Below are 47,430 nucleotides of genomic sequence, written 5' to 3' on the forward strand. Positions count from 1 at the left end.
CCGCGCGCCCGCAGCGCACTGCCGGCCGTGGCGAAGTGCAGCCGGATCGCGGAGTTTTCCACCGTCATCGCGCGGTATACCGGGCCGCTGTACAGCAGCGACTCGCCATAGACCACGTGGCGCGCGGCCAGCGCCAGGCGATGGCCCACGGCCTGCTTGTTGGTGGGATGGATCGTGTCCGGATCGCCCACGTCGATGGTCACCGCCTGCGCCGTATGCGGCAGCACCAGCGCGGCGGACTGCGACTCGCGCAACATCGCCCAGCCACTGGTGGTGGCGGTATCGGCGCCCTGCTTGAAGTTGGCCAGCTGCACCCACAGGAACGGCAGGTCCGGCTGGTCGAAATCGCGCCGCCACTGGCGGATCAACGCCTTGAACTGGTCGCGATAGACGAAGGCATCCTCATCGGCCGTGTTGGCCTCGCCCTGGTACCAGAGCACGCCGCGCAGCGACAGCGGCAGCAGCGGATGGATCATGCGGTTGTACAGCAGGGTCGGTATCTGGTTCTTCTGCTCGGTCGCCACCAGCCGAACCGCTTCCGGGCGGAACAGCCACGGCCCGGCAAGGCGGCGCGGCTGGCCGCCCGCCGGCTGGATCGCGAGATCGGCCGGTTCGCCATGCACGCCGCCACCCCCGCCCAGGTCGTCGACCCGGATCGCCAGCGTGTTGCGCCCCGCATGCAGCGCGGCCGGCGGCACGCGATAGTGTCGCAGGTGATTCCAGGCATTGTCGGTCTGGCCGATCAGGGTGCCGTTGACCCAGCTGAAATCGGAGTCGTCGATCATGCCCAGATCCAGCGTCACACCCTGCGCCGCTTCGGCCGCGCTCACCGTGAAATGGGTGCGGTACCAGGCGACCCCGTCCATGCCGTCGTAGCCTTGCGACTCCCAGAGGGCCGGCACCGCGATCGGGGTCCAGTCGTGTTCGTCCAGATCGGCGGCGGCGTAGCGCGCCTGATCGGGGTCGGCTCCAGTCGCCTCCAGCACGCCCGTCCAGCGCGCCAGGCGCTGGCGCGTGCCGGCCATCAGCCTGGCCTGGGCAGCGTTCTCGCGCTGGATACGCGCCTCGATCGCCGCGGGCTTCACACCGGCCGTGGCCGCATCCATCCACGGCTCGATCCGGCTGCCGCCCCAGTTGTCGTTGATGATGCCGATCGGCACGTGCTGGTCGGCACGGATCTCGCGGGCGAAGAAATACGCGACCGCCGAGAACTGCGCCGCGGTGTCGGGCGAGGCGGCGACCCAGTGGCTGCCCGGCAGATGATCGGCAGGCTGGGTGCTCCAGCTGTCGGGAATCTTGATCTGGCGGATCGCGCCGTCGGTGGCGTGGGCGATTTCGGCGACGGCGTTGCGCGCCTTGTACAGCTCGAACTCCATGTTCGACTGGCCCGAGGCGAGATACACGTCGCCCACCAGCAGGTCGTGCGACACGGTCTCGTCGTTGCCGCTGCGCACGCTCAGCGTGAACGGGCCACCCGCGGCATGCGCCGGCAGCCGGGCGTGCCAGCGACCCGCGGCGTCCGCGCTGACGTCGGCCTTGCTATGGTCGAACTGCACCCGCACGCGGGCCCGCGGCGCGCTCCAGCCCCATACCCGCATCGGCTGGTCGCGCTGCAGTACGGCACCATCGCCGAAAATCAGCGGCAGCTCGACACGCGCCTGCGCGGCCAATGGCACGGCCAGCAGCAAGGCGACGAGACAGCGAACGGGGAGTGAGTTCGTGCGAATGCGATTCATGGTGTCTCCGTGTGCGTGGACGCGGCGCTGCCCGGGCGGGACACGGCCGGGTCGCCGTAGAAGATCCCGCGCCCGCCGGTGGCGAAATACACCCGGCCGAACCGGCGCGGGTCGCCGGTGACGTGACCGATCTCGCCGTACCGGTGGGTGTCGTCGTTGATCCGCAGCCAGTGCGCGCCGCTGTCGGTCGAGCGGAACAGGCCGCGCCGGCCGGCCACCTTGCCGGCCAGGAACAGGGTCGGCTCGTCGCGCCCCGGCGCGGGCTTGCCGAAGCCCAGCGAGTCGGCCGCATCGATCGTGCGGCTCTGCCACAGCACCGTGCCGTCGGCACGCCCGTGCACCACACCGGCGCGCGCGCTGATCAGGTACAGCTCGCCCGCATGGCCTGGCAGCGCATACGCCGTCGCGTCGGTGGGACGTTGCGGCGGCTGGTAGGACGCGTGGGCGATCGCATCGAGCCGGCCACCGATCGGCGCGAAATGCAGCCCGCCGTCGCGGCTGACGAACAGGCCGCCACCATGCAGGTCCTGGGCATAGAAGCGCTGCGGATCGACGCGGTCGGCGAACACGCGCGCCGCCTTCGGCAAGCCGTCGGCCGCGCGCCAGTGCCGGCCCCAGTCGTGCGTGATGTAGCCGTTGCCGGCATCGTGCGGAAACCACAGCGCGCCGCGACCGCCGGCGGCGACCGCGATGCTGCCCTCACCCTGCCCGCCGGGCTCGCTGGCGAACGCGCGCCAACTCTTCGCACCGTCCAGCGAGTACGCGGCGCGTACCGCGCCGGACGCATCGCGGATGCGCCCGGTGCGCACGACCACCTGCGGTGCCTGCCCGGCCACGTCGATGCTGTAGCCATTCGCGTAGCGCGGCGGCGTAGCGAACTGCAACGGCGCGACATCGAGATCGTCATGGCGGAAGCCGTCCAGGTCGCCGACCGCGCTGAGCAGGTGCGCCCCCGCGGCGGGACTGGCCAGACCCAGCGGCACGGTCTCTTCCAGGTTGGTGTCCTGGAACCACCAGTCCACCGTGCCGCCGTGGTCGAACGCGCGCATGTTGCGCGAGGCCCAGATGCCGTAGCCGGTGACGAACAGCACGTGGTCCGGATCGAATGGATCGATCGCGATGTCGCTCATCCAGTGTGGGTGATGGTCGCGCGTCCATGGCGCATTCGAATGATCAAACGAGGAGCGCGGGAATACCGCGGCCCAGTGCCGGCCACCGTCGGTGCTGCGGTAGATCTCGTCGTACGGCGTGTAATGGCAGAACGTGGTGGCGAGCAAGATGTTCGGGTCGTGCGCGTCCACCGCGACGTCGCCCCAGCCGAAGCCGCTCGGCTGTCCGTGGCGGGGGATCGGCGTGATGTCGGTCCAGCGCCCATCGGGCGGGCTGAACTTCCACACCGCGCCGTCGTGCATCTGGTCCGGCCCGGGCTCGTCGCCATAAGTCAGGTAATAGTTGCCATCGGGCCCGGGCGTCATGTGGCTCGGGCGCAGGCCGGTGGGCTGACCGGGCACGGCGCTCCAGTGCGCGCCGCCATCGGTCGAGCGGAACAGGCTGGTCTGGCGCGTGGACACGCCGGCATACAGCACCGGCGTCGGCCGGCCCGGCTTTCCGCTGGCCGGATCGAACACCACGAACACGATGCCGATCGACTGCCGTCGCCAGCTGTTGGCCGCGGTGGCGGCCAGCGACGTCGCCACCGCCGGAAAGCTGCCCACGCGCGCCCAGTGCGCCGCGTGATCGGCACTGCGCCACAGTCCCGCCGTGCGCGAGCCGAGGAACAGGATGCGGCCGTCGTTCGGATCCACCGCCAGGCGCTCGCCATTGCCGCGGCCCAGTTCATTGCCGCCCAGCTTGAACGGCAGATCGACCCGCTGGAACGTGCGGCCGCGATCGTGCGAGCGCAGGACCGCGGCGTTGCCGGTGGCGGCGTTGGTGTACGTGCCGGCGGCCAGATAGACGCGGCCGGTGTCGTGCGGGTCCAGCGCGAGGCTGTCGATGCCGTCGAGGTTGCTGTCGTCGGCACCGAGCCAGTCGGTCAGCGGAATCCATCGCCGCGTCGGCTCATCCCAGCGGTAGGCGCCGCCGACGTCGGTGCGTGCGTAGTAGAGCCCCTTCTCCGTCGGGTGGAACACCAGCCCACTGACGTATCCGCCGCCACCGATGCGCACGCTGTGCCATGCGTACGGAACCCCTTGCGCAGCGACTGGCAGCGATACCAGCAGACAGAGCATCAACAGGCAGCGGGAGCCCAGACGAACAAGGGCGCTTTTCGTTGGAGGGCGCATCATTTCGTCAGCAGCGGTGATGCCGAACCGGTCGTTCACTTGATTCCCCTCCGACGATGGTTTGCTGACTGCAAGGATTGAACATGCCGACCCGCTCACCAGCGATGGCCTGGGTGACCACAGCGTTCCCGGGATGGGCTCGTCCATGCGCGCGACCTGCCTTGCCATGAAGTGCGCGAAACGGTCCGAACGGTGCAAGGAACATGCTCCGGTTGCGGGCGCAGAGATGCAATTACAAAATCAGCCAGATCGACTGGCGTTTCTTCTTTTGCGCTTGCCGCAATCGGCGCTCGTTTACTCTCATCGAACGCTTGCGACGGCACGCGATGAGGCTTCGCACGAGCGTGCTCTCGACAAGCAGGCCTTGCCCGCGTTCCTCTTTCTCCGCTGCCATTCGCGGCTGAAGTCTTCAACGACGCCGCGCGGCATGGCGGCATCGTCGCCGCCATGCCGCGCACGCACGGTACCGCTCAATCACCATGTGTCTTCTGCAAGCTGGCGCTTCTCGTTGACTGCAGCCAGGCGTAGGGACCGAACGTGGCACCGATGAAACCGCCTGCCGTTGCGGCGCTCAGCAGGCTGGCGTCCAGCCCCCGCCGCAGTACGTGCCAGCCGCCTGCGTTGACGGCGTAAAGGACGTCCAGGCGCGGACCATCCACCTTGAAACGGATGGAGACAGCGGTGGTCTTGCCGGGCAAGTCGACGTGGCCGAGCGCGACACCCGCAAGCGGATCGTCCTTGCTCGCGCGCCGATCCAACTCCAGCACGTCGCCCGACTCGTGGCGGACGAGGCCCGCCGCGTAGAAATGGGTTTCGTTCTGCAACATGGCGAGTCCCGCCTGTTCGCCGGGCTCGAGCCCGCGCACATCGAACCGGGCATCGATCGTGGCCCGGTGATGCTGCAGCCGATGCGCCACATAGGCCGGCTGGGCGGATGTGTCGTCGCCCAGCGGCACCGCTGAAGGCTGGATGCGAAGGCCTTCACTGCCGGTGGCAAACCAGCGCCTGCTTGGCGGGTGCAGCGTCATCCACTGCATGGGCAAGCTCGGCGCGCGGAAGCGCTCGGTCCAGTGGAACGGCCCGTTCATCGGCACCGCTTGCGCCTCGCGGGGCAAGTCGGGTCGCTGTTCCACCAGGGGAACCGACTTGCCGTGCGGCAGGATCACGGGCCAGCCGTCGTGCCATGTCAGCGGCAGCAGAAAGGTCTCGCGGCCCAGGTTGTACTGGTTCCCACGATAAGGTCGCGTTCCCAGGAACACCGCCCACCAGGATCCGTCCTGCAACTCGACCAGCTGCGCATGCCCCGTCGACGTCACCGGATGCGGCCGGCCAGGCGCAAGGTCACGCTGGGTCAGTATCGGATTGCCATCCCACGGCAGGTACGGGCCGGTGATCTTGCGGCTGCGATAAATCATCTCGGCATGCTGTTCGCCGGTACCGCCCTCGGCCGTGTTCAGGTAGTAGTAGCCGCCATGGCGAAACAGGTGCGGGCCCTCGACATATTGCGGCTGGGTGGCGGGATTCGCGCCGCCATCCACCAGCACCTTGCGCGGTCCGATCAACTTCATCGAGGCGAGGTCGAGTTGCTGGATCCAGATCGCGCGATGCCCTTCGTAGCGGGGCTTCCCCTCAGGCATGCCGTTGTTCACCACCCACGCGGTGCCGTCCTGGTCGAAAAACAGGGAGGGATCGATCCCTTCGAATCCCAGCCAGACGGGGTTCGACCACGGCCCGGCGGGATTCTTCGCCGTGATGAGGTAATTGCCCTTGTCGCAATAGAAGCAGGTGTTCGTGATGTAGAACGTGTCGCCGTAGTGGCTGATCGAGGCGGCGAACAACCCGCCGGTCAATTCGCCGTGGCCGTAATGGATCTGGTCGGGCCGGTCGATCGCATTGCCCAGCTGCGTCCAGTCGACCAGATCCCGGCTGTGGAAGACCGGAAGCCCGGGAAAGTAGCCGAACGTGGAGTTGACCAGGTAGAAATCATCACCGACCCGGGTGACGGACGGATCGGGGTAGAAGCCCGTCAGCACCGGATTGCGGTATTGCGTCGGCGACGGCACCGGGCCGCCATCGTCGCCGCGATAGCTGATTTCCTTCACCACGACGGATGCGGCAGCCATTTGGCACGCCAGCGTGCAGATCACCCCAAGCATGAATCGTTTCATTCCGCTTCCCTCATGTGTGCTGGATGACCGCGCGGGATACCACCCGACCGACCCCATCGCGTGGATACATGCATGCGTATCTGCCCACACGCCCTACGCGCTGAACATGCCGGAACGCGGCGGGTTTCTTCCGGCGCCCGGCAAGGCACCCAACCCTGGATGCCCCGCCCCATGCCGGAACCCCGATCGACTGCTCGGGCACTGCACGATCAGAACGTCGCGCGCAGCGTCAGTGCATAACGGGTGTCGTTCACGTACCAGGAAGTGATGTGCTTGCCGGATGCGTTCTGATACATGATCGTGCGCTGTTCGGCGTTGTTGAGGTTGTTCATCTCCAGGCCGAGCTTCACGTGTTCGTTGAACGAGTAGAAGATCGAACCGTCCAGCTGTCCGTAGGCGTCGGCGAATACCGGCAGCTTCCACGGAATGTTGTTGTCGGTCCCGTTGTAGCCGTTCGGACCGATCGACAGCAGATACTGGCTGCGCCAGTTGTAGGCCAGCCGGATTTGCCACGGACCGTGCTCGTAGAAGCCGGCGACATTGAGGGAATCCCTCGACAGGCCATCCGCCGGGAGGCTGCCGTACCCGGAACCATCCGTATCCACCGGCACCGCCGTGGTGTCGTTCGGCACATGGGTCCTGCTGCGGATGTAGGTGTAGTTCGCCGACATGCCGAAGCCCTTGACCGGCAGGAAATCGAAGAACTCGTTCCAGCCGATTTCCACGCCATCGATCGTCGCCTTGCCGACGTTCACCGGACGGGTGATCAGATACTGATAGTTGTTGCCGTCGACACCTGGATACGTCACGAACCGCGACTCGTTGCGGAAATAGTCGCGTATCCCCTTGTGGAAGAAGTTGACCCAGGCCATGCCGCCGCGGTCCGGATCGAAATACCACTCCAGCGACAGATCGAACTGGTTCGCCTTCATCGGCGTCAGGTACGGATTGCTGTTGGAATTGCCAGTCAGGGTCAGCTTGTCGAGCGGCAGGGTGGTGGTGCCGGGCGGCGGCGTATAGCCTGACAGCACGTCGGCATTGAGAATCTGATAGGCCTGCATCTGGCTGAAGTCCGGCCGCGCAATCGCCTTGGAAAAGGCAAACCGCGTGATCAGGTTCGGAGCGAACTCCCACTTCAGGTTCAAGCTGGGCAGGATGTCGGTGTACTCGTTGCGGGCGTTGATGGGAGCGGTCTGGCCTGCGCCCAGATAGGGCGCCAACGGCTGGTTGGGAAACACCAGAAAGCCTTGGCCGGCATTCGTGGTCCTCACCGCACGCACGCCGACGTTGCCGCTCAGATGGGCATCGTCCACCCCGAATTCGAGCATGCCGTACGCCGCGTAGGTCTTTTCGTGCTGGACATTGGTGTGCGCAGCATCGAGCACCGTGTTCTGGTACGTGCCGGCATAGCAGCAGGTGTAGAACGGATCGGCGGCGGCGTGGATGTCCTGGTAGCTGGTCGGGTAGCCCAGCGCGGTCGACAGCAGCGGTGCATAGAACGCACCGGGTATGCCGGCGCCGCCCTTGTAGAAATTGTTGAACTTGTCCAGGTGCACCAGGCTGGTATTGACCGTGCCGTTCAAGTCCAGGCCGGGCAGCGGAACGCCGCCGGGCAACGCCCAATATTGCATCCAGGTCTGGAACACGGGCTTCCAGTTGTAGCCGGTATCGATGTTGTTGGCATAGCGGTTGGTCAGGCGCACGCCTCCCTTCAGCCCCTGCACGAACCCGTCGGCGAAGCTGTGATCGATGTCGGCGCGCCAGGCCAGTTCTTTCGCATAGTTCTGAACCTGGTGATCCATGGTGAACCCCCAGTAGTAATTGGCGGGGTCCCCGGTGAAGGCGGAATCGACGCCGATGTGCGGCGGGCTGCTGCCGTTCAGGGCGACGTCGATGTAGGGCACGTTCGTGCCCAGGGCCACCGTGGAATCCAGACTGTTGGTGGTGGCCCTGACGAACTGCAACGAACTCGTGACTTCGGTGCTCGTGCCCAGCCGCCACTTCATCCCGGTGGAGAAGTCCGTGGTCTTGGAGTGGCTGCTGGATGCGCGGATGTCGGTGCCCATCGGCATGCCGCCATTCTGCGTGAGGCGACCGGACTGGAACACGCCACCATTGATTTCGCTGGGCTGGCTGGGATCCACCATCACCTGCGTCGGGTCGTTGCTCACGAAGATCGCATCCTCGTCCCAGACTTCGTGGTATTTGCTCTGGAACGCGGTGGCGTAAAGGTCGAGATTGTCGCTGGGACGCCACTGGAAGGCCATGTAGGCGCCATCGCGCTTGCGATCGTAGAGCAAGGTGCGCCAGTCGGCGCCGCGCGGCACCCAGGTGCCGCCTGCGTTCTTGAAGAACGGACGCACGAACAGGCCATCGGTACGCGTGGCCAGGCGGGAATCGGCGAGATCGACGAGGAAGCCCATTTCGCCGAGGCTGGTGTGCCAGCGATTGCTGTAGAGCACCGAGGCGGACGGCTTGTACTTCTTGACGAAGTTGCCATAGTTCTCGCTGACCGAAGCGGCGACCTTCTGGCCCTGGAAGTCGAAGGGCATGAAGGTGCGCAGGTTTACCGTGCCGCCCAGGCCGCCCTCGATCATCGCGGCCGTCTGGTTCTTGTAGACGTCGACGCCGGACATCAATTCCGACGGCACGTCCTGGAAGCTGAGGGCACGCCCGCCGTTGGCGGAGAAACTGTCGCCGCCATTCAATTCGGAACGCACCTGCGTGAGGCCGCGCACCTGCACGCCATTGCCTTCGGCAGAGAAGTGCTCCGGATCGCCCTGGGAGATGAAGTGGTCGATGGTGACGCCGGGAATGCGCGACAGGGTTTCAGTGACGCTGCGATCCGGCAGCGCGCCGATGTCCGTGGCGGATAACGAATCGACGAAGGTGTCGGCGTCGCGTTTGATGTCCTGCGCCTTCTCGACCGATGCACGGATACCGGTCACCACGACCTCGCCGAGTTGGGTCGCTGCCTTCTTCTGGTCCGCCTTGGCCTTCCTGGCGGCGACCTTCGACGGGACGGCCTGGTCCACGCCCTGACTGCCGGCGGCGGCGGACGTGGCCTGCTGTGCCGATGCCTGTGCCGGCAGGTAAAGCATCGCCACACTGATCGCAATGGCCATGGAAAGACCCGTGCGCCGCAGCTGCGCGGATCCCTGTTGCCGAACACTGTTGCTGGACCGATCGTTCACCTGTTGCCCCTCCCATGATTGTTCGCTGACCGCGGGACTTTCACCGCGGGCCGGCGCATCGACGATGGCTTCGGCTGCAACGGCATACCCCGGGTGACTCTTGCGGACGCACCACCCGTTTCTCTCGGAAACATGCCATACGGTCTCGGCGATGCGTTACGCGTTGCATGCTGCGGTGGCGGGTGCGGGGGCGCAATTACGAAATTGTCCAGCGCGGCTCACGTTTCTTCTTTTGCGTTCGCCGCAAAACAGCGACGATTCCGGTCGTTCCGTGTGCGCGTTCGCTCGGTGGCGATGCACCGACGCGATCGCGCCTGGGCGCGTACGGGCAAGCCGGCACACGCGTCGATGAAGTCGCGATCACGCGCCGGCACTGAAGAATCCGGGATCGCGCGAGTCGCTGTCGTGATCGCGTGCGCAGCACGCGTGCGCGCGCCGGTCGGCGGAGGCGGCCGCAGGCACTTCGGGCGGGTCGTGCTGCATGCCAGCAAAACGGCGATGACGCGATGCGGGGGAGCCGCTGCCGGTGCGGTTCGCCGGCAGCGGAGTCGGACCCTCGCGACGACCTGCCCGCAGGCATGGACGTCGATCATCGAGGGGCCCGGCCGTTCGTTCAGCCCGGGTCGATCGCACGATAGGTGAAATCGCGCAGAACGATGCTGCCTTCGCCGGCGCTGTAGATGCCGATCCTCAAGCTGAGAAATTCTCCGAAGACATTGTGGTGGATGCCGGAGACTTCCATGCGAAGTCCGTGCAGCGTCCAGGTCTTGCCGCCGTCGTGCGAGTAGTGGAACGTGATGACGTTGCGGTCATTGGTCAGGCGTATGCGCACGCGGGAGGTCGAGATCGGCGAACGCATCCAAGCCAGCTCCGCGGCGTACTCGAAGGTCTTCAGCGCATGCGGCGAAAATCCGATGCCGACGAACGCCTTCGGGTTGTAGAACAACAGCAGGCCGCCCTCGGCCTGGCCGACAAGCTCCAGGGTGACTTCCGCGACGTAGGCGCGATCCCCGGGCAGGCAGGTCAGTGGCATGCTGTCCGCCGGCGAGCTTCCGCTGGCGTCCAGGTGCAGTCCGTCCGGTCGATAATGGACCCGCCCCATCTCGTCCGGCCGGGGATGGTGAAGGCTCCACTGCACACCGAACTTGTCGGCGGAGAAGTCATCCGACAACGCCTGACCCGAGGGCCCGTTGCGGCCGCCTCGTGGCTTCGGCAAGGGTCGCGAGAGATCGCCGCCGGTGGCCCGGAACCAGCCGTCGGCGGTCCATTCCATCGGCTCCAGCAGGGTTTGCCGGCCCAGGGTGCGGAAGCCGTTTTCGTAGCCGTGATACACCATCCACCAGTCGCCACCCGGTCCTTCGACCAGGCTGGCGTGGCCGCGCGACCACCAGGGCTCGTCCACCGACTGCGTACGCACCAATGGGTTATGCGGGCAGTTCTCCCAGGGGCCATGCACCGACCGTGATCGCGCCGCGATCACCATGTGGCTGGTGGGTGGACCCGCGGTGCCGCCCACGGCGCTGACCAGATAGAACCAGCCACCATGACGGAGCAACTTCGGTCCCTCGGGGGCAAAGTCCTCGACGACCCAGTCCTGCGGATAGCGCCAGGGGGTATAGGCATGTTCGAGCGTGCCATCCGTGGCCAGGCCGTCGTCGGTGAGCCGGATCATGCGGATGCCGTTGACGAACAGGTAGCGCTTGCCGTCCTCGCCCACCACATGCCCCGGATCGATGCATCCGGCGATCTTCAGGTCGATCGGGTCGCTCCATGGGCCGACGATCCGGTCCGCCCAGATCACATGGATCGACCAGCCCGCGTCGCCCACACTGGCGGGGATGTAGATGAAGTAGCGGCCTGCGTGCTTGCACAGGTCCGCCGCGAAGACGTTGCCGAGCGGCTTGTTCAACGCAGCCGTCAACGGCGCCCAGTTGAGCAGATCGGTGGAATGCCAGATGACCAGGCCGGGACACGCCTGGAACGGCGTGAACGTCATGTAGTAGTCGTCGCCGTCCTTGAGGATGGTCGGATCGGGATGATCGCCCGCGACAATCGGATTCAGGTAGGTTCCATCGCCCAGATCGGCGCGACGCTGGCCTTCGATGCCGGGCCGCCAGCGCGTCGCCTGCCCCTGACCGGAGCCACGCGCGACGGGGGCGGCTGCCTTGAGCGAAAACGGTGCGGCTGCCGCACCCACCAGCATCATCTTGAAGACGTCTCGGCGGGACGTATCCACCATGCTCGTCACCCCGGCATCTGTTCGAGTTCCTTGCCGTTGGTTTCGTCGACGTACTTGAGCACGAAGACCACCGACAGCAGCGCGGCGAGGGCGTAGATGCCGTAGGCGCTGGCCAGGCCGATGCCGGCAAGCAGGATCGGGAAGGTGATGGTGATGAGGAAGTTCGCCGTCCATTGCGCCGCGCCCGCGGCCGCCAGTGCCGAGCCGCGGATCTGGTTGGGGAACATCTCGCCCAGCATCACCCACATCACCGGGCCCCAGGAGACATTGAAGAACACCACGTAGGCATTCGCCGCCACCAGCGCCAGCACGCCCATGGGCCCGGACAAGGCCAGCTGGCCGCCGGCGCCCGTGCCCGCACTGGCGAACGCACAGGCGACCACGGCCAGGGTCACCGTCATGCCGGCCGAGCCGATCCACAGCAGCGGCTTGCGTCCGATCCGATCGATCAGCATCAACGCCACCAGGCAGGCGCCGATGCTCAGCGCCCCGGACAGCACGTTGATCAGCAGGGCGTCGCTCTCGGAAAAGCCCACCGCCTGCCACAGCACGGCGCCGTAGTAGAACACCACGTTGATGCCGACCAGTTGCTGGAACGTGGCCAGGCCGATGCCGACCCAGACGATCGGCCGGATCCGGCGGCGGGCCTGGTCGAACAGGTCGCGCAGTCGCGGGCGGTGGTCCGCTGCCAGCGAACCCTGGATGTCGCTCAACGTGAGCCGCGCCGTGAACTCGCCGTAGAGGCGCGTCAACACCTGCAGCGCCTGCTCCTTGCGACCCTTGGCCACCAGATAGCGCGGACTCTCCGGAATGCCAACCAGCGCCAGCAGGAACAACGCGGCCGGAATCATCTCGATCCAGAACATCCAGCGCCACGCCTCGAAGCCCCACCACAAGGGATTGACCGACGACCCGGCGATGCCCGCCAGCGCATAGTTGCTGAGGAAGGCGGCGAACAAGCCGGAGATGATCGCGATCTGCTGCACCGTGGCGAGCCGGCCGCGATAGCGCGCCGGCGACACCTCGCTGATGTAGGCCGGCGACATCACGCTGGCCGCACCCACGGCCAACCCGCCGATGATCCGGTAGATCACGAACGCGGTGGACGCCCCGGCGATGCCCGAGCCCCAGCCGGAGACGACGAAGCACAGCGCCGCGACGATCAACACGCTGCGGCGGCCGTACAGGTCGGCCATGCGTCCGGCAAAGAACGCACCGACCGCGCATCCCAGCAGCATCGAGGCGACATTGAAGCCGGTACCGAAGGAATCCGCGTGGAACGCCTTCTGCAGTCCCTCGACGGTGCCGTTGATGACGCCGCTGTCGAAGCCGAACAGGAAGCCGCCGATGGTGGCGACCAGGCTGATCAGCACGATGAAGCCGGTATTTTCGCTGCTCTGTTGTTGTGTTGCGACGGCAACGTTCATGCCTGTTCCCCTGGATAGAGTTTCTGCGTGACCGACAAAGAATCGACTGTACCAGCGCGACGGATCCGGCCTGGCTTCACGCCGCGTGGCCGCGGCCGTCCACCGCGGGATCGTCGCGGCGCAATCCCTTCAGCCGCGCGTAGAGTTCGCGAAACACCGGCTGGCGCCGCGCGAGATAGTCCTGGTGGCGGTCCATGTGCGGTTGCAGCACCTGCAGCAGCGGCGGTGGCGGGCAGGCGGCGGCGGGGTCCTCGTCGCCGTCCACTGCCATGCGCGCCAGACGCGCCGCGCCCAGCGCGGGACCGACGTCGCCCCCGCTGTGCAGCTGCAGCGGTCGGCCGAGGATGTCGGCCAGCATCTGCAACCAGTACGTGCTGCGCGTGCCGCCACCGATCACGCTGACCGGCCCGGTGTCCACGCCGGCCGCCCGCACCGCCTCTATGCCGTCGAGCAGGCCCAGGCCGACGCCTTCCAGCACCGCATGCACCATGTCTTCGCGCCGCGTGCCCGGGGTCAGTCCATAGAACAGCCCGGCGGCATGCACGTCGTTGTGCGGCGTGCGCTCGCCGCTGAGGTAGGGCAGGAACCAGGGCCGCTGCGCCTGCATCGGCGCGGCCTGTGCGGCCTCCAGCATGCGGCCGACGCCGTCATAGCCGCCCCACCGCGCGGCCACGTCCAGACAGCTGGCGGCGTTGAGCATCACCGACATCAGGTGCCAGGTATCGGGCAGCGCATGGCAGAAGCTGTGCACCGCCTGTTGCGGCAGCGCATGGAAGCCGTCGGACACCGCGAAGAACACGCCGGACGTGCCCAGCGACAGCATCGCCTGACCCGGCCGCACCACACCCATGCCGACGGCGCCGGCCGCGTTGTCGCCACCGCCGGCGGCGATCGCCACCTCGCCCATCGACCAGCGTCGCGCCAGGTCGCCGCGCAGGTAGCCGGTCACCCGCGAGCCTTCCGCCAGGCCCGGCATCTGCGCCTGGTCGAGGCCGCAGGCGGCCAGCATCGCCGGGCTCCAGGCGCGCCGCCCCACGTCCAGCCACAGCGTGCCGGCCGCGTCCGAGGGATCGCTGACGAAGTCGCCGCTCAACCGGTAGCGCAGGTAATCCTTGGGCAGCAGCACCTTGTCGATGCGCCCGAACAGTTCCGGCTCATGCCGGCGCAGCCACAGCAGCTTCGGCGCGGTGAACCCCGGCATTGCCAGGTTGCCGGTGATCGCACGAAACGCCGCCACGCGTTCCAGCTCGGCACACTCGGCCTCGCTGCGGCCGTCGTTCCACAGGATCGCGGGACGCAACACCTGCCCCTGCGCGTCCAGCAGGGTCGCGCCATGCATCTGCCCGGTCAGTCCGATCGCCTCGATCGCCGCGGGCGCCAGCCCATGCTGCACGGCCTGCAGGATCAGCTGGTCCATCGCCGCCCGCGTGGCCTGCCACCACTGCTCGGGATCCTGCTCCGACCAGCGCGGATGGGGCTGCGACAACGTCAGCGGCGCGGTCGCGCTGGCGCGCAGCGTGCCGTCGCGATCCAGCAGCACGGCCTTCACGCCGGAGGTGCCCAGGTCGATGCCGACGAACATCAGTGCGGCCTCCCGCGCGGGCACACGGACGGGTGCATGCGCTCAGCCATGGATGAAGCGGGTGACCAGGTTCTCCAGCCGCTCCTGCTCGCCGCTGACGTGGCGGGGATTGAACTGCTGCGCCAGCGCCTCGTCGCTGACGCTGGCCAGGCTGCTTCCACTGGCCATGATGCGCTGGCCCAGTTCGCCGTCCCAGGCGGCGTAGCGCTGCGCCTTGAGCTCGCCCAGCAGGTCGCGCTCCAGCATGCCGGCGGCGCGCTGCAACGCCAGCGCCAGCACGTCCATCGCGCCGATATGGCCGTGGAACAGGTCCGCCGGGGTGTTGCTCTGGCGGCGCACCTTGGTATCGAAATTCAGGCCGCCCTTGCCGAAGCCGCCGGCCTTGAGGATCTCGTACATCACCAGCGTGGATTCCTCCACGCTGTTGGGGAACTGGTCGGTGTCCCAGCCGTTCTGCGCATCGCCGCGGTTGGCGTCGATGCTGCCGAACACGCCCAGCGCGATCGCGGTGGCCACCTCATGGTGGAACGAGTGCCCGGCCAGGGTCGCGTGGTTGCCTTCGATGTTGGTCTTGATCTCGCCTTCCAGGCCGAAGTCCTTGAGGAAGCCGCAGACGGTGGCGACGTCGTAGTCGTACTGGTGCTTGGTCGGTTCCTGCGGCTTGGGCTCGATCAGGATGTCGCCGTCGAAACCGAGCTTGTACTTGTGCTCGACCGCCATGTTCATGAAACGGCCCAGCTGCTCGCGCTCGCGCCGGATGTCGGTGTTGAGCAGGGTGTCGTAGCCCTCGCGTCCACCCCACAGCACGTAGTTCGCCCCGCCCAGGCGCCGGGTGGCCGCCATCGCGTGCGACACCTGCGTCGCCGCATAGGCGAACACCTCCGGCTGCGGGCTGGTCGCCGCTCCGGCCGCGTAGCGCGGGTGGGAAAACAGGTTGGCGGTGCCCCACAGCAGCTTGATGCCGGTCTGCTCCTGCTTGCGCTCGAGCACGTCCAGCATCTGCGCGAAGTTGTTCACGTACTCGCGCAGGCTGCTCCCCTCCGGCGCCACGTCGGTGTCGTGGAAGGTGTAGAACGGCGCGCCGAGCCGGGAAAAGAAATCGAAGGCCGCGTCGGCCTTGGCCAGCGACATCGCCATCGCGTCGCCGCCGGTCTGCCAGGGGCGCTCGAAGGTGGGCTGGCCGAACATGTCGGCGCCCGGCCAGACGAAGGTGTGCCAGTAGCACACGGCAAAGCGCAGGTGTTCGGCCATCGTCTTGCCCAGCACGCGCCGCCCGGCGTCGTAATGGCGGAAGGCCAGCGGCTGCTCGCTGTCCGGCCCTTCGTAACGCACCGGCGCGATGGAATCGAAATATGACATGTGACTTCCTCAAGTTGAGCCTGTCGGGACACGGCCGGACCGGTGCCGCCGCCCCGTCCGGCGGCCTGTCCCGGCCGCCGATGACATTTCCTTTCGCATGGCCCGCGTCGGCGCGGACCACGACCTGCATTCCCGAGTCCCCGTGCCGCCGCGTGGCCCGCAACCGGGCCGGGCCGGTTGCGGCGACGAACGCCCGCGGATCGAGGGTGTCGAGGGCGCTGCCGCCGCCGACCTCGGGTTCATGCTGCGGCGAGGGCCGGGACCGCGCAATTACGATATTGCCCAGAGCGACTGATGTTTCTTCTTTTGCACCCGCCGCAAATGCCCCTGTGCCCCCATTCACTCGTGCTAGCCTCGGACAGGAAACCCGGGGGTATTCCGGGCGATGTTCGACTTGTCCTGGATCAGGCGTGACGGAATGGCTGCCGCGCGCCCCGGCAACCACACGGGCGCTTCTCATGGGCACTCCACACGGCGTACATCGCATTGCCCTGCTGTTCAATGCGAACAAGGTCTACGATCGCCAGATCATCGCCGGGGTCGGCGCGTACCTGACCTCGACCCGCGTCAGCTGGGATCTGTTCATGGAGGAAGACTTCCGCTGCCGGCTCACCGGCCTGGCCGACTGGTGCGGCGACGGCATCATCGCGGACTTCGACGACCCCCAGGTCTGCGCCGCGCTGCGCGAGGTCAACGTGCCGGTGGTGGCGGTGGGCGGCTCCTACACCGATGCGTCGCGCTACCCGGAAGGCCTGCCCTACATCGCCACCGACAACGCCAAGCTGGTGCGGCTGGGCTACGACCACCTGATCGAGCAGGGACTGGAGAACTTCGCGTTCTACTCGCTGCCGGTCGGGCCGGCCCACCGCTGGGCGGAGGAGCGCGAACGCCTGTTCGGCGAGATGGTCGCCAACGACGGCCTGACCAGCTTCATCTATCACGGCCATGCCACCAGCGCGGCGGGCTGGAGCGAGGCGACGGACGCGCTGATCGCCTGGCTGAAATCGCTGCCCAAGCCGGTCGGCGTGCTGGCCGCCACCGATGCGCGCGCGCGCCAGCTGCTGCAGGCCTGCATGATGGCCGACATCCCGGTGCCCGACGAAGTCGCCATCGTCGGCATCGACAACGACCCGCTGGCGCGCATGCTCTGCCGCATCCCGCTGACCTCGGTGCAACAGGGCACCGAGGAAATGGGCCGCGCCGCCGCCCACCTGCTGCACCGCATGCTGCACGGCGCGAATTGCAGCGACACCCGCGTGCTGGTGCCGCCCGAAGGCCTGCACGTGGCGGCGTCGAGTCTGCATCAGACCGTGCGCAGCCCGTACGTGATGCGGGCGCTGCACTACATCCGCCAGTACGGCTGCCTCGGCATCCGCACCGAACAGGTGGCGAATTACGTGGGCGTCTCGCGCTCGCTGCTGGAAGAGCATTTCCGGCGCAGCCTCAAACGCAGCGTCCACCAGGAAATCCTGCGGCACAAGCTGGAGATTGCGCAGGACCTGCTGCGCAGCGGCGAATCCGCGATGACCGATATCGCCGTGCGCTGCGGCTTCACCTCGGTGCAATACCTCTACACCGTGTTCCGCCGCGAACTGGGCTGCACGCCCAAGGCGTTCCAGGAAAGCCAGCATGGTGAGGTGGTGCACTGAGTCGCGCGGGGTGCGGGAGGGCGCTGCGCACACGGGGAGCAACGTGACCGGGTGAGTTGGCCGGCCAAGGCGCTATCCTTTTCGGACGCCGAGAGAGGCGCGACCTGCCGGATCCACCTTGTTCGACCAACCCATCGTGATGCTCGATTTCGAGACCACCGGTCTGAGCGCCGCCGGCGGCGACCGCATCACCGAAGTCGCCGCCCTGCGCATCGTCGATGGCGTGGTGACCGAGCGCTACGTCACCCTGATCAATTGCGGTGTGCGCATTCCGTCCTTCGTCACCGCGCTGACCGGCATCTCCCAGCGGATGGTCGACAACGCCCCACCGGTGACGCAGGTGCTGCCCCAGCTGCTGGAGTTCATCGGCGACGACGTCCTGGCCGCCCACAACGCCAGCTTCGACGCCCGCTTCCTGCTCGCCGAGAGCGAACGGCAGGGCCTGTCGCCCCGCCACCGCGGCCTGATCTGCTCACTGAAGCTCGCCCGCCGGATGCTGCCCGGCCAGACCAGCTACAAGCTCGGCGGCCTGGCGCACGCCCTGAACATCACCTACCGCGGCAGCGCCCATCGCGCGGAAGCCGACGCCGAGGTGTCGACGCGGTTGCTGCTGCATATCGGCGACTCTTTATGCCATCGGTATCGCTGCCAGGCGATCGCCCCGGGATTGCTCGAGGCAATCAATCGGCAGAGTGCGGCCAAGGTGCCGCAATTTTTGAGTCGCAGTTTTGGGGCAGTCCGCTGAGGGCTTTACGCCTGAACGCGGACACTTCCGGGAAGGCCTAGGATCGGTGAATCAGAGCGTGATGGCCACCTGATGCGTCGGATGATCAACAAGATCGACACCGTGAACGTCAACGGCCGGGCCGAGCGCAAGTGTCTGGTCCCGCCTGGTTCCGGTAGTCCCCGAAGAGCACGGCGAGCTCCTGGAAGCACCTGTCATCGGGGGTGATGGCGGCAAGGACTGGCGGCGATGCCGCCAGTCGGGTGGCCGCGGTGACGCACGCGGCAGTCGAGCAGCGCCGAGGCGCAACAACTTTTCGACGTCGCGGCAACCTGCCGGAACAGACAATGCGCCCACGTTCCCTGACGACACAGGAGCTCGCCATGACCCACGCCGACAAGCTCAAGGGCAACAGCAAAAACGCCTCCACGCCGACTTCGGCAACGTCGGGCACAGGCAGACGCGCCGGCCGCTCATCGTACAAGGCCGAGGATGTGATCCGCCGAGCCACGCAGCCGGAGGGTGGCGTGGGTGGCCAGAGCGGCACCGGTCAGCGGCGACCGCATCACGCCGTCGACGAGGCATCAGGCAAACAGGCCACGCAGTCGCCGACATCCAGAGAGACCGAGCTGCCCGAGCCGCCCGCCGGGCCGGGCTATCAGAGCGGCGGCCGCGGGATGGACCGCGAACAACGCGTCGCCGAGCGCAAGCGGCGCGAGAGCGGAGCGGGCAAGATGATGGACCAGGGCCCCGGTCTCGACCCGCCACCCGGCGCGCCTTTTCGTCCCCGGCACTAGGCCGGGCGACGCACGCGACGAAGGGGGTCAGCATCTCGCTGCCCAAGGGGATAAGTGAACCTGACCCGGCGTTGAGCGCGGCCAAGGTGCCGGAATTTTTGAGTCGTAGGTTTGCGGGTATCGGCTTCGAGCAGCTGCTGCGCGTCAGCGGCCCGGACCTGAGGTTATGGGTGCTCTCGAATGATTGCCATAAATGCCCTATGGCAAGCCATTCTTGCTGGCACGAGTAAGACACCTACCGTCAAATCTACCGTCAGCGGGACGGGGCTGTCTTTCGCTACCTAACCAAAGACCACGACCATTAAACACCCGCCAGACAGCGGAAAAGGTCGGCACCCCTCATTTCACCTCCAAAATCGACATCAACCACGACCTGTCCGTCGCGCCGAACCGCAGTTTGCAATTGTGCCTACACCTCCTCCTCGAGCGCTTGTCCTTGCTCACGAAGCCAGACACGGGCCTCTTCCACCTTCGGTACCTGCGCTCGCACCACGTTCCAGAATCGTGCCGTATGGTTGGCCTCGATCAAGTGAGCGAGTTCATGTGCGATCACATAATCTATGACGAAGGTAGGAGCTTTGATCAAGCGCCAGTTGAAGTTCACACTATCTTTTATTGTGCAGGAGCCCCAGCGGTAGCGGTTGTCAACGATACGGGCGCGCTGAAACTCAACGCCGAGGGATCGGGCGAAACTGGACACCCGCGGCAGGATCTTTTCATTGGCTCTCGCGATGTACCACTCGCGCAGCGCCATCTTCCGCTTCGCCACTTTCGACGCAGGCACCAAGAAACGCTGGTTGAACTGGACGGCGTCAAGTCCTGCGGCGACCACCTCAACGCGGTACTGCCGGCCGAGATACAGCGCAGACTCTCCGTTGACGAGCTCCTTGCCCGGAGGGTGGGGCAGGTCACGGTACTTCCGCGGATCCTTGCGCTTCTCGAAGATCCAGTGCCGCTTTGCCTCGACGACCTGACGGATGGCCTCGTCCGTCGCTCCCATTGGCGCATGCACTACAACCGTACGGTCGCGCTCAACCACAATCGTAAGCTTGCGCCTCTTTCCGGACCGTTGGACTGTGTAGGCAAAATCCACGCGTACTACTCCGCAAACACGATGATGTCGTTGTTCTTCTCGGCGATCTCCATGACGCGGCTGATGATGTGTGCCCGCTGTTTTCGCAGGCTGGGCATCGACTCGAACTCAGGCGCGAGTAGAACGTTCTGGATCTCTGCTTTCAACTTGTTGCGCGCCGGGATGCTTTCCCAGAACCCTCTCAATCGCAGCTCGCGTTCGACGACGAGGAACACCTTCTGCGTCAGGTCGACCAGGTGGCCGACTGCATCTTCCTCCGTCATGCCATAGTGCGCGGCGGCTTCAGCAACCGTCTTTGCTTCGATTTCGCCCGAGCCAATTCCTATCCCGAACAGCTCACGCTTAAACATCCGGAACAGAGGCATCTGCTTCTTGCGGTGTAGCCCGTAGGTTGGTTCCTGGCTTGCACTGATGATCCGCTGCCGGAGCTGCTCCAATTCCTCGTAGATCTTGTTCCAGTTGTCACGAAACTGTTCGAAGATAGTCGCCAGGGCTTCAGCGAAGGAAGCCTGAAGCTCCGGATCATCATTGAGGTCGACGTCGAGGTGGTGGCGGATGGCATGCTCGATCTCGGCCGCCTTAGTCTTGGTTCGCCGCTGCCCACCGACGTTTTTCTGAAAGTCCTCATCGAGGATCGAAATCGGGGGAACTTTGACATCAATGCCCCGAGACTCAAGATGGGCATCCGTGATTGCACGAAGTTTCGCGGGGATCCCTTTCATGCTCAGCCGCTGGTCGCGGAAGTGCTTCCCGGCGAGGACATTGATCTCGACTAGCGCCTGGTAGTCGCCCATGAATTCAAGCGCTTGGCGGGCAGGGAACAGAAGATTGAGCGCCTTGGTAAGCCGCTTGAATGCGAGCATGAACTCAAAGCGAATGTCCTCATCGTAGAACACGTCGTAGAAGGCATCGTGATCGCCCATGTCCGTGAGTCCGTGCTTCTGGAGCAGAGCCATCACGGCGGCGTGAGCGTCCCGAAGTTCCTGCAACTCTTCGTCGGGAAAGCTCAGGGCATCAACGATTTCCTTCTGCTCGCGCTCATCGTAGGTGTCGATTGCCTTCTTGAGGTGATGGCCGATACCGACATAATCCACCACGAAACCCTTGTCCTTGGACTCGCCGCCCACGCGGTTCACGCGAGCGATCGCCTGCAGCAGATTGTGAGCGACCACGACCTTGTCTAGATACATCACCTGCTCGACCGGCGCGTCGAAGCCGGTCAGTAGCATGTTGTTGACAATCAGGATGCCCATGTCACCGTTGACACCATCCTCCTCGCCTCCAAACGACATCTTGAAGCTCTTAATGCTCGCTTCGTGTCTGGAAGAATCAGAGTATTCCTTGAGATGCGGCAGATCGTTATGGCGGCTGGAGATCACCACGTCTGTCTTCATGGCCCTGAGCCGGTCAATGTCCAGCTTGTGTGGGTTGGCCTGCTCCAGTTTCGCGACCGCCGCCACGAGCGCCGCGTCCAGATGTTTCTTGTAGCGCACGGCTGCCTCACGTGAGGTCGCCACTACTTGCGCCTTGTAACCGTTGGGGAACACGTGCGTGAGGTAGTGCTCCACCATGTCTTTGGCCTTGGCCTCGACGGTGGGCTCTGCTTCGAGATAGGCGCCCCGCGACCCATAGCCGAGGATGTCCAGACGCTCTTGCAGGTTGTAATCGCTGAACACATCCTCGAACGCCGCGTCCATCCCGGCCTGATCGGGAACCTCGGCATTGTGCGTGCGGCCTTCGTAAACGATCTCCAACGTCACACCGTCCTCGATGGACTGACGCATTGTGTACTTGTCGATGTAGTCGCCAAACACCTGTTCGGTCTTGTCGATCGGCGTGCCGGTGTAGCCTATCTTGGCAGCGTTGGGGATACCCTTGTCGAGGTTGGCGCCAAGCAGCTTGTACTGCGATCGGTGGGCCTCGTCGGTCATGACCAGGATGTTGGGGCTGGCGTTCAGCTCCGGGAAGGTCTCGGACAAGTCCGCCTCGCGGAACTTGTGAATCATGGCCATCACCAAGTCGGAAGTGTCGGCCGTGAGCAGTTCCTTGAGCCCCTTGATACTGTCGGCCAGCTTCACGGAAAAGCCGATGCTCTGGCTCGTTTCGGAAAGTTGCTGTTCCAACTGGGTGCGGTCGGTGACGAACACGACCTTCCAGTGCGAGAGTTGCGCGTGGCGGTACATCTCCCGGACCATGAACATCATGGTGAGCGATTTGCCGGAGCCCTGTGTGTGCCAGATGATGCCGCTGCGCTCGCGAGGGTTGTGGCCTTCAAGTAGCCGCTTCACTGCCAACTTCACTGCCCGGAACTGCTGATAGCGACCGACTACCTTGATTGTCTGACCTTTGTCATTCGTCGAGAAAAGCGTGAACGTGCGAATCAGGTCGAGCAGGTTGTCCAGATCGAGCATGCCGGCGACCAGACGCTGCTGGTCGTTGGGGCTGCCTGAGCCGTGGTCCAGCTCGTCCACGGTCCGTGGATAGGGATCGGCCCACCGGTAAAAGTACTTTTCGGTGTGTGTTGTGATGGTGCCAAACTTCGCTTCCTGCCGACAGGTCGCCACCACGAACTGGTTGTAGTAGAAGAGCGGCGCATTTCCCTCCCCCTTGGCCCCGCGCTGCTCGCTGTAGCGCAAAAGTTGGTCGATCGCCTCGGGAATCGCGTCGTTGACCTTGGGCGACTTGCACTCGATCACGACCACCGGGAGGCCGTTAAGAAAAAGCACGATATCGGGAATGATGTGGTACTCGGTGCCGAGGACGCGCAGCTTGAACTGGCAGATGGCGATGAAGCGGTTGTTGTCGCGCGCCATAAAGTCCACGAATCGGACAGTAGGGCTCTTGTCTCCGGTCTGACGATTCTCGCTGACGCTGGTGTTCTCCAGCAGGAGCTGGAACAGATGTTTGTTGTTCTCCAGGAGGCTAGTGCTCGGGAAGCTCGAAGTGAGTTGCTTGACGACCTCCTCGGTCTGGTCGTCTTCAAGCCACGGGTTGATGAGCTTGAGCCTCTCGCGCAATACCGGCAGTAGAACGGCGTCGGTGAAGCTCTCGCGATATGTGTCAGCCGGAGTCTGCTTTTGGTCCGTGAGGTCAATGACCTCCCAACCTAGGCCAGCGAGTTGATCGAGCAGTGGCTTCTCAACGTGCTGTCGCTCGTCGAGCTTGATGTGTTTCGGAGTCTCGCCCTGGAGAGTCATTCAGGAACTCCTTCGTCGGATTCTTCGCCATCGGCGCTTCCGATAAACAGAAGTTCCTCCCGTGCATGATCATCCTCGAACCGGACGTCCCAGCGCTTCTCCATGAATTTCAGCAACCGGATTCCACGTTCGCGAATCTCATTGGGTCCCCAATCCTCGCAATGGGAGACTTCAATTTCAGAGTGCGAGCCGTCTGCGTAGCCGTTGCGAAGCTTGGTGCCGTCGTGGTTGCACTTGGCCTTCTTTTTTTCAACGAATGCGTCGTTCTGCAACGAAGAGTTGATCGCTGAAGAAAGCAGCAGCAGGTTACCCAGGCTATTGAGATGCGCTTCTCGCTCTCGCTTGCGAATGCCCTTGAAAACTGGCTTCCACGCCGGAGTTTCAGATTGCGGATAAATGTGCTCGATGGAGATTCTGTCCTTTGGTGTCTTGAGCAGATCCGACCAGTCGACCTTTTTCTGGCGACTGCTGGATAACAGGCTCAACTCGTACTCATAGAGAAAATATCGCAAGCCGGACCATCCGTAGTAGCCCTGACCGTTCTCGAACTTTTTCTGAAGCAGAAAATAAAACTCATCGGCATCAAAGTGCCCCTCGTCCGCGAAAGTGAAGCCCATCTGATTGCGCAGGCGCTGCTTCAGTTCAGCCAGATCCATATCGCCACGGTCGATTGCGCGAACGGCATTGCTGAACTCCGAGCTGCGATAATTCGAACGGGTTTGGGTCAACCGGAATACCACGAAGACAAACCGCTCGATCTCTTTGAAGATGCCGATACGCTGGCCGGGATCATCGTATTTCTTCAGGATCGCCATCAATAGCGGGCGGAAGTACGCCATACCCAGCCGATTCAGGCGTTGAAGCCATTCTGTCTCTTTACGCGTCAAATCTTCTGACATCGCTGGGTAGAACGTGCGGAACCAGTGAACTGATGAGGCCTTGAGGCTCTTGACGTAATCGCGAATCTCGTTCGGTCTTAACTCGGCCACCATCACCAGTTCTCTGGCCTCAGTGGCTTCGGTGATCTCGAGAGCGTTCTCGTCGTCGATGTCCTGATCCGCCTCTGACGTCTGCTCCTCAGCTTCCTCCAGTTCCACAGGTTGGACCATCTTGCGATGAACACGCTGCGGCGTGAACTGCTCATCCAGCAGGAACTTGATGTAGTCTCGCCCCGTCTGGCGCGAGAACTTGAAGTACATCATCCAGTGGGCTCGCAGAAAATCATCGTCGTTTAGGGGCTTCGACTTGTTGCGCCCCAGCTGGAAGTAGACCTCTTTCCAAGCGTCGTTGACCAACTCCCGAAGGTCTCGGCGTTCCGCAGGGTCCAATTCCGCGTCGGTGTAAAGGGTCGTGAGGTAGATCAACCGATTCTTGAGTAGCTCCAGGTCAGACAGTGCCTTGCCACGGTTGTTCATGGTTTCGAAGGCGACGAACACATCGAATTCGTCCTTGATGATGTACTCGTTGAACAGGAACCGCTTGGTCAACGTGCGATAAATATTCTGCAGGCCCTCGATCCCTTGCTGCTCGTGCCACGCCCGCAGTTGCTCCATGAAGTAGCGCTTGCCATTGCTGAGGTTGAGGGTATAGAACGTCTCGCGCACCGTGCCGCCGCCCGTTTCGCCTAGAATCCGGTACCGCATGTACTCGTAGCTGGGGTTGTCGACGGTGTAGCCGAACTTGTAGGTACGAAAGGCGTCGCCGGCCGGTTTCACTTCGAACAGAAACTTACTCTCGACGGCCGCGATGCTGAGCGTGTCGGTCAGGTAGATGAGGTTGTCTGTCAGGCCCTTGTTTTCCGGCAAACTGCGAAGCAGCTCGTTAAAGGCCTGCAGAAACAGAGTAAAGGTCGTCAGACGCTGCTGCCCATCCACGATGTGGTAAAGCTTGTACGAGTGATCGTCGACCAGCCAAAACTCCTTCGCGTCCTCGTGGACCTCGCTGACCGGAATCTCCTTCAACGTCAGTACACCGGTGTAGTGTGAGCGACCATCGGGCAGGTTAATCAGGTCCTCCCAGAAGGCGTCCAATTGTTCGCGTCCCCAGGCGTACCCGCGCTGGTAGTCGGGGATGCGGAACAGCTTTTCCTTGAAAAGACTGTCGAGTGATTTGGGTTCGTCCATCACAATCCTTGGTTGATCAAAATGACTCGGCAATCAGGCGCTTCTCGATGTGGCCGCACTCATCAAGGCGATGTTGCTTACTTGTGGTCGATTCCGTGCCGATGGCAGCTTGTCCAACTACTTAGCTTGCAGCGGGTGCGATCCGAAGTCGTCGGGGAGATCGTCAAGCCTTTCGCGACACCTGAACGTCAGCGTGACCTCGCCAGTGGTCTTCCGTGTTGACCAGTAGCTTCCCCTCAGCGTCTGAGCCGGCACCCCAATGATCTCGAAGAGCATCGCGCCATCATGTGGCTGACTACGATCTTGAATCAGAACCGACGGCACACTCGTATAACAATAGGCCAGCTTGCGTACTTGCTCGTCATTGTCGATCCAGAAGTCGGCGCAATAGCTGCGGCTAGTCATCTCAGCCGTGCGCATCACGGAGCTGATTCGGCCAAACGTCTGCCGTATCGTCAGCAGTGCCGGGATCGGCCCGGGAACCTCTCCGGTATCCGGGTTCTTCCAAGTCGTTTGAAGGGACCCCTGCCAAGTGCCATCGAGGCAAGGAAAAGGTACAAGCCAATTGCGAAAGATTCGCCACTTCCAGGCGTACAGCACGAAAACCATCCATATGAAGAGCAGAATGGGTACTGTCTTGTAGGCGATCTTCAACGCACTCCAGATATCGTTAACTTCTGCCCCCGTTGCGAGCGCAACGGAGACGAAGCAAACGGCGAAGAGGCCGAATATGAAGAACGCGAATGGTTTGACCTTGATGTTCTTCATTGGTATCCAATGTGATTCCATGCTGCTTGCAGGAATTCATTCGCTTCCCGACGTGTCCATGGTTGGACAGAACGGAAAAGGTACTTCAGCTCGTTGACCTCACCCCATTCCGAGCAGTCCTCATCCTTTCGCGTGCGGCTCCACAAATCCGCAAGTACGTGTCGGACGATCGCGGTGTACGAATCCTTGCTGAAAGCATCGACGTCAGCGTTCCAGACAAGGCACTCGATCAGGAACGATGACGTCTTTTTGGCTATGGCGACATCTTCGTCCCGCATCTTGTCTCGCAACCGCTTGAGGATGCGGATCACGCGCTTGTACTTCCGACCGGTTGCAGTGTTCCGATTCACGCCGTTGTTGTAGGTCTGCTCCGGCCAGTTGATGATCCGCTCACCTGAGTCGGGGTCAAAAGCGACGCCGGACAGATAGTGGTGGCTACCGTCGGCATTCGTCTGCCCCGTGTACCGGCGATACTCGAGCGTCGGGACCACATCTGCATCGATACGATACGTGTTTGCGTGTACGTCGAAGGCCTTGTTCCCACGCGTGACGCCACCTTTGCCGAAATAGTCCACCAAGGCTTTCTGGACCATGTTTTTGAAATCAGCGAACGCCATCGTGCCGGGAATGTTCCCGGCGGCTTCGCGAGACATGCCTTCTGGATAATGATCGAAGAAGGTTGCGTTGTAGCGCACGCTGATATCCACGTCGCTGTTCTGCCGGACGTTCGTGCGAGCTCTATACGAGCCTTGGGCGAAAACGGAAATGTCGAGGACGGCAAGCTGCGCACTCGCCTTGATGGCCTTTCGTACGGCCGTCTCAGCGTTGCTGCACTTGTCAGACTCGGTTTGACCGGGTCCTTTCGACAATGACGTGAGGTTGTTTTCGGAAATATTCACGCGCCGACCTCCTCCTTCTGGCTCTGCAAGAGTGCGGTGACCCGACGATCCCCCGTCAGCAGATCGTGCATCAGACCGGCCTTCACAGACTTCAGTTTGTTGAGATGCTTCCGAGAAGCATTGAGGACCTCATTCACAGCCGCGATGCGAACTGCGATAGCCCGCTGCTCATCTAAATCCGTCGGGAACGCGGCGGGGATTGACCGAAGATTGGTTGGATTGATGTTCACTTGCTGAACAGCCGGCGTGGCTTGCCGGCGCATAGCGATCTGAACTCGATCCGAGTTAAGCCAGAAATTAAGCATCTCGGGTAGCAGTTTGTCCGGATGCGGGTTCAGCCGAACGAGGTACGACGCAAAGGTTGCGCGCTCGATCTGGCCTCGCCAGATGCCAGTTCGGCCAACGTGCTCCCAGCTATTCGTCCGATTGAAGAGCACATCACCGTCTTTCAGCCATAAATGCTCGGGCACGGGAGCGTCAGTGAACTTGAGGTCAGATAGTTCTGCTTCACCATTGAGCAGATTGTTCATGCGCAACACGGGAGAACCAAATTCGCCGAGCGATGTTGAAATCCCGTAGTCGGCCGAAGGAACAAACACCGCCAAGGACGCACTTTCCCACTCCACCGGAATCCGACCGAGTGGTGAGTCCTTGAACTCGTGAGTCTGCTCGGAGCGGAGGTTGCCGTGCTCGTCAATGCCGCAGGTTAACAGTTCCTGCGTCAGGCCGGTCTTGATGCGCTGCCGTTTGGCGATGAGCACCTCGGTCTGCTCAATCGCCCGATCCACCGTCGAAAGCACCTCGGCGATCTTGGATTGTTCTGCTTTATCACTTGGTAGAACCACCTCGACCTTAGCCAGAGACGATTTCGAGATCTCTGCGAAGGTTGTACCTTCACCCAGTTGCTTTAGGCGGGGGACAATCGCCGTGACAGCGTAGTAGATGAACTCGGAATGATATGAATCATGCAATGCAATGCTCTTGCACCCCTGGTTTGTACAGAAGGGGGCGGTCGGGATCGCCACATAGCCAATCGGCGCTCGCGAGGACAAGACGATCGAGCCGGCCGGCAACAGGGGCGCGGAGCAATTGCGAAGCCCTCGCTCTGTAATGTGCTTCGCTGAGTCGTAGAGGTAGGGAGTATTCAGACGACTGAGATCAGTCGGCGTCACCCACACCGTAGCTCCGTTCCAGTACTCCTTCCTGGAGGAAGATGGTGTCGATCCGGAGCACAGCTCCCCAAGTTGGCTCAATCGGCGGCTGGTCCATCCAGGCGGAAGTGTCATGAAAGGTATCCCAATGCGTTCTGGAAGCCACCCAGTGTGGTGAGCGTAGCCGCTCGTTTGATCTCCAGTGCGTCCGCGGCGATGGCGTATTTCTCCCAAAGATTCTCCACCGCCCGCACCAGCACTCGCTTCTCTGCGTTGAGGTAGCGATCGAGTTCGTCGCGGGCGATGTCGTAGATCTTCTTCAGGATCAGGCGGCGGGCATCGTCCTCGCTGATCTGGCCGCCGACCGCCTTGAGCACCGCATCGACCTGCGCGAGTCGGGCGTTCAGTGCCTCCTTGTCTTTGCCGAGCGCAGTGATGCTCTTTTTGTCGGTCTTATTCTTGGGATCCAGTTTGGCGAGGTGAGCATCCGCCTGAACCATCAGCTGGTCGGTCGCTACCTTGAAGTCGTCGGCCCCGAGGCGCTTGAGTTCGAGTTTGAACTGCAGTTCGCTCTGCTCTTGTTTTTGTTCCGCCTTGGCATCCTTGATGCGCTTCTCGATCGCCTTGATGACCTTGTCCTGGTCGGTGAGGTTCTTGAGTTCCTTCTTGGCGGACGCCCCGGTACTCCCCTTCAAATCGTCGATGAGTGCCTTGAGGGCTTTCTTGATGACGGTGGCGGTGACCTTCTCATCTTCGTCGGGCTCGTAGGCGCAAACCTCTTGGGCGACCTCGACCGCCTCGGCCAGTTCTCCCTGGGCTCCGGCGATAATGCCGTCCAGCGTCTCGATCGCGTCCGCTTCTACCTGGAAGTACTCGGCGATGAGGTACTCATCCGGGATCAGGGAGTGGTGCCAGCCGGTGGAGGCGATGGTCTTCAGGTCGTAGCGGATCTGCTGCCACCAGTTGACGAAGACGCCCGCACTCTTGAACTCGTCGAGCACACCCAGCGGCACCAGTTTGGCCTTCAGAGCGATGATCAGCTCGTGGCGAATCTCGGGCATCTTCTTGCCGCCATTGCCTGCGTGCTGGAGCTGGGCAAAGCCGATCTTGTCGGCTGACCACCATGATTCGAGGGCATCGTGGTGTCGGGCAAGAGTGTCCACCAGGGCCGGGGCAGCTTCGAGCGTAGTCTTGATGGCGGGCTTGGCGTCGATCGACTTACGGAAGGCGAGGTAGCCGCTGCGCTCAGGCTCGAACAGCGAATCCGGGTGGATGCCGAACTTGGCGAAGTCGTCCGTTCGCGCGGCAACTTCCGCCTCGGGGATGCCGCCAATGAGATGGGCCTGGACATCCTCCGGCTCGGGGTCGGGCGTGTTGTCCACGTAGCGGCGGATGTTGAGGTTGTAGTCGTGGGTGTCCACGATTTCGGATTTCAGCACTAGGCGTGAGTATTTGGGCAGCTCGCGCTTATGGGTGAAGACGAAATCAATCTTCTCGATGTCCTCGGGGCGAAGCTTGTTCTGGTTTTTACCCTCGGCGTACTCGCGATCGGCGTTGATGAATAGGATCTTGTCCTTGAGTGCGTCGGGTTTGCTCTTGTTGCAGACCAGCACGCAGGCAGGGATGCCGGTGCCGTAGAAGAGACCAGGCGGGAGACTGACGATGGCCTCGACGCAGTCGTCGTTGATGAACATCTCGCGGATGAGCTTTTCCTTGCCACCACGAAACAGGACCCCGTGGGGCATGACCGTCGCCATCCGGCCGTTGGGCTTGAGGCTCGCCAGCATGTGCTGGACAAACATCAGGTCGGCTTTCTTGCCTGACTCCGGGCACCACTCGCGGAAGCGCGTGGGAAACTGCATGGTTGCGCGGCTGTAGTTCTGCGAGAACGGCGGGTTGGCGAGCACTCGGTCAAACTTGCGAACCTGCCCGTTGTCCAGGATGAGCGGATTCTCCAGCGTGTCACCGTTCTCGATCGTGAAGCGGGTGATGTTGTGGAGGATCATGTTCATGATGCAGATTGACCAGACCGTGCCGTTGGAGTCCTGGCCATAGAGCGCGAGGTCGTCAGCATTCTGGCCCTGCTCGTCCACGTACTGGTGCGCCTGAATGAGGAAGCCGCCGGAACCAACCGTGGGGTCGTAGATGGTGTTGCCAGCCTCCGGCTGGGTGAGTTGGACGAGCAAGCGGACGACCTCTCCGGGCGTATAGAACTCGCCGCCTTTCTTGCCGGCACTGTCGGCAAAGAATTTGATCAGGTACTCGTAGGCGGCACCGAGCAGGTCGGGGAACTCGAAGTTGTCGTTGACCAGGACGAACCCGGGCTGACTGAAGTGGTCGAGCAGGTCCTTCCACTTCTGATCCGGGATCTTGGTCTTTCCCTTCAGTGCGTTGAAGTTGATATTGTTCTTCAGCACGCCGGCAAGCGCATCGTTCTCGTCCTCAATGGCCGCAATGGCTTTGTTGAGCATGTTGCCGATGTCGTACTTGAGGTCCTTCAGGGCCGGCACGAGATCGCCATTCTCGTCCTTCCACGATGCGTACCAACGGGCCCTGGCGGGGACAAAAAAGGTCTCGCCATAGGAAGTCTTGTCTTCGAGCAACTCATCGACGAGTTCCGGCTGATCCCTGAGATGCGCGAAGGTCTGCTTGCGGAGCTTCTCGCGTTTGAGATCGAACTCGTCGGAGAGCCGCTTGAGGAACAGCATGCCAAAGATGAACTCTTTGAACTCTGAGGCGTCCATCTTGCCACGCAGGATGTCAGCTGCCTTCAGGAGAAAGGACTCGAGCTGGGCGAGGGTAATTTTTTCCGTCTTCAAATCAGATTCTCATGGTTTATGTGGCAGCTGGTTGGCGATGCCGGTCAAGTTGTGTCGGACGCACGGTCAGTTTTGCTGGTAATTATTGGTTAAGAAGCTGGCAGTGTGCAGCTGCGGCAGGAGCAGCGCGAGGTTTGCAAGTGTTTCGCCCGTTGGCGTTTCGCCTGCGCGGGTAGCGGTATCAACTGACATGGCGAAAGCCCGTTGATTTCTATGTGCTTTTCGTACCAGTCATAGCGATTTCAGACAGCGAGACGCTTTTCCTCCGTCCGCGCACATCTCACTACCTAATCCATGAGTCGGTGGGCGATCCTCAAGCTCTCAGCTGAAGAGTTCGCTGATCACCTCACGGATGCGGTCGCGTTCCTCTTCCATGGTTCGACCCTCACGCTCGATCATCCTGTGAGCTTCCTCGAAGGCGCCACGCGCCTGGCGAACGGCTGGAAGGATAGGCACAAAAAAACCCGCTTTTATGCGGGTTTCGGGGTGTTTTTGGGTCTTGCTGAGGTGCCTTGGAACAGGCAAATGGTGGCTATGGGTGGACTCGAACCACCGACCCCAGCATTATGAGTGCTGTGCTCTAACCAGCTGAGCTACATAGCCTTGAAGGATCCCGACTGGCCGGATCGGAACGATACGGGCGGGGCGCGGAAGTGTAGTGGTCCAGCCCGTCTGGTTCAAGTGCGCGGCTTGCCGCGGCTTCACGGGCTGTGGTTGAATCAGGTGCAAGACTGGATGCGGTCTTGCCGGCAAACCACGCCGCGCGACTCCAGGAGGCGACATGATTGATGTTGATGGCTACCGTCCGAATGTCGGGATCGTACTGCTGAATGCAGACGGCCGGCTGTTCTGGGCGCGCCGGATCAATCGTGACGGCTGGCAGTTCCCGCAGGGCGGCATGCGCACGGACGAGACCCCGCTGGAGGCGATGTACCGCGAGCTGGAGGAGGAAACCGGGCTGGCCGCGCACCACGTGGAGGTGATCAGTGCCACCCACGGCTGGCTGCGCTACCGGCTGCCGCATCGCTATGTGCGGCACCATCAGCGGCCCACCTGCATCGGCCAGAAGCAGGTGTGGTTCCTGCTCAAGCTGGTCGGCGGCGAGGAGGCGCTGAAGCTGGACGCCTGCGACAAGCCGGAGTTCGACATCTGGCGCTGGGTCGATTTCTGGTATCCGGCGGCCCACGTGGTCAATTTCAAGCGACAGGTGTACGAGCGGGCGCTGCGCCACTTCGCGCCGCTGGTGGAAGAGCTGTTCAGCGTGACCCTGGGCACGCTGCCGCCACGCGAGGATGCCGGCGTGCCGCCGACCGGGCCCGGCAACGGCCGCGAGGCGGCCTGAGCGGAACGCACCGTTCACGTTTGATTGTTGACAATCATTCGCATTCGCGTTCTCATACGCTCATGTATATCTGCATGTGCAACGCCGTCACCGATCACGACATCCGCCGCGAAGCGGCCGCTGGCGTGCATTCGTTTGCCGAACTGCAGGCGCGTACCGGCTGCTCCGACTGCTGCGGCTGCTGCGAGCAGGAAGCCCGGGCCACGCTCGACCAGGCGGCGTCGCAGGTCCGTTGCCAGCTGCCGCTGGTCGCCGCCTGAGCCTTTCCCGTCGCCCCCTGACCCTGCGCTTCGCAGGCGGCGTCCCGCGTGGACAGCCGGTCGGCGCGCGGCGCGTTTCGTCGGCGGGCGGGCGATGTTTGTATAGTCTGCGTCTGCGCTGTCCGCCGATCGGAGAAAGGCCATGAAAGGTGATGCCAAGGTCATCGAGTACCTGAACAAGGTGCTCTACAACGAGCTGACCGCGATCAACCAGTACTTCCTGCATTGCCGCATGCTCAAGGACTGGGGTTACCCCGAGCTGGCCGAGCACGAGTACAAGGAGTCGATCGAGGAGATGAAGCACGCCGATCATCTGATCGAGCGGATCCTGTTCCTCGACGGCCTGCCGAACCTGCAGCACCTGGGCAAGTTGCGCATCGGCGAGAACGTGCTGGAAACCCTGCAGGGCGACCTGGACCTCGAGCTGGCCGCGGTGAAGGACCTGCGCGAGGCGATCGCCCACAGCGAAGGCGTCGCCGACTACGTCAGCCGCGACCTGTTCAAGGCCATCCTGCACGACGAGGAAGAACACATCGACTGGCTGGAAACCCAGTTCAGCCTGATCAAGGACATCGGCGCGGAGCGCTACCTGCAAAGCAAGATGCAGAGCTGATCCGGCCGCCCGCCGCGGCGCATGAATACAGGGCCGGAACGCGCAGGGCGTGCAGCCGTTCCTTGACGCTTTCGTCACGTCGGGGCTATACCTTGGGTTTTCCCCGGAACGTCCCCGCATGGCTTCACGACCACCGCCGCGCTTTGTCGTGCGCCGGCACGACGACGTCTCCCATCGTTGGCGGCGGCTGTGGTGGGGGTTGGCCTGGCTCGGCAGCCTGCTGTTGCTCGGCCTGATTCTTGGCGCACTGAGCCGGCGGATCGTGCCGATTGCCGTCGATCATTCGCAGCGGCGCGCCCTGCTCGGCCAGATCGACGACCTGAAGCAGCAGGTGGCGAACCTGCGGCGGGCGGCCCAGGTCAACGAGGTGGCCACCCGCGCGCTGCGCGGCACGCTGGCCCAGCGCGAGGAGGAGCTCAGCGGCCTGCGCGCCGACCTGGGTTTCTATTCGCGCCTGGTCGGCGGCGATGCCCAGCGCCAGGGGCTGAAGCTGCAGGAGGTCAAACTGCAGCCGATCACCGGTTCGCACGGCTGGAACCTGACCCTCAGCCTGACCCAGAACGCGAAACGCGGCGACGAGATCACCGGCGATGCCACCATCAGCGTCGAGGGCCTGCGCCACGACAAGGTGGTGACCCTGGATTGGCCGGCACTGGGCAACGCCACGCAGAACAGCGGGCTGCCGTTCCGTTTCACCTATTTCCAGCAATTGCAGGGCACCATCGTGCTGCCGGCGGACTTCCGCCCCACGCGACTGCGTATCCACATCCAACCCGCCCGTGGCGAGCCGGTCAACCGCGCCGTCGCATGGGCTGCCGCACTGAGCGGTAACATCACTACCGCCGAGGGAGACCGCGATGCTCAACCGTAGACGTAACGATCGCAACAACCGCAGCCCCGAAACCAGCCTGATCGCCCGCGGCACGGTGATCCGGGGCGACCTGCGCTTCAGCGGCGCGCTGCACCTGGATGGCCGCATCGAGGGTGCCGTGCTGGCCGATGGCGACGATGCCATGTTCACGCTCAGCGAGCACGGCCAGGTCCAGGGCGAGATCCGCGTGCCCAACGCGGTGATCAACGGCCACGTGACCGGCGACGTTCACGTCAGCGTGCGGCTGGAGCTGGCTGCGCTGGCGCGCATCGACGGGGATCTGCGCTACCACACCCTGGAAATGGCCGCCGGCGCCCAGGTCAACGGGCGCATCTCGCGCCAGGCCGAGGAAGCCCAGCGCGAGCTGCCGGCCCCGGCAAACGACGCCTCCGCCAGCGATGAACTGGACGAGGCGGTACCGGCCTGAAGCGCTATGCTTGCGCCTGTCCGTCACGCCCCCATCTAGAAGACCATGGAAACCATCGTCGCCATCCCCGATTACCGCAGCAGTGGTGCCCCGCTGCTGTTCACCGCCGCCGCCGCGCACAAGGTGCGCGAGCTGATTGCCGAAGAGGGCAATCCCGCGCTGAAACTGCGCGTGTACATCAGCGGCGGCGGCTGTTCGGGGTTCCAGTACGGTTTCACCTTCGATGAGGCCCAGGCCGAGGACGACTTCGCGGTCGATCGCGAAGGCGTGACCCTGCTGTGCGATCCGCTGTCGCTGCAGTACCTCACCGGTGCCCAGATCGACTACGCCGAGAATCTCAGCGGTTCGCAGTTCGTCATCAGCAACCCGAACGCCAAGACCACCTGCGGCTGCGGCTCCTCGTTCTCCACCTGAGGAACGGTTCGATGGATCGAGCCCAGCTGCCGCGACCCAACACCTTCGCCGGACTCAGCCTGATCCTCGACCGGATCGCCGAACGGCGCGATGAATCCGGCTGGATCGCCGAACAGGGCCGCTCGACCGCGGCGCGCTACCTGTTGCTGGACGCCGCCGGCGAAGCGTTCCTGCGCCGCGACGACGAGCTGCTGCGCTGGCTCGGCAACGACGAACGCGAACGCTGGCTGGGGGACCTGCCCGCCACCCTGCTCGGCATCGCCGATCAACGGCCGTACTTCCTGCTGGTGCTGGACGACGCCGACGACCTCGCCGCGCTGGAAAGCGCACTCGACGCGCGCCGGGTGAGCCTGCGCAGCGCCGGCCTGCAGCTGCCGGCGGACGAGGCCGGCCTGTTCGCCTACGCCAAGGGCCTGTCGCACTGGCAGCGCGAGACGCGCCACTGTGCCCGCTGCGGCACGCCGTTGCGGCTGGTCGCCGCCGGGCATCGCGCGCAATGCCCCAACCCGGACTGCGCGCGGCTGCATTTCCCGCGCACCGATGCGGCCGTGATCATGCTGGTCGAGCACGAGGGCGCCTGCCTGCTGGGGCGCCAGGCCAGCTGGCCACCCGGGCGCTACTCGACCCTGGCCGGTTTCGTCGAACCGGGCGAGTCGCTGGAAGACGCCGTGCGCCGCGAGGTGGCCGAGGAGTCCGGCGTGATCGTCGACGAGGTCCGCTACCACTCCTCGCAACCGTGGCCGATGCCCGCCTCGCTGATGGTCGGTTTCTTCGCCACGGCGTTATCGCGCCGCATCGATCGGCGCGACCACGAGCTGGAGGATGCGCGCTGGTTCACCCCGCAGCAGATTGTCGACGGCCTCGCCGACGGCAGCTTCCTGCCGTCCCCGGCGCTGTCGGTGTCGTACCAGTTGCTGGCGCACTGGCTGCAACAGCGCGCCGGGCTGGAACTGGACCGCCTGGTCGCGAGCGTCGAGGCGCGTTGATCCGCGCCCGGCGCGGGGCGAACTTCATCGGGTTGTTCCGGTCACAGCTGCTCGAAGCAGGGGAGCCCGATGACGCAGGAACGCATGGCACGGCACAGCGGCACAGTCCGGACTGCGGCATGGCGCGACGCGCTGTACCGCGGCGCGATCCTCGGACTGGTAGCCGGCTGCCATCTGGCGGCGCTGGTGTTGCTGCTGAGCCACTGGCCGCAGGGCCGGGCCACTCCTCGGGTTCGCGAGCGCGATGACCCCGACGCCACGCGACTTCGCCTGATCCTGCTGCCGTCGGCACCCGTCGCTCGCACCGCGGCCGCGCCGCCGCTTCAACCGCGCCACCTGCCCTTGCCGGCCCGGCGATCGGCGCGAGTACTGCCACACGCTCCGCCGCTCGCGGCAACCAGCGGCGTGTCACCGCTACAGCAGGTGCAGCCGACGGTACCGGATTACCGGCCGGGCGATTTCCAGGCACGCCTGCGCGACGCGCGACGCCCGTCCCTGCCGCGATTGCCCGGCTCGGACCTGCCCAGGGTCGCGGGCCTGCGGCTTCGCCCGGTCTCCAGCACGCAGACGTTCGTGCAGCGGCTGACCGCATCGACACGCTGTTCCGCCGAATATTTCAAGATGCATGCAAGCGCAAACCAGTTCGTCACCGCCCAGTTGATGGACCGCGCTCTCGAGGCCGACGGCTGCGGCCCGCACACCGACACCAGCGCGGCCAGCGAATCCATCGACGCGATCACGCGCCGGATCACCGGCGATCCCTGACGACTTCACCGGATCGGGCCGATCCAGGCCTGCGATGCGGCTGGCCACTCGCATACAATGTAGCCACTGTCCGCGAGTCCGATTCCATGGCCATCCGTCTGCTTGTCGCCCTCATCGCCCTCGGCTTGTTGCATGTCGCCCCGCAGCTGGCGCGCTGGCGCGGCGATGGCCTGTTCCGGCGCTGGGTCGCCCAGCTGGCGGATACCAGCGGTGCCGGGCGGGTGCTGCTCGCGCTGTTGTTGCCGGTGGCCGCCTGCCTGTTGCTGTCGTGGCTGTTCGCCCGCACGCCGGCGGGTGCGCTGCTGCAGCTGCTGTTCGCGCTCGTCGTGCTGCTGTACTGCTTCGGCCCGCGCGAATTCGAGAGCGACCTGGAAGCCATCCTGCACGCTCCCGACGACCCCCGGCGCGAAGTGGCGGCGCAGGCGCTGGCCGACGATGGCCGCACGATCGCGTGGAATGCCCCCGAACTGGGCGTGGCCATCGCCTACGCCGCCCTGCGCCGGCGCTTTGCCGTGCTGCTGTGGTTTTTCCTGCTCGGTCCCGCCGGTGCGCTGCTTTACCGGCTGGGGCAGACGCTGGGCCGCGACGACGCGCTGCTGCTCGACGGCGGCAGCCGCACGGTGGCGCGCTACGTGGCCAATGCGCTGGACTGGCTGCCCGCGCAGCTGCTGACCTTCACCCTGGCCGTGGTCGGCCATTGGGAGGCGGTGATCTCGGCGTGGCGACGCTGGCACAGCCAGGCCGCGCCCACCAGCTGGTACGGCAGCGGCCCGGGTTTTCTGGGCGCCGCGGCGCAGGCCGACGTGCTGATCGACATCGAGGCCGGCGACGGCTATGCCGAGGAATACAGCGACCCGCTGGCCGAGTTGCTGCGCCTGCGCAGCGCGCTGCTGCGCGCCTTGCTGGCGTGGCTGAGCCTGGTGGCCCTGATCGTGATCGGCGGCTGGGTGAGCTGACGGCCGATCCGCGCGGCATCGCCGCGCGGTGGCTCAGGCCCGGTCGCCGCGCAGTTCGCGCACCCGCGCCTCCAGCATTTCCATCGAGACCTGTCCGGGCGGCACCGGCGCATCCACCACCAATTCCACCCGCGCCCGAAAGCGGCGCGGCAGGCGCCCGCGCCCGAGCATTGAATCGCGCCGGCTCCAGACGCTGCCCCACAGCCCGCACAGCGCCATCGGCAGCACCGGCACCGGCCGCCGTGCCAGGATCTTTTCCACGCCGGCCCGGAACGGCGCAATCTCGCCGTCGCCGGTCAAGCCGCCCTCGGGGAAGATGCACACCACCTCGCCGGCCGCCAGCGCGGCGTCGATCGCATCGTAGGCCTGCTGCAGTACCTCGGGATCTTCCTTGTAGCCCGCGATCGGGATCGCCTTGGCGGTGCGGAACACGAAGCTCAGCAGCGGCGTGTTGAAGATCCGGTAATACATCACGAAGCGCGCCGGCCGGCGCAGGTTCGCCATCAGCAGCAGCGGATCCATGAAGCTGACGTGGTTGCACACCAGCAGCACCGGCCCTTCCTCGGGCAGGTGCGGCATGCCATCGACACGCACGCGGTACAGCGTGTTGACCAGCACCCAGGTGATGAAGCGCATCAGGAACTCGGGCACCAGGGTGAAGATGTACGCCGCCACCAGCACGTTGAGCAGCGCGTCGACCAGGAAGATCCGCGCCGCGCTCATGCCCAGCCGGCCCAGCAGCAGACCGAACATCGAGGCCAGCACGATCAGCAGCGCATTGAGGATGTTGTTGCCGGCGATCACCCGCGACAGGTGCGAGGCAGGCGTGCGCGACTGCACGAACGCGAACAGCGGCACCACGTAGAAACCGGCGAACACGCCGATCGCGGTGAGATCGAACACGATCCGCCAGCTGCCGGCGGCGTGCAGGAACGCCCACCAGTCCAGCCCCATGTGCCCGGCCGCGCCGGGCCGGGCCAGGAACAGGTCGATGCCGAACGCGGTGAGGCCGAACGCGCCCAGCGGCACCAGCCCGATCTCCACCCGCTTGCCCGACATGCGCTCGCACATCAGCGAGCCGATGCCGGTGCCCAGCGAGAACAGGGTCAGCACCAGCGTGTTGACCGAGCCGTCGCCGCCCAGGTTCAGCTTGGTGTAGATCGGCAGCTGCGCCACCAGGACCGTGCCGAAGAACCAGAACCAGGAGATGCCGAGCACCGCGTTGAACACCGCGCGGTCGCTGCGGGTGATGCCGAGCACGCGCACCGTCTCGCTGAACGGATTCCAGTTGAACTCGAGATCCGGAGCGGTGGCCGGCGCCGGCGGAATCTTTCGACTGCAGGCATAGCCGGCCATGGCGATGCCGATGGTCGCCGCCGCCGCCGCGTACGGCCCGATCCCGGCCAGCAGCATCAGCGAGTTGCCCAGCACCATGCCGATCAGGATCGCCAGCTGGGTGCCCATCTCGACCATGCCGTTGCCGCCGACCAGCTCCTCGGGCTTCAGCGCCTGCGGCAGGATCGCGTACTTGATCGGCCCGAACACGGTCGAATGCATGCCCATCATGAACAGCACGCCCAGCAGCAGCACCAGGTTGTGGGTGTGGAAACCCCATGCGGCCAGCAACATCGCGGCGATCTCGAACAACTTCACGTAGCGGATGATCCGGGTCTTCTCGAATTTTTCCGCCAGTTGCCCCGCGGTCGCCGAAAACAGGAAGTAGGGCAGGATGAACAGCGCGGGCGCCAGGTTGGTGTACAGCGAGATCTCGCGATCCGGCAATCCCATCTGGAATGCCGCCAGCATCACCATCGCATTGCGGAATGCACTGTCGTTGAATGCCCCCAGCGCCTGGGTCCAGAAGAACGGCGCAAAGCGCCGTTTGCCAAGCAATCCGAATTGGCTCATGCGATGTCCTGTGGGGAAAGTACGCCTCGAACAGACGGCGGCGCCCTGCGCCGGACTGACGTTAGCAGTTGCGGGCCGTCCGGCAAAAGCCCGGAAAGGCGGGTGAAACTCTGGTTCTGCCACTCTCTGGGGGAATCGTTGTCAACCGCGTCTCCGACGCGACGTTGAAGCGCGCGGAAAACCCCCACTTCCACCAGCGAGTGAAACGACCCCAACGAACCGGCGCAATATACCGATGCAGCAGCTGCTTCGCATTTTTTTGCCATCCGCTGGCGCAGTATTTTGCATAATTTGACGCAGCCCCTCTCTATCTTGTCGCGGCCACCCCCATGAGCATGCAACAGTCCACCCCCTCCACCACTGTCGGCGGAAGCTTCTCCGATCGCATCAGGTTGCTGATCCAGCGCGTGGGCAGCGCCACCGAAATCGCCCGCATGTGCGGTTTCTCCGAAGGCGTGGTGCGCAGCTGGCGCGACGGCAACACCGACCCCTCGCGCGCCCGCTGCGTCACCCTGGCGCGGACCCTCGGGATTTCACTGGTCTGGCTGGTGGCCGGCGAAGGCTCGATCCAGCTCGACCCCTCCGTGAATCTGCAGGACGACCAGTACAGCAGCGAGATCGTGTCGACGCAGCGACCCCGGGCCCGGCAGCAGGGTTCGGTGACGTCCATGCCGCTGCATGCCCAGGCCAGGAGCCTGGACGCCCAGCGGCTGAACCGGGCGATGCAGATCCTGCAGTCGGAACTGGATCTGGCCGACAGCCGCCTGACCCTGGCGGACAGTACGGACCTGTTGACCGAGCTGTATGAAATCCTCGGCCCCGGCGGCATCAATGTGGATACCGGCGCGATGATGGCGTTCAATCGCCGTCTGGGCGAACGGATCCGCCGGGATCGCGCCACCGCCTGAATCGGGCGCGACGCATGAAAAAAAGCGGCAGCCCTTCGGCTGCCGCTTTTTTTTACAGGCCGCCGAGGCTCAGAGCACGGCGATATCGGCGATCGCGCTGAACTGCGACTTCAGCTGCCCGAGCAGGGCCAGTCGATTCGCGCGAACGGTCGGATCGTCGGCGTTTACCAGCACGCTGTCGAAGAAGCTGTCCACCGGCGCCTGCAACTGCGACAACCGGGCCAGCACGCTGGTGTAGTCGCCGGCCGCCAGCCCCTCGGCGGTGTCGCGCTTGGCCGCGGCAAGCGCATCGGCCAGTTCGCGCTCGGCCTCCGACTCGAAATGCGCCGGATCGACCGCATGGCCGATCGCGGGTGCGCCGGCTTCTTCGGCCTGCTTGCGCAGGATGTTCGCGACGCGCTTGTTGGCCGCCGCCAGGCTGGCCGCTTCCGGACGACGACCGAATTCGGCCACCGCGCGCAAGCGCCGATCGAAGTCGGCCAGGCTGCCGGGCTCCACCGCCAGCACGGACTCGAACTGCGCGTTGTCGAAACCCTTTTCGGCGTAGTAGCCGCGCAGCCGATCGAGGATGAAGTCGTACAGTTCGTCGACCAGGATCGCCCGCCGCTGGCCCGCGTTGAGCGTGGGCGGCTTGCCGTCCTTGCCGGGCTTCAGGCCCGACAGCAACGCCGCGTCGGGCAGCAGTTCCAGTGCCTCGACCAGGCTGCCGCGCAAGTCCAGCTCCATGCCGGCCTCGATCAGGGTCCGCCCCAGGCCCAGCGCGGCACGCCGCAGGGCGAACGGATCCTTGTTGCCGCCGGGCTTCATGCCCACCGCGAAGATGCCGGCCAGGGTATCCAGCCGCTCCGCCACGGCCAGCACCTGGCCGAGCTTGCCAGCGGCGATCGCATCGCCACCGAAACGCGGCTGGTAATAGCTGTCCAGGGCCTCGGCCACCTCGGCCGACTCGCCATCATGGCGGGCGTAGTAACGCCCCATCACGCCCTGCAGCTCCGGAAATTCGCCGACCATGCGGGTCAGCAGATCGCATTTGGCGAGCGCGGCGGCACGCGTCGCGAGGGCGGCGTCGACGCCGACCCGGTTGGCGATGATCCGGGCCAGCTCGGCGACCCGTACGCTCTTGTCCCACTGGCTGCCGAGCGCCTGCTGGTAGGTGACGCCCTTGAGCTGTTCCTGATAGCTGGCCAGCGGGGTCTTCAGATCCTCTTCCCAGAAGAACTTGGCATCGGCGAAGCGCGGACGAATGACCCGCTCGTAGCCCTTGCGGATCTCCGCCGGATCCTTGCTCTGGATATTCGCGATGCCGATGAAGTGCTCGGTCAGCCCGCCGTCGGCATCGAATACCGGCACGAACTTCTGGTTCGCCACCATCGTGGTCACCAGCGCCTCGGGCGGCACGCTGAGGAACTCGCGCTCGAAGGTACAGGCGATCGCGACCGGCCATTCGGTGAGGTTGGCCAGCTCGTCCAGCAGCGCATCGTCCAGCTGCGGCACGCCACCGGTCTGTTCGGCGGTCTCCGCGACCTGCGCGCGAATGCGCTGACGGCGCTCCTGCGGGTCGGCCAGCACCTTCGAGGCACGCATCGCGTCGAGCCAGCCATCCGCGTCCGCCAGGTGGACCGGCTGCGGGTGCATGAAGCGATGGCCGCGCGACTTGCGACCGCTCTTCAGGCCCAGCACCTCGCCGTCGACGATTTCAGCTCCGTGCAGGATCACCAGCCAGTGCACCGGCCGCACGAAGCTGTAGTCATGATCGGCCCAGCGCATCGGGCGGGGAATCGGCAGTGCCTTCAGCGCCTCGTCGACGATTTCCGGCAACAGCGAGGCGGTCGCCTGACCCGGCTTGACGGCACGCCAGACGAACCACGCACCCTTGTCGGTCTCCAGTTTCTGCAACTGCTCGACCGTGACGCCACAGGACTGCGCGAAGCCGAGCAGCGCCTTCGACGGCTGGCCCTCGGCATCCAGTGCGGCGCTCAGCGCCGGACCGCGGCGTTCGATCTGCTGATCCGGCTGGGTCGCCGCCACGCCCGGCACGAAAACGGCCAGCCGACGCGGCGAGGCATAGGCCTGGGCCAGATCGAGGTCGGCCGCAATCCCGCGTTTGGCCAGCCCGTCGCAGATGCCGCGCAGGAAGGCCGCGGAAAGCTCATCCAGGGCCTTCGGCGGCAGCTCCTCGGTGCCCAGCTCGATCAGCAGTGACTTGTCGGCATTCATGCGGCCTGCTCCTTCACGTGTTTGGAAGGTGTGTTCTTCAGACCCGGAAAACCGAGCTTTTCGCGTTGTGCCACGTAGGTTTCGGCCACGCCGCGCGACAGCGTGCGCACGCGCAGGATATAGCGCTGGCGCTCGGTGACGCTGATCGCACGGCGCGCGTCGAGCAGGTTGAACGTGTGGCTGGCCTTCATCACCTGCTCGTAGGCCGGCAGCGGCAGGTTGGCGGCGATGAGCTTGCTGGCTTCGCCCTCGCAGACATCGAACCAGCGCAGCAGCTCGGGGACGTTGGCGTGCTCGAAATTGTAGGTGCTCTGTTCCACCTCGTTCTGGTGGAACACGTCGCCGTAGGTGACGGTGCCGCGTGGGCCCTCGGTCCAGATCAGGTCGTAGACGTTGTCCACGTTCTGCAGGTACATCGCCAGCCGCTCCAGCCCGTAGGTGATTTCACCGGTCACCGGTCGGCATTCCAGCCCGCCGGCCTGCTGGAAGTAGGTGAACTGGGTCACCTCCATGCCATTCAGCCAGACCTCCCAGCCGAGTCCCCAGGCGCCCAGTGTGGGCGACTCCCAGTTGTCCTCGACGAAGCGCAGGTCGTGGACCAGCGGATCCAGGCCCAGCTCCTTCAGCGAGCCGATGTACAGCTCGAGGATGTTCTCCGGGTTCGGCTTCAGCACGACCTGATACTGGTAGTAATGCTGCAGGCGATTCGGATTCTCGCCATAGCGGCCATCGGTCGGCCGCCGCGACGGCTGCACGTAAGCGGCGGCCCAGGGCTCGGGCCCCAGCGCGCGCAGGAACGTGGCCGGATGAAAGGTGCCGGCGCCGACCTCGGTATCGAGCGGCTGCAGCAGGACGCAGCCCTGTTCCGCCCAATAGCGGTTGAGGGTCTGGATCACATCCTGGAAGGTGCGTGCGGACATGGCTTTCCGTGACCTTGGTTAAAGCGCGTTAGTATAGCCACAGCTTGCTTTTCCACTGGGCGCCGGTCGGAATAGCCTTGTTTCGGAGACCCCTGGATGGCCGCATCACCGCAAATCGCATCGCTGCTCGGCCGACGTGGCCGGCTCGAACTGGACGAGCTGCTGGCGGCGCTGGTGGTCGACGGTTACCTGCTGGGCGAAGACGCCAAGCAGGTGCGCATGGGTGCACGCGCCGGACGCAGCACGGTGGAATTGCATCCGCTGGTGTTGATCGCCAATGCCAAGCTGGCCAATCAGCGCGAACCCGGTCGCCCGTTGAGTCTGGAGGGGCTGACCGAATGGCTGGCCGGCCATGCCGGACTGCCGTACCTGAAGATCGATCCGATGAAGATCAATGTCGCGTCGGTGACCCAGGCGGTAAGCCATGCCTATGCCAAGCGTCACCGGATCCTGCCGATCGCCGCCACCATCGGCGAAGTCACGTTTGCCACCAGCGAACCGTTCGATGCGGACTGGGCGCCGGATCTGGCGCAGATGCTGCGCCGGGACATCAAGCGCGTCGTCGCCAGCCCGGTCGACATCAACCGTTACCTGCAGGAATTCTACGGCGTCCAGCGCTCGATCCAGATGGCGCAGGATGCCAAGACCGGCAATGACAGCTCCGCCGCGATCCTCAACTTCGAGCAACTGGTCGAACTGGGCAAGAGCGGCGAAGTCGGCGCCGACGACCGCCACGTGGTGCATATCGTCGACTGGCTGCTGCAATACGCGTTCGAGCAGCGCGCGTCGGATATTCACCTGGAGCCGCGCCGCGAAACCGGCTACATCCGTTTCCGCATCGACGGCATCATGCAGAAGGTGTTCGAGCTGCCGGCCCCGGTGATGACCGCGGTGACTGCCCGCATCAAGATCCTGGCCCGCATGGACGTGGCCGAGAAGCGCCGGCCGCAGGACGGTCGCATCAAGACCCGCTCGGTATCCGGTCGCGAGGTGGAGCTGCGCATCTCGAACATGCCCACCGCGTTCGGCGAGAAGGTGGTGATGCGCATCTTCGATCCGGATCTGGTGGTCAAGGACTTCGCCCAGCTCGGTTTCTCGCCCGGCGAGAGCGCCAACTGGCGCAGCATGGTCGAGCGTCCGCACGGCATCGTGCTGGTCACCGGCCCGACCGGCTCGGGCAAGACCACCACGCTGTATTCCACGCTGAAGCACCTGGCCACGCCCGAGCTCAACGTGTGCACGGTGGAAGACCCGATCGAGATGGTCTCGCCCGAATTCAACCAGATGCAGGTGCACGCCGCGATCGACCTGGATTTTGCCGCCGGCGTGCGCACGCTGTTGCGGCAGGACCCGGACATCATCATGGTCGGCGAGATCCGTGACCTGGAAACCGCGCAGATGGCGGTGCAGGCCTCGCTCACCGGCCACCTGGTGCTGTCGACCCTGCATACCAACGACGCCCCCAGCGCGGTCACCCGCCTGCTCGATCTGGGCGTGCCGCACTACCTGATCCAGTCGACCCTGACCGGCGTGGTGGCGCAGCGCCTGGTGCGTACCTTGTGCCCGCACTGCAAACGCGCGACGACGCAGGACCCACAGGCCTGGAACGTGCTGACCCACGGCTGGACGATTCCGGTGCCCGAGCAGGTGTTCCAGCCGGTCGGCTGCCTGGAATGCCGCAATACCGGATTCATGGGCCGCACCGGCATCTACGAGATGATGAAGCTGTCACCCCGCTTGCGCGGGCTGATCTCGGCCCAGCTCGATCTGAGCGGCTTTGGCCAGGCGGCGCTCGCCGAGGGCATGCGGCCCTTGCGCATCTCGGCCGCCGACCAGGTGGCTGCAGGGCTGACCACGGTGCAGGAGATCCTCACCGTGCTGCCGCCGATCGATGCATTCGACGATGCGCAGCCCTAGAGACGTTCCAACCAGCAGCGATCGATGCCCTGAATGAAGCCCGTCCTGATCATCCGAACCGGCCGCGCGCCGGACGCCATTCGCGCACGGCATGGCGACTTCCCGCATTGGTTCCGACTGGGCGCGGGCCTGCAGTTGCACCAGCTTCGGGTCGTCGACGTGGCCGCAGGCGAAGCGCTGCCACCGCCGCGGGAAGTGGCCGGCGCCATGATTACCGGCTCGGCCGCCATGGTCACCGAACGCGCGGCCTGGAGTGAACGCACGGCCGGCTGGATTCGGGACGCCATGGATGCCGCATTGCCGTTGTTCGGCGTTTGCTACGGCCATCAGCTGATGGCGCATGCGCTGGGCGGACGCGTCGACTACCTGCCGGGTGGACGCGAGATCGGCACCCAGCCGATCGCACTGATGCCCAACCTTGCGCACGACCCGCTGACACTTGCGCTGCCCGCCAGTTTCCGTGCACACACCACGCACGAGCAAAGCGTGCTGGAACCGCCACCCGACTCGACCGTGCTGGCCCGCTCGGCCCGTGATCCGCACCAGCTTCTGCGCTATGGAACAAACGCGATCAGCGTGCAATTCCATCCGGAATTCAATGCCGAGGTGATGCGTGGCTACATCCGGCGCAAGCACCACGACCTGCGCCGCGAGGGGACGGATCCACGGCAGGTCTTTTCTGCCGTGGCCGCTACCCCGATCGCGCGGCGGTTGCTGCGGCACTTTTCCCGCCTGCACGGCTGGAATGCCAGCTCGAGCTAAGGCCGGCCATCAACCGCGCAGGCGGCGCGCGATCGCGTCACGCGAAAACAGCGCAAACACCAGTCCGAACAGGAAACCGCCGATGTGCGCCCACCACACATAGGCCCCATAGCTCGGCCCGGCATAGCTGAACAGCAATTGCAGCAGCACCCAGATGCCGATCAGCAGAAATGCCGGCACGCGTACAAATTCCAGATACAAGCCCAGCGGCAGCACGAGACCGAGCCTGGCCCGCGGGAACAGGGCGACGTACGTGCCCACCACCGCCGAGACCGCGCCGCTGCAACCGATGATCGGCAGACGCACGCCCTGCAGTGACAGCGCGCCGATCAGGTTCGCCACGATCCCGCCTACCACGAACAGCAGCAGGAAGCGCAACGAACCGAGGGCGCGCTCACCCGGCAGGCCGAAAATCACGAGGAATAGCAGGTTGCTGAGCAGGTGCAGCCAGGTCACGTGTATGAACAGGGCGGTGAACAGCCGCAGCAGCGCGGGATCGGTCAGCTGCGGCAGCAGTGCCTCGTGCGGATCGAAGATGTTCGCCGGCACCGTGCCCCATTCCAGCAGCAGCGAAATGCGCTGCAGGGAAGGGGTCATCGCCAGACCGACAAAACACACCACGCACAAGCTGACGATCAGCAAGGTCGCCCAATGCCAGCGCGGGCGCCGACGCGTTTCGACGTGAACGAACAATTACCACTCCTCGGACGCCGACGGAATCGCGGCGCTCATCTCATCATAGGTGATGATGGAACGGATGCGTGGGCACGGGTGCACGGCTCCGGCACCAAAGAAAAACCCCCACCGTTACCGGTGAGGGTTGTTCAGGATAAAGCCCCTGGCGGTGACCTGTTGCAGCCTGCGATCGTCGATCGCAGCAGCAACGGCAAACGCCATAAAGACGAAGGCCTCCCCGGGTGGGGAGGCCTTCTTGGATAAAGCCCCTGGCGGTGA

General features: G+C 64.4%; 35 protein-coding genes and 1 tRNA gene (1 of these 36 cut by a window edge). 15 read left to right on the top strand and 21 right to left on the bottom strand.

Annotated elements, in window-relative coordinates; all coding sequences use genetic code 11:
- The 8 genes from ACFPPA_RS17315 to xylA all read right to left on the bottom strand — a co-directional run.
- Window positions 1–1,736, bottom strand: the 5' portion of a protein-coding gene (locus ACFPPA_RS17315) for a sialate O-acetylesterase (RefSeq protein WP_377322171.1). It extends 211 nt beyond the left edge of the window; 1,736 of the gene's 1,947 nt are visible here — the first part of the coding sequence; it begins with the start codon at window positions 1,734–1,736; its stop codon lies off the left edge, out of view.
- Window positions 1,733–4,024: a WD40/YVTN/BNR-like repeat-containing protein gene (locus tag ACFPPA_RS17320; RefSeq protein ID WP_377322173.1), complete on the bottom strand. Its 2,292-nt coding sequence runs from the start codon at window positions 4,022–4,024 to the stop codon at window positions 1,733–1,735. Before ACFPPA_RS17320 ends, ACFPPA_RS17315 begins: the two co-directional genes overlap by 4 nt.
- Window positions 4,025–4,491: 467 nt before the next feature.
- The gene (locus ACFPPA_RS17325) at window positions 4,492–6,177 is read right to left on the bottom strand and encodes a glycoside hydrolase family 43 protein (RefSeq protein ID WP_377322252.1); all 1,686 of its coding nucleotides are present in this window, start codon (window positions 6,175–6,177) and stop codon (window positions 4,492–4,494) included.
- A gap of 221 nt (window positions 6,178–6,398) precedes the next feature.
- Entirely contained in the window at window positions 6,399–9,314 is a 2,916-nt protein-coding gene (locus tag ACFPPA_RS17330) for a TonB-dependent receptor (protein WP_377322175.1), read from the bottom strand.
- A gap of 682 nt (window positions 9,315–9,996) precedes the next feature.
- Window positions 9,997–11,622, bottom strand: coding sequence for a family 43 glycosylhydrolase (locus ACFPPA_RS17335; RefSeq protein ID WP_377322177.1), 1,626 nt, complete (start codon window positions 11,620–11,622; stop codon window positions 9,997–9,999).
- Between the two features lie 5 nt (window positions 11,623–11,627).
- A complete protein-coding gene (locus ACFPPA_RS17340; RefSeq protein WP_377322179.1) occupies window positions 11,628–13,049 on the bottom strand; it encodes a sugar porter family MFS transporter in 1,422 nt (473 codons plus the stop codon).
- A 76-nt stretch (window positions 13,050–13,125) separates the two neighbouring features.
- Window positions 13,126–14,631: a xylulokinase gene (xylB, locus tag ACFPPA_RS17345; RefSeq protein ID WP_377322181.1), complete on the bottom strand. Its 1,506-nt coding sequence runs from the start codon at window positions 14,629–14,631 to the stop codon at window positions 13,126–13,128.
- A 42-nt stretch (window positions 14,632–14,673) separates the two neighbouring features.
- On the bottom strand, window positions 14,674–15,990 hold the full coding sequence (gene xylA, locus ACFPPA_RS17350) for a xylose isomerase (protein WP_377322183.1): 1,317 nt from the start codon (window positions 15,988–15,990) through the stop codon (window positions 14,674–14,676).
- A 458-nt stretch (window positions 15,991–16,448) separates the two neighbouring features.
- On the opposite strand from xylA, the gene ACFPPA_RS17355 reads away from it, so the two are divergent.
- The 3 genes from ACFPPA_RS17355 to ACFPPA_RS17365 all read left to right on the top strand — a co-directional run bounded on the left by ACFPPA_RS17355 (window position 16,449) and on the right by ACFPPA_RS17365 (window position 19,160).
- Complete coding sequence (locus tag ACFPPA_RS17355; protein WP_377322185.1) at window positions 16,449–17,639, top strand: XylR family transcriptional regulator; 1,191 nt, start codon at window positions 16,449–16,451, stop codon at window positions 17,637–17,639.
- Window positions 17,640–17,757: 118 nt separating this feature from the next.
- The gene (locus tag ACFPPA_RS17360; protein ID WP_377322186.1) at window positions 17,758–18,384 is read left to right on the top strand and encodes a 3'-5' exonuclease; all 627 of its coding nucleotides are present in this window, start codon (window positions 17,758–17,760) and stop codon (window positions 18,382–18,384) included.
- Window positions 18,385–18,746: 362 nt separating this feature from the next.
- On the top strand, window positions 18,747–19,160 hold the full coding sequence (locus tag ACFPPA_RS17365) for a hypothetical protein (protein ID WP_377322188.1): 414 nt from the start codon (window positions 18,747–18,749) through the stop codon (window positions 19,158–19,160).
- A gap of 409 nt (window positions 19,161–19,569) precedes the next feature.
- Here the strand turns inward: ACFPPA_RS17365 and ACFPPA_RS17370 are convergent, their stop codons facing one another.
- The 9 genes from ACFPPA_RS17370 to ACFPPA_RS17410 all read right to left on the bottom strand — a co-directional run bounded on the left by ACFPPA_RS17370 (window position 19,570) and on the right by ACFPPA_RS17410 (window position 31,813).
- Complete coding sequence (locus ACFPPA_RS17370) at window positions 19,570–20,253, bottom strand: M48 family metallopeptidase (protein WP_377322190.1); 684 nt, start codon at window positions 20,251–20,253, stop codon at window positions 19,570–19,572.
- A 5-nt stretch (window positions 20,254–20,258) separates the two neighbouring features.
- Window positions 20,259–23,450, bottom strand: coding sequence for a type I restriction endonuclease subunit R (locus tag ACFPPA_RS17375; RefSeq protein WP_377322192.1), 3,192 nt, complete (start codon window positions 23,448–23,450; stop codon window positions 20,259–20,261).
- Complete coding sequence (locus tag ACFPPA_RS17380) at window positions 23,447–25,573, bottom strand: GmrSD restriction endonuclease domain-containing protein (RefSeq protein ID WP_377322194.1); 2,127 nt, start codon at window positions 25,571–25,573, stop codon at window positions 23,447–23,449. The genes ACFPPA_RS17375 and ACFPPA_RS17380 overlap by 4 nt, the downstream gene beginning before the upstream one ends.
- 117 nt (window positions 25,574–25,690) lie before the next feature.
- Window positions 25,691–26,341, bottom strand: a complete 651-nt coding sequence (locus ACFPPA_RS17385) for a Cap15 family cyclic dinucleotide receptor domain-containing protein (protein ID WP_377322196.1) — start codon at window positions 26,339–26,341, stop codon at window positions 25,691–25,693.
- On the bottom strand, window positions 26,338–27,240 hold the full coding sequence (locus ACFPPA_RS17390) for a nucleotidyltransferase domain-containing protein (RefSeq protein WP_377322198.1): 903 nt from the start codon (window positions 27,238–27,240) through the stop codon (window positions 26,338–26,340). The genes ACFPPA_RS17385 and ACFPPA_RS17390 overlap by 4 nt, the downstream gene beginning before the upstream one ends.
- The gene (locus tag ACFPPA_RS17395; RefSeq protein WP_377322200.1) at window positions 27,237–28,526 is read right to left on the bottom strand and encodes a restriction endonuclease subunit S; all 1,290 of its coding nucleotides are present in this window, start codon (window positions 28,524–28,526) and stop codon (window positions 27,237–27,239) included. Before ACFPPA_RS17395 ends, ACFPPA_RS17390 begins: the two co-directional genes overlap by 4 nt.
- On the bottom strand, window positions 28,523–31,210 hold the full coding sequence (locus ACFPPA_RS17400; protein ID WP_377322202.1) for a type I restriction-modification system subunit M: 2,688 nt from the start codon (window positions 31,208–31,210) through the stop codon (window positions 28,523–28,525). The genes ACFPPA_RS17395 and ACFPPA_RS17400 overlap by 4 nt, the downstream gene beginning before the upstream one ends.
- Before the next feature lie 66 nt (window positions 31,211–31,276).
- On the bottom strand, window positions 31,277–31,402 hold the full coding sequence (locus tag ACFPPA_RS17405) for a hypothetical protein (RefSeq protein ID WP_377322204.1): 126 nt from the start codon (window positions 31,400–31,402) through the stop codon (window positions 31,277–31,279).
- A 334-nt stretch (window positions 31,403–31,736) separates the two neighbouring features.
- Window positions 31,737–31,813 (bottom strand) — tRNA-Met (locus ACFPPA_RS17410).
- Between the two features lie 178 nt (window positions 31,814–31,991).
- Here ACFPPA_RS17410 and ACFPPA_RS17415 point away from each other — a divergent pair.
- The 9 genes from ACFPPA_RS17415 (at window position 31,992) to ACFPPA_RS17455 (ending at window position 37,844) form a co-directional block, all read left to right on the top strand.
- Window positions 31,992–32,552, top strand: coding sequence for an RNA pyrophosphohydrolase (locus tag ACFPPA_RS17415; RefSeq protein ID WP_377322206.1), 561 nt, complete (start codon window positions 31,992–31,994; stop codon window positions 32,550–32,552).
- Between the two features lie 62 nt (window positions 32,553–32,614).
- Window positions 32,615–32,812: a (2Fe-2S)-binding protein gene (locus ACFPPA_RS17420; RefSeq protein WP_377322208.1), complete on the top strand. Its 198-nt coding sequence runs from the start codon at window positions 32,615–32,617 to the stop codon at window positions 32,810–32,812.
- Between the two features lie 142 nt (window positions 32,813–32,954).
- A complete protein-coding gene (gene bfr / locus ACFPPA_RS17425; protein ID WP_377322210.1) occupies window positions 32,955–33,425 on the top strand; it encodes a bacterioferritin in 471 nt (156 codons plus the stop codon).
- 118 nt (window positions 33,426–33,543) lie between these two features.
- Complete coding sequence (locus tag ACFPPA_RS17430; protein ID WP_377322212.1) at window positions 33,544–34,296, top strand: DUF6776 family protein; 753 nt, start codon at window positions 33,544–33,546, stop codon at window positions 34,294–34,296.
- A complete protein-coding gene (locus ACFPPA_RS17435) occupies window positions 34,283–34,723 on the top strand; it encodes a bactofilin family protein (protein ID WP_377322213.1) in 441 nt (146 codons plus the stop codon). Before ACFPPA_RS17430 ends, ACFPPA_RS17435 begins: the two co-directional genes overlap by 14 nt.
- Window positions 34,724–34,768: 45 nt before the next feature.
- A complete protein-coding gene (erpA, locus tag ACFPPA_RS17440; RefSeq protein WP_377322215.1) occupies window positions 34,769–35,137 on the top strand; it encodes an iron-sulfur cluster insertion protein ErpA in 369 nt (122 codons plus the stop codon).
- An 11-nt stretch (window positions 35,138–35,148) separates the two neighbouring features.
- On the top strand, window positions 35,149–36,123 hold the full coding sequence (gene nudC, locus ACFPPA_RS17445; RefSeq protein ID WP_377322217.1) for an NAD(+) diphosphatase: 975 nt from the start codon (window positions 35,149–35,151) through the stop codon (window positions 36,121–36,123).
- Between the two features lie 69 nt (window positions 36,124–36,192).
- A complete protein-coding gene (locus tag ACFPPA_RS17450; RefSeq protein WP_377322219.1) occupies window positions 36,193–36,888 on the top strand; it encodes a hypothetical protein in 696 nt (231 codons plus the stop codon).
- An 86-nt stretch (window positions 36,889–36,974) separates the two neighbouring features.
- On the top strand, window positions 36,975–37,844 hold the full coding sequence (locus ACFPPA_RS17455) for a beta-lactamase induction protein (protein ID WP_377322221.1): 870 nt from the start codon (window positions 36,975–36,977) through the stop codon (window positions 37,842–37,844).
- A 33-nt stretch (window positions 37,845–37,877) separates the two neighbouring features.
- Here ACFPPA_RS17455 and ACFPPA_RS17460 read toward each other — a convergent pair whose 3' ends face one another.
- On the bottom strand, window positions 37,878–39,752 hold the full coding sequence (locus tag ACFPPA_RS17460; RefSeq protein WP_377322222.1) for an MFS transporter: 1,875 nt from the start codon (window positions 39,750–39,752) through the stop codon (window positions 37,878–37,880).
- A 335-nt stretch (window positions 39,753–40,087) separates the two neighbouring features.
- Here ACFPPA_RS17460 and ACFPPA_RS17465 point away from each other — a divergent pair, with 335 nt between their 5' ends.
- Window positions 40,088–40,660: a helix-turn-helix domain-containing protein gene (locus ACFPPA_RS17465; RefSeq protein WP_377322254.1), complete on the top strand. Its 573-nt coding sequence runs from the start codon at window positions 40,088–40,090 to the stop codon at window positions 40,658–40,660.
- Between the two features lie 69 nt (window positions 40,661–40,729).
- Here ACFPPA_RS17465 and glyS read toward each other — a convergent pair whose 3' ends face one another.
- Both glyS and glyQ read right to left on the bottom strand, forming a co-directional pair.
- The gene (gene glyS / locus ACFPPA_RS17470) at window positions 40,730–42,877 is read right to left on the bottom strand and encodes a glycine--tRNA ligase subunit beta (RefSeq protein WP_377322224.1); all 2,148 of its coding nucleotides are present in this window, start codon (window positions 42,875–42,877) and stop codon (window positions 40,730–40,732) included.
- Window positions 42,874–43,797: a glycine--tRNA ligase subunit alpha gene (gene glyQ, locus ACFPPA_RS17475; RefSeq protein WP_377322226.1), complete on the bottom strand. Its 924-nt coding sequence runs from the start codon at window positions 43,795–43,797 to the stop codon at window positions 42,874–42,876. Before glyQ ends, glyS begins: the two co-directional genes overlap by 4 nt.
- Before the next feature lie 96 nt (window positions 43,798–43,893).
- Between glyQ and tfpB the strand changes: the two genes are divergently transcribed.
- Both tfpB and ACFPPA_RS17485 read left to right on the top strand, forming a co-directional pair.
- Entirely contained in the window at window positions 43,894–45,714 is a 1,821-nt protein-coding gene (gene tfpB, locus ACFPPA_RS17480) for a type IV pilus assembly ATPase TfpB (RefSeq protein ID WP_377322228.1), read from the top strand.
- A 33-nt stretch (window positions 45,715–45,747) separates the two neighbouring features.
- Window positions 45,748–46,476, top strand: coding sequence for a glutamine amidotransferase (locus ACFPPA_RS17485; RefSeq protein WP_377322230.1), 729 nt, complete (start codon window positions 45,748–45,750; stop codon window positions 46,474–46,476).
- A 9-nt stretch (window positions 46,477–46,485) separates the two neighbouring features.
- Here ACFPPA_RS17485 and ACFPPA_RS17490 read toward each other — a convergent pair whose 3' ends face one another.
- On the bottom strand, window positions 46,486–47,169 hold the full coding sequence (locus ACFPPA_RS17490) for a rhomboid family intramembrane serine protease (RefSeq protein ID WP_377322232.1): 684 nt from the start codon (window positions 47,167–47,169) through the stop codon (window positions 46,486–46,488).
- Between the last annotated feature and the right edge of the window lie 261 nt (window positions 47,170–47,430).

This window comes from Rhodanobacter ginsengisoli, from assembly GCF_042657065.1.
GTDB lineage: Bacteria > Pseudomonadota > Gammaproteobacteria > Xanthomonadales > Rhodanobacteraceae > Rhodanobacter > Rhodanobacter ginsengisoli.

Excerpts from the sequence above, each read along its gene's own strand:
- ACFPPA_RS17320 (WP_377322173.1), bottom strand. The coding sequence starts at position 4,024 with ATGATGCGCCCTCCAACGAAAAGCGCCCTTGTTCGTCTGGGCTCCCGC.
- ACFPPA_RS17325 (WP_377322252.1), bottom strand. The coding sequence starts at position 6,177 with ATGCTTGGGGTGATCTGCACGCTGGCGTGCCAAATGGCTGCCGCATCC.
- ACFPPA_RS17330 (WP_377322175.1), bottom strand. The coding sequence starts at position 9,314 with ATGGCCATTGCGATCAGTGTGGCGATGCTTTACCTGCCGGCACAGGCA.
- ACFPPA_RS17335 (WP_377322177.1), bottom strand. The coding sequence starts at position 11,622 with ATGGTGGATACGTCCCGCCGAGACGTCTTCAAGATGATGCTGGTGGGT.
- ACFPPA_RS17340 (WP_377322179.1), bottom strand. The coding sequence starts at position 13,049 with ATGAACGTTGCCGTCGCAACACAACAACAGAGCAGCGAAAATACCGGC.
- xylB (WP_377322181.1), bottom strand. The coding sequence starts at position 14,631 with ATGTTCGTCGGCATCGACCTGGGCACCTCCGGCGTGAAGGCCGTGCTG.
- xylA (WP_377322183.1), bottom strand. The coding sequence starts at position 15,990 with ATGTCATATTTCGATTCCATCGCGCCGGTGCGTTACGAAGGGCCGGAC.
- ACFPPA_RS17355 (WP_377322185.1), top strand. The coding sequence starts at position 16,449 with ATGGGCACTCCACACGGCGTACATCGCATTGCCCTGCTGTTCAATGCG.
- ACFPPA_RS17365 (WP_377322188.1), top strand. The coding sequence starts at position 18,747 with ATGACCCACGCCGACAAGCTCAAGGGCAACAGCAAAAACGCCTCCACG.
- ACFPPA_RS17375 (WP_377322192.1), bottom strand. The coding sequence starts at position 23,450 with ATGACTCTCCAGGGCGAGACTCCGAAACACATCAAGCTCGACGAGCGA.
- ACFPPA_RS17380 (WP_377322194.1), bottom strand. The coding sequence starts at position 25,573 with ATGGACGAACCCAAATCACTCGACAGTCTTTTCAAGGAAAAGCTGTTC.
- ACFPPA_RS17385 (WP_377322196.1), bottom strand. The coding sequence starts at position 26,341 with ATGAAGAACATCAAGGTCAAACCATTCGCGTTCTTCATATTCGGCCTC.
- ACFPPA_RS17395 (WP_377322200.1), bottom strand. The coding sequence starts at position 28,526 with ATGACACTTCCGCCTGGATGGACCAGCCGCCGATTGAGCCAACTTGGG.
- ACFPPA_RS17405 (WP_377322204.1), bottom strand. The coding sequence starts at position 31,402 with ATGTCAGTTGATACCGCTACCCGCGCAGGCGAAACGCCAACGGGCGAA.
- ACFPPA_RS17415 (WP_377322206.1), top strand. The coding sequence starts at position 31,992 with ATGATTGATGTTGATGGCTACCGTCCGAATGTCGGGATCGTACTGCTG.
- ACFPPA_RS17420 (WP_377322208.1), top strand. The coding sequence starts at position 32,615 with ATGTATATCTGCATGTGCAACGCCGTCACCGATCACGACATCCGCCGC.
- bfr (WP_377322210.1), top strand. The coding sequence starts at position 32,955 with ATGAAAGGTGATGCCAAGGTCATCGAGTACCTGAACAAGGTGCTCTAC.
- ACFPPA_RS17430 (WP_377322212.1), top strand. The coding sequence starts at position 33,544 with ATGGCTTCACGACCACCGCCGCGCTTTGTCGTGCGCCGGCACGACGAC.
- ACFPPA_RS17435 (WP_377322213.1), top strand. The coding sequence starts at position 34,283 with ATGCTCAACCGTAGACGTAACGATCGCAACAACCGCAGCCCCGAAACC.
- erpA (WP_377322215.1), top strand. The coding sequence starts at position 34,769 with ATGGAAACCATCGTCGCCATCCCCGATTACCGCAGCAGTGGTGCCCCG.
- nudC (WP_377322217.1), top strand. The coding sequence starts at position 35,149 with ATGGATCGAGCCCAGCTGCCGCGACCCAACACCTTCGCCGGACTCAGC.
- ACFPPA_RS17450 (WP_377322219.1), top strand. The coding sequence starts at position 36,193 with ATGACGCAGGAACGCATGGCACGGCACAGCGGCACAGTCCGGACTGCG.
- ACFPPA_RS17455 (WP_377322221.1), top strand. The coding sequence starts at position 36,975 with ATGGCCATCCGTCTGCTTGTCGCCCTCATCGCCCTCGGCTTGTTGCAT.
- ACFPPA_RS17460 (WP_377322222.1), bottom strand. The coding sequence starts at position 39,752 with ATGAGCCAATTCGGATTGCTTGGCAAACGGCGCTTTGCGCCGTTCTTC.
- ACFPPA_RS17465 (WP_377322254.1), top strand. The coding sequence starts at position 40,088 with ATGCAACAGTCCACCCCCTCCACCACTGTCGGCGGAAGCTTCTCCGAT.
- glyS (WP_377322224.1), bottom strand. The coding sequence starts at position 42,877 with ATGAATGCCGACAAGTCACTGCTGATCGAGCTGGGCACCGAGGAGCTG.
- glyQ (WP_377322226.1), bottom strand. The coding sequence starts at position 43,797 with ATGTCCGCACGCACCTTCCAGGATGTGATCCAGACCCTCAACCGCTAT.
- tfpB (WP_377322228.1), top strand. The coding sequence starts at position 43,894 with ATGGCCGCATCACCGCAAATCGCATCGCTGCTCGGCCGACGTGGCCGG.
- ACFPPA_RS17485 (WP_377322230.1), top strand. The coding sequence starts at position 45,748 with ATGAAGCCCGTCCTGATCATCCGAACCGGCCGCGCGCCGGACGCCATT.